This is a genomic window from Hafnia alvei (assembly GCF_900095695.1).
GTDB classification, from domain to species: Bacteria; Pseudomonadota; Gammaproteobacteria; order Enterobacterales; family Enterobacteriaceae; genus Hafnia; species Hafnia alvei_B.
This window is the reverse complement of the sequence record NZ_FMIQ01000043.1, coordinates 1-53,188: the sequence shown is the minus strand read 5'-3', so window position 1 is coordinate 53,188 and position 53,188 is coordinate 1. Positions and strand designations below refer to the sequence as shown.

Annotated in this window: 47 protein-coding genes; 17 read left to right on the top strand and 30 right to left on the bottom strand. The window is 49.7% G+C overall.

Features of this window, described 5'->3' with window-relative positions; genetic code table 11:
• Positions 1 to 76: 76 nt before the first annotated feature.
• The 4 genes from hemG to pepQ all read right to left on the bottom strand — a co-directional run bounded on the left by hemG (position 77) and on the right by pepQ (position 4,125).
• The gene (hemG, locus tag BN1044_RS11845; RefSeq protein ID WP_072308875.1) at positions 77 to 619 is read right to left on the bottom strand and encodes a menaquinone-dependent protoporphyrinogen IX dehydrogenase; all 543 of its coding nucleotides are present in this window, start codon (positions 617 to 619) and stop codon (positions 77 to 79) included.
• Positions 620 to 662: 43 nt separating this feature from the next.
• A complete protein-coding gene (trkH, locus tag BN1044_RS11840) occupies positions 663 to 2,114 on the bottom strand; it encodes a Trk system potassium transporter TrkH (protein ID WP_072308873.1) in 1,452 nt (483 codons plus the stop codon).
• Between the two features lie 65 nt (positions 2,115 to 2,179).
• Positions 2,180 to 2,794, bottom strand: a complete 615-nt coding sequence (locus BN1044_RS11835) for an IMPACT family protein (protein WP_072308872.1) — start codon at positions 2,792 to 2,794, stop codon at positions 2,180 to 2,182.
• Positions 2,794 to 4,125 carry a Xaa-Pro dipeptidase gene (gene pepQ, locus BN1044_RS11830; RefSeq protein ID WP_072308871.1) on the bottom strand — a complete coding sequence of 444 codons (1,332 nt, stop codon included), beginning with the start codon at positions 4,123 to 4,125 and terminating at the stop codon, positions 2,794 to 2,796. The genes BN1044_RS11835 and pepQ overlap by 1 nt, the downstream gene beginning before the upstream one ends.
• 202 nt (positions 4,126 to 4,327) lie before the next feature.
• Between pepQ and fadB the strand changes: the two genes are divergently transcribed.
• Together fadB and fadA are read left to right on the top strand one after the other, a co-directional pair.
• Entirely contained in the window at positions 4,328 to 6,532 is a 2,205-nt protein-coding gene (gene fadB, locus BN1044_RS11825; protein ID WP_072308870.1) for a fatty acid oxidation complex subunit alpha FadB, read from the top strand.
• Positions 6,533 to 6,557: 25 nt separating this feature from the next.
• Positions 6,558 to 7,721, top strand: coding sequence for an acetyl-CoA C-acyltransferase FadA (gene fadA / locus BN1044_RS11820; RefSeq protein ID WP_043490348.1), 1,164 nt, complete (start codon positions 6,558 to 6,560; stop codon positions 7,719 to 7,721).
• 107 nt (positions 7,722 to 7,828) lie between these two features.
• On the opposite strand, the gene fre is transcribed toward fadA, so the two are convergent.
• The 3 genes from fre to pepE all read right to left on the bottom strand — a co-directional run bounded on the left by fre (position 7,829) and on the right by pepE (position 10,965).
• Positions 7,829 to 8,530 carry an NAD(P)H-flavin reductase gene (fre, locus tag BN1044_RS11815; protein ID WP_072308869.1) on the bottom strand — a complete coding sequence of 234 codons (702 nt, stop codon included), beginning with the start codon at positions 8,528 to 8,530 and terminating at the stop codon, positions 7,829 to 7,831.
• 48 nt (positions 8,531 to 8,578) lie between these two features.
• Positions 8,579 to 10,087, bottom strand: a complete 1,509-nt coding sequence (ubiD, locus tag BN1044_RS11810; RefSeq protein ID WP_072308867.1) for a 4-hydroxy-3-polyprenylbenzoate decarboxylase — start codon at positions 10,085 to 10,087, stop codon at positions 8,579 to 8,581.
• 152 nt (positions 10,088 to 10,239) lie between these two features.
• Positions 10,240 to 10,965: a dipeptidase PepE gene (gene pepE / locus BN1044_RS11805; RefSeq protein WP_072308866.1), complete on the bottom strand. Its 726-nt coding sequence runs from the start codon at positions 10,963 to 10,965 to the stop codon at positions 10,240 to 10,242.
• Between the two features lie 253 nt (positions 10,966 to 11,218).
• Here pepE and rfaH point away from each other — a divergent pair, with 253 nt between their 5' ends.
• Positions 11,219 to 11,707, top strand: a complete 489-nt coding sequence (gene rfaH / locus BN1044_RS11800; RefSeq protein ID WP_072308864.1) for a transcription/translation regulatory transformer protein RfaH — start codon at positions 11,219 to 11,221, stop codon at positions 11,705 to 11,707.
• 59 nt (positions 11,708 to 11,766) lie between these two features.
• On the opposite strand, the gene hemB is transcribed toward rfaH, so the two are convergent.
• From hemB to BN1044_RS11735, 13 genes are all read right to left on the bottom strand, one after another.
• Complete coding sequence (hemB, locus tag BN1044_RS11795) at positions 11,767 to 12,789, bottom strand: porphobilinogen synthase (protein WP_040047264.1); 1,023 nt, start codon at positions 12,787 to 12,789, stop codon at positions 11,767 to 11,769.
• Positions 12,790 to 12,803: 14 nt separating this feature from the next.
• Positions 12,804 to 13,586: a 3'-5' ssDNA/RNA exonuclease TatD gene (tatD, locus tag BN1044_RS11790; protein WP_072308863.1), complete on the bottom strand. Its 783-nt coding sequence runs from the start codon at positions 13,584 to 13,586 to the stop codon at positions 12,804 to 12,806.
• 62 nt (positions 13,587 to 13,648) lie between these two features.
• On the bottom strand, positions 13,649 to 14,434 hold the full coding sequence (gene tatC / locus BN1044_RS11785) for a Sec-independent protein translocase subunit TatC (RefSeq protein WP_072308862.1): 786 nt from the start codon (positions 14,432 to 14,434) through the stop codon (positions 13,649 to 13,651).
• Between the two features lie 3 nt (positions 14,435 to 14,437).
• A complete protein-coding gene (tatB, locus tag BN1044_RS11780) occupies positions 14,438 to 14,992 on the bottom strand; it encodes a Sec-independent protein translocase protein TatB (RefSeq protein ID WP_072308861.1) in 555 nt (184 codons plus the stop codon).
• Between the two features lie 3 nt (positions 14,993 to 14,995).
• Complete coding sequence (gene tatA, locus BN1044_RS11775; protein ID WP_072308860.1) at positions 14,996 to 15,265, bottom strand: Sec-independent protein translocase subunit TatA; 270 nt, start codon at positions 15,263 to 15,265, stop codon at positions 14,996 to 14,998.
• 134 nt (positions 15,266 to 15,399) lie between these two features.
• Positions 15,400 to 17,034, bottom strand: a complete 1,635-nt coding sequence (gene ubiB, locus BN1044_RS11770; RefSeq protein ID WP_072308858.1) for a ubiquinone biosynthesis regulatory protein kinase UbiB — start codon at positions 17,032 to 17,034, stop codon at positions 15,400 to 15,402.
• Positions 17,031 to 17,648, bottom strand: coding sequence for a ubiquinone biosynthesis protein UbiJ (gene ubiJ, locus BN1044_RS11765; RefSeq protein ID WP_072308857.1), 618 nt, complete (start codon positions 17,646 to 17,648; stop codon positions 17,031 to 17,033). The genes ubiB and ubiJ overlap by 4 nt, the downstream gene beginning before the upstream one ends.
• A gap of 13 nt (positions 17,649 to 17,661) precedes the next feature.
• A complete protein-coding gene (gene ubiE / locus BN1044_RS11760; protein WP_040047270.1) occupies positions 17,662 to 18,417 on the bottom strand; it encodes a bifunctional demethylmenaquinone methyltransferase/2-methoxy-6-polyprenyl-1,4-benzoquinol methylase UbiE in 756 nt (251 codons plus the stop codon).
• 103 nt (positions 18,418 to 18,520) lie between these two features.
• The gene (gene rmuC / locus BN1044_RS11755; RefSeq protein WP_072308856.1) at positions 18,521 to 20,053 is read right to left on the bottom strand and encodes a DNA recombination protein RmuC; all 1,533 of its coding nucleotides are present in this window, start codon (positions 20,051 to 20,053) and stop codon (positions 18,521 to 18,523) included.
• 121 nt (positions 20,054 to 20,174) lie between these two features.
• Positions 20,175 to 20,705 carry a DedA family protein gene (locus BN1044_RS11750; protein WP_072308854.1) on the bottom strand — a complete coding sequence of 177 codons (531 nt, stop codon included), beginning with the start codon at positions 20,703 to 20,705 and terminating at the stop codon, positions 20,175 to 20,177.
• A gap of 121 nt (positions 20,706 to 20,826) precedes the next feature.
• On the bottom strand, positions 20,827 to 22,635 hold the full coding sequence (locus BN1044_RS11745; protein ID WP_072308853.1) for a carbon starvation CstA family protein: 1,809 nt from the start codon (positions 22,633 to 22,635) through the stop codon (positions 20,827 to 20,829).
• Between the two features lie 157 nt (positions 22,636 to 22,792).
• The gene (locus BN1044_RS11740) at positions 22,793 to 23,578 is read right to left on the bottom strand and encodes a tyrosine-protein phosphatase (RefSeq protein ID WP_072308851.1); all 786 of its coding nucleotides are present in this window, start codon (positions 23,576 to 23,578) and stop codon (positions 22,793 to 22,795) included.
• A 96-nt stretch (positions 23,579 to 23,674) separates the two neighbouring features.
• Positions 23,675 to 24,514 carry a dienelactone hydrolase family protein gene (locus tag BN1044_RS11735; RefSeq protein WP_072308849.1) on the bottom strand — a complete coding sequence of 280 codons (840 nt, stop codon included), beginning with the start codon at positions 24,512 to 24,514 and terminating at the stop codon, positions 23,675 to 23,677.
• A gap of 418 nt (positions 24,515 to 24,932) precedes the next feature.
• Between BN1044_RS11735 and udp the strand changes: the two genes are divergently transcribed.
• The 3 genes from udp to nadS all read left to right on the top strand — a co-directional run bounded on the left by udp (position 24,933) and on the right by nadS (position 26,621).
• A complete protein-coding gene (gene udp / locus BN1044_RS11730; protein WP_072308848.1) occupies positions 24,933 to 25,694 on the top strand; it encodes a uridine phosphorylase in 762 nt (253 codons plus the stop codon).
• Between the two features lie 308 nt (positions 25,695 to 26,002).
• Positions 26,003 to 26,335: a type II toxin-antitoxin system RelE/ParE family toxin gene (locus BN1044_RS11725; RefSeq protein WP_072308847.1), complete on the top strand. Its 333-nt coding sequence runs from the start codon at positions 26,003 to 26,005 to the stop codon at positions 26,333 to 26,335.
• Between the two features lies 1 nt (position 26,336).
• On the top strand, positions 26,337 to 26,621 hold the full coding sequence (gene nadS / locus BN1044_RS11720) for a NadS family protein (RefSeq protein ID WP_072308846.1): 285 nt from the start codon (positions 26,337 to 26,339) through the stop codon (positions 26,619 to 26,621).
• A 93-nt stretch (positions 26,622 to 26,714) separates the two neighbouring features.
• On the opposite strand, the gene fsa is transcribed toward nadS, so the two are convergent.
• Complete coding sequence (gene fsa, locus BN1044_RS11715) at positions 26,715 to 27,380, bottom strand: fructose-6-phosphate aldolase (RefSeq protein WP_072308845.1); 666 nt, start codon at positions 27,378 to 27,380, stop codon at positions 26,715 to 26,717.
• Between the two features lie 16 nt (positions 27,381 to 27,396).
• Entirely contained in the window at positions 27,397 to 29,898 is a 2,502-nt protein-coding gene (ptsP, locus tag BN1044_RS11710; RefSeq protein WP_072308844.1) for a phosphoenolpyruvate--protein phosphotransferase, read from the bottom strand.
• 337 nt (positions 29,899 to 30,235) lie between these two features.
• On the opposite strand from ptsP, the gene BN1044_RS11705 reads away from it, so the two are divergent.
• The 5 genes from BN1044_RS11705 (at position 30,236) to BN1044_RS11685 (ending at position 35,248) form a co-directional block, all read left to right on the top strand.
• Positions 30,236 to 31,318 carry a PTS fructose transporter subunit EIIC gene (locus BN1044_RS11705; protein ID WP_072308843.1) on the top strand — a complete coding sequence of 361 codons (1,083 nt, stop codon included), beginning with the start codon at positions 30,236 to 30,238 and terminating at the stop codon, positions 31,316 to 31,318.
• 21 nt (positions 31,319 to 31,339) lie between these two features.
• A complete protein-coding gene (locus BN1044_RS11700) occupies positions 31,340 to 31,660 on the top strand; it encodes a PTS fructose-like transporter subunit IIB (protein WP_072308842.1) in 321 nt (106 codons plus the stop codon).
• Between the two features lie 67 nt (positions 31,661 to 31,727).
• A complete protein-coding gene (locus BN1044_RS11695; protein WP_072308841.1) occupies positions 31,728 to 34,025 on the top strand; it encodes a formate C-acetyltransferase in 2,298 nt (765 codons plus the stop codon).
• Positions 33,991 to 34,878, top strand: coding sequence for a [formate-C-acetyltransferase]-activating enzyme (locus BN1044_RS11690; RefSeq protein WP_072308840.1), 888 nt, complete (start codon positions 33,991 to 33,993; stop codon positions 34,876 to 34,878). Before BN1044_RS11695 ends, BN1044_RS11690 begins: the two co-directional genes overlap by 35 nt.
• Positions 34,879 to 34,903: 25 nt before the next feature.
• Positions 34,904 to 35,248 carry a PTS fructose-like transporter subunit IIB gene (locus tag BN1044_RS11685; protein ID WP_072308838.1) on the top strand — a complete coding sequence of 115 codons (345 nt, stop codon included), beginning with the start codon at positions 34,904 to 34,906 and terminating at the stop codon, positions 35,246 to 35,248.
• On the opposite strand, the gene BN1044_RS11680 is transcribed toward BN1044_RS11685, so the two are convergent.
• Positions 35,235 to 36,134 carry a helix-turn-helix transcriptional regulator gene (locus BN1044_RS11680; RefSeq protein ID WP_432612988.1) on the bottom strand — a complete coding sequence of 300 codons (900 nt, stop codon included), beginning with the start codon at positions 36,132 to 36,134 and terminating at the stop codon, positions 35,235 to 35,237. The genes BN1044_RS11685 and BN1044_RS11680 overlap by 14 nt on opposite strands.
• A gap of 305 nt (positions 36,135 to 36,439) precedes the next feature.
• Here BN1044_RS11680 and BN1044_RS11675 point away from each other — a divergent pair, with 305 nt between their 5' ends.
• The gene (locus BN1044_RS11675) at positions 36,440 to 36,928 is read left to right on the top strand and encodes a hypothetical protein (RefSeq protein ID WP_081329577.1); all 489 of its coding nucleotides are present in this window, start codon (positions 36,440 to 36,442) and stop codon (positions 36,926 to 36,928) included.
• Positions 36,929 to 37,111: 183 nt separating this feature from the next.
• Here BN1044_RS11675 and metE read toward each other — a convergent pair whose 3' ends face one another.
• Positions 37,112 to 39,388 carry a 5-methyltetrahydropteroyltriglutamate--homocysteine S-methyltransferase gene (metE, locus tag BN1044_RS11670; protein WP_072308836.1) on the bottom strand — a complete coding sequence of 759 codons (2,277 nt, stop codon included), beginning with the start codon at positions 39,386 to 39,388 and terminating at the stop codon, positions 37,112 to 37,114.
• Between the two features lie 281 nt (positions 39,389 to 39,669).
• On the opposite strand from metE, the gene metR reads away from it, so the two are divergent.
• A complete protein-coding gene (gene metR / locus BN1044_RS11665) occupies positions 39,670 to 40,677 on the top strand; it encodes an HTH-type transcriptional regulator MetR (RefSeq protein ID WP_072308835.1) in 1,008 nt (335 codons plus the stop codon).
• Here the strand turns inward: metR and BN1044_RS11660 are convergent.
• Together BN1044_RS11660 and BN1044_RS11655 are read right to left on the bottom strand one after the other, a co-directional pair.
• Positions 40,586 to 41,455, bottom strand: a complete 870-nt coding sequence (locus BN1044_RS11660) for a carboxylate/amino acid/amine transporter (protein ID WP_046360352.1) — start codon at positions 41,453 to 41,455, stop codon at positions 40,586 to 40,588. The two genes, metR and BN1044_RS11660, sit on opposite strands and share 92 nt — an antisense overlap.
• 103 nt (positions 41,456 to 41,558) lie before the next feature.
• Positions 41,559 to 42,443, bottom strand: coding sequence for a LysR family transcriptional regulator (locus BN1044_RS11655; protein WP_072308834.1), 885 nt, complete (start codon positions 42,441 to 42,443; stop codon positions 41,559 to 41,561).
• A 101-nt stretch (positions 42,444 to 42,544) separates the two neighbouring features.
• Here BN1044_RS11655 and BN1044_RS11650 point away from each other — a divergent pair, with 101 nt between their 5' ends.
• Positions 42,545 to 43,141, top strand: a complete 597-nt coding sequence (locus BN1044_RS11650) for an NAD(P)H oxidoreductase (RefSeq protein WP_072308833.1) — start codon at positions 42,545 to 42,547, stop codon at positions 43,139 to 43,141.
• A gap of 59 nt (positions 43,142 to 43,200) precedes the next feature.
• Here BN1044_RS11650 and BN1044_RS11645 read toward each other — a convergent pair whose 3' ends face one another.
• The 4 genes from BN1044_RS11645 to BN1044_RS11630 all read right to left on the bottom strand — a co-directional run bounded on the left by BN1044_RS11645 (position 43,201) and on the right by BN1044_RS11630 (position 49,042).
• Complete coding sequence (locus tag BN1044_RS11645; protein ID WP_139130931.1) at positions 43,201 to 44,340, bottom strand: DUF4056 domain-containing protein; 1,140 nt, start codon at positions 44,338 to 44,340, stop codon at positions 43,201 to 43,203.
• On the bottom strand, positions 44,337 to 45,479 hold the full coding sequence (locus BN1044_RS11640) for a BamA/TamA family outer membrane protein (protein ID WP_072308832.1): 1,143 nt from the start codon (positions 45,477 to 45,479) through the stop codon (positions 44,337 to 44,339). Before BN1044_RS11640 ends, BN1044_RS11645 begins: the two co-directional genes overlap by 4 nt.
• Positions 45,479 to 46,495, bottom strand: coding sequence for a hypothetical protein (locus tag BN1044_RS11635; protein WP_072308831.1), 1,017 nt, complete (start codon positions 46,493 to 46,495; stop codon positions 45,479 to 45,481). Before BN1044_RS11635 ends, BN1044_RS11640 begins: the two co-directional genes overlap by 1 nt.
• Positions 46,496 to 46,687: 192 nt before the next feature.
• Positions 46,688 to 49,042: a zinc/cadmium/mercury/lead-transporting ATPase gene (locus BN1044_RS11630; protein ID WP_072308830.1), complete on the bottom strand. Its 2,355-nt coding sequence runs from the start codon at positions 49,040 to 49,042 to the stop codon at positions 46,688 to 46,690.
• A 278-nt stretch (positions 49,043 to 49,320) separates the two neighbouring features.
• Here BN1044_RS11630 and BN1044_RS11625 point away from each other — a divergent pair, with 278 nt between their 5' ends.
• The 3 genes from BN1044_RS11625 to BN1044_RS11615 form a co-directional block, all read left to right on the top strand.
• A complete protein-coding gene (locus BN1044_RS11625; RefSeq protein WP_072308829.1) occupies positions 49,321 to 50,016 on the top strand; it encodes a pirin family protein in 696 nt (231 codons plus the stop codon).
• A 393-nt stretch (positions 50,017 to 50,409) separates the two neighbouring features.
• Positions 50,410 to 52,542: a type VI secretion system tip protein TssI/VgrG gene (gene tssI / locus BN1044_RS11620; RefSeq protein ID WP_072308828.1), complete on the top strand. Its 2,133-nt coding sequence runs from the start codon at positions 50,410 to 50,412 to the stop codon at positions 52,540 to 52,542.
• Between the two features lie 28 nt (positions 52,543 to 52,570).
• On the top strand, positions 52,571 to 53,188 hold a 618-nt coding region (locus BN1044_RS11615), incomplete at its 3' end, for a DUF6531 domain-containing protein (RefSeq protein WP_254663929.1).

Here is a 53,188-nt window from a genome sequence, read left to right as displayed (position 1 = left end):
GAACGACTGACAAGTGTTTATTTGAAAATAATTACTGACCGCGTAATTTATCAACAAAAGTTGTGTTTTGTGATGATTATCGCACCACACTGCTGGTTAAACGGACAAATCCCTGTGCAAAGCGCTCTACATCCTGCCAATCCGTATATTCAACTTCTTTAGTCGTATCCGTTTCCCCACCGGTCATTTTCATAATAAGTTTGATCATAAACTTATCTAGCCAACCATATCGTGGATAACGCAGCGCCCCAGCAAACACCGAACATAGTTTTGGCTGCCAAGGCGTAGCAAGCAAGAACTTACGCGTATACGCATTGGTCTGTGGAGTTCTCTTCTCAGGTTTACGGGCCGTGAGGTTTACCGCAAAGAAAGCACTCGGCATTGTATTTAACTGAGCAGTATTCATTTTGGTGAACTGATATAGCGCACGTTGAAAATGTCCGTAGCGAACCGATGCACCAATCACGATCGCCTGGTAGTTGGCAAGATCGATATCCATCGAGATTGCCAAATCTTGCACATCGCACATCGTCGTTTCAGATAACGCTGAAGCGATATAAGAGGCGATAGCTTTTGTCTGTCCATCTTGGCTTGAATAAAGCACTAATGTTTTCTTCATGGCTTACGGCCTCTGGCATTATCCATAATTAATCGTGAATACTTTAGTTACGCCAAAACGTTGGCGTAAACAGCACTAATAAGGTGAAGACTTCTAATCGACCAAACAGCATGGTGACGACCAACACCCATTTAGCCGCATCATTCATAGAGGTAAAGTTATCCGCAACCACCCCTAACCCTGGTCCGAGGTTGTTCAATGTAGCGACCACGGCAGCGAACGCAGAGAAATCATCAACCCCTGTCGCGATAATCGCAAGCATACTAATGATGAAGACTAATGCGTAGGCGGAGAAGAATCCCCACACCGCTTCAAGGATACGCTCTGGCAAAGCTCGGCTGCCTAACTTGATGGTGTAAACCGCATTAGGATGCACCAATCGCTTGAGTTCACGAGATCCCTGCAAGAACAGCAGCAGAATACGGATGACTTTCAGCCCCCCGCCCGTTGAACCCGCACAGCCGCCTATGAATGCGGAACATAATAGAAGCACAGGAAGGAATAACGGCCAGTGCGCAATGCTGTCAGTGGTAAACCCAGCGGTTGTCGCCATTGAAACCACTTGGAAAAATGCCTGATTCACCGTTTGCAGCCCAGTTTGATAAACGTTATGCCACCACAGAACAAGGGTACAGATCGCCACCAGCGTCAACTGAACAAAAATGAACATACGGAACTCAGGATCGCGCCAATACACTTTCAAGCTTCGCCCGCTAAGGAGCGCAAAGTGCAAGCTGAAGTTACAACCGGAAATCAGTAGGAACACAGCAATAATGGTATTGATGGTAGGACTGTTGAAATAGCCTATGCTGGCATCGTGTGTGGAGAATCCCCCAATCGCGATAGTCGAGAAGCTATGAGAAATGGCGTCGAAGACATCCATCCCCGCCCCCCACAACGCCACGGCACACGCAACGGTCAGCAAAACGTAGATAAACCATAATGTTTTGGCCGTTTCAGCAATACGTGGGCGCATCTTATTATCTTTTAGCGGCCCCGGCATTTCAGCACGATAGAGCTGTAATCCGCCGACACCTAAAATAGGCAAAATAGCGACGGCCAAGACGATGATCCCCATACCGCCAAGCCATTGCAGCATTTGTCGATAGAATAAAATAGCTTTAGGGAGGTTATCTAAACCAACAAGAGTCGTTGCCCCCGTGGTCGTTAATCCTGAGAAAGATTCAAAGAAGGCGTCCGTCACGCTGAGGTTCGGGCGCTCTGAAAACAGGAAAGGCAATGCCCCAACGCTGCCCAACACCGTCCAGAACAGCACAACTATCAAAAAACCTTCACGCGGTTTTAGCTCATGTTTTTGCTTACGCTGTGGCCACCACAGCAAAGTACCAATCGTTAGCGCAACAAAGAAAGTTTGAGTAAACGCCCGGCCTGCACCGTCACGATAAATCAGGGCAACAAGCCCCGGGATGATCATAGTTCCAGAGAACAATATGACGAGTAAACCGACGATGCGGATAATGGCACGAAAATGCATTCGGGCACGTTCCTTGCTCAATTAAAGAGTAATAAGTACAACAAAAAAGATAATGCGGGGGATTATTACGAAGTCTGATGTAATTGCAATGAGCCACGGCTCATGTTGCGTAACTTTTCAGCGACGTCTTCTACAACCAGCACAGGCAAACTCACCGTCAGCAGCACATCAACAGCATAATCACTCTGCAAGATCTCACCCCCAACCTGCGCTATAACGGCTTCAACTTGGGTCAATAATCCATAGTCACACTGCAAAGTATACTCAGCCTGCGGCACTTTACGCTCTACTGGCAAAAGTTTTAATGCTTGTTGAACACCGCCACCGTAGGCTTTAACCAAACCACCGGTTCCCAATCGGATGCCGCCATAATAACGCACAACGACCGCCGTGATTTCACCAATATGACTGCCCATCAGTTGAGCAAGCATTGGCTTTCCCGCCGTTCCCGACGGCTCACCGTCATCTGAGAAACCTAACTGTTGAGAATCATCCGGTGCACCGGCAACAAACGCCCAGCAATGATGACGCGCATCAGGATGCTCGGATTTCACCTGAGTGACAAAAGCTTTTGCCGCTTCGCTACCCGTCGTATGTGCCAACAAGGTAATGAAGCGGCTTTTTTTGATTTCCTCGCTGAAGCTCAGCGCCTCAGCGGGAATAAGATAAGGCTGACTCATCAATCCAAATGCAGATCGCGCGTCATATTTTCCACTGATTTCTCATGGAAAATTACGTTATCTTCAATACGGATCCCGCCGTAAGGGCGGAAAGCATCAATGCGAGCCCAATCAAAGTGCTGACTAAACTTCCCTTCTTTCCACGGCGCGAGCAGTGAATCAATAAAGTACAGGCCAGGTTCGATCGTCATCACCATACCCGGTTCCATGATGCGCGTGCAGCGCAGGAATGGATACATTTCTGGCGCAGCCAGATGGGTACCATTTTCATCCTGCATAAAACCTGCAACATCATGGACCTGTAGCCCAAGCGGATGCCCCAAGCCATGCGGTAGGAATGGACATGTCAGCCCTTGCTCCACGGCAGCTTCTTCACTGATATCTTTCAGGATATGGTGTTTTTTGAGCAATTTTGCCAAACGCTGATGCATTTGCAGATGGTAATCCGTGTAACGTACACCACATTTCAGCGTCGCAATCAGCGCCAGTTGCTCTTTATTCATGTCGCTGACCAACGCTGCAAAGTCGCTATCGCTTTTAGCCGCATAGGTACGCGTTAAATCCGCCGCATAGCCGTTATATTCCGCACCCGCATCAAGCAAGAAGCTACGGACTTCAGAAGGCAACTTATGTTGTAACGTCGTGTAGTGCAGAACCGCAGCATGCTCATTCAGTGCCACGATATTGTCGTACGGTACATCAGTATCACGATGTCCTGTTGCCGTCAGATATGCCTGATTGATATCAAACTCACTCATACCCGACTGGAATGCTTCTAGTGCTGCTTGATGCCCAACTACCGCCGTCTTTTGCGCTTCACGCATACACGCTTGTTCATAGCCGGTTTTGTATGCGCGATGGTAGTGCAGATAATCTAGCACCGCCTGCGGGTTAATATTTTCAGCTTTAATACCCAAAGACTGCGCACGCTGCGGAACATAGCCGATATAGGCAACACGCTCGCGCGCACTTGGCAACAGCTGTGCGATGTCATCTGCTTTACGCAAAGCGGTCATTTCTACATGAGAAGTCCAAAACGCATCGGGCAGTGGTTCAACGCTATACCAGTAATCAACGGGAGAATAGAACCAAAGCTTCGGCTTATTCACACCGTCTACCCACAACCAGCAATTAGGTACTTGAGTCACCGGCACCCAGGCTTTGAACTGAGGATTCACCTTAAACGGATAATCACGATCGTCTAAGAACAACGATAACAACTCACCAGAATGAATCAATAACCCATCCAGTTGACTACGCGCTAAAACCTCACGGGTGCGCTGCTGCAGCGTTTCCATGTGTTCAGAATACAACGAAGCTAGTGTTTCCATGTAAATGACCCTTTGCCCACAACGAATTTTTCCATCTTATCACAGCACTCCTTAAAAACAGGAAGTTGGCAAAAGCCCCATTCAACTCTCTGTGATCAAGTTTGCAAATGCGCAATGTTTTGTTTGCAAAAATTTAACATTAAAACCACACTTCAAAGCATCTGGTCATACCAGATCAACTGCGCTGATTCAGGAGATCACGATGCTCTACCAAGGCGAAAACCTACATGTAAACTGGCTCGAAGACGGCATTGCCGAGCTGGTATTTGACGCTCCAGCCGCCATTAACAAGCTGGATACCAAAACTGTTGCCAGCTTAGGCGCAGCTCTAGACGTGCTTGAAAAACAGCCGCAACTGCGTGGTCTATTGGTGCGCTCAACCAAAGCCGCTTTTATCGTTGGCGCAGATATCACCGAGTTTTTGTCTCTATTTGCGGCTCCAGCAGAAAAACTCACGGAGTGGCTCAACTTCGCTAATAGCGTATTTAACCGTTTAGAAGATTTACCCGTGCCCACCATTACCGCCGTAAATGGCTATGCGCTGGGCGGTGGTTGTGAGTGTGTATTAGCCACCGATTTTCGCATCGCCACGCCGGACGTTCGCATTGGCCTGCCTGAAACTAAGCTAGGAATTATGCCTGGCTTTGGCGGTTCGGTACGTTTGCCGCGCCTGCTCGGTGCGGATAGCGCACTGGAGATCATTGCCGCCGGTAAAGATATTGGTGCCGAACAAGCCCTAAAAGTTGGGTTAGTCGATGCCGTAGTATCGCAAGATAAGCTGGTCAGTGGCGCACTTAAAATGTTGCACCAAGCCATCGATGGCCAACTTGACTGGAAAGCACAGCGCCAGCCAAAACTTGAACCGTTAAAACTCAGCCCGATTGAATCGCTGATGAGCTTCACCACGGCCAAAGGCATGGTGATGCAAACCGCAGGGAAACATTATCCTGCGCCTATCACCGCGGTAAAAAACATTGAAGCCGCTGCTGGTTTAAAACGTGCCGAAGCGCTCAAACTTGAAACTGCCAGCTTTGTGCCATTAACCCGCACTACTCAAGCTCGTGCGCTGGTTGGGATTTTCCTCAACGATCAGTTTGTGAAAGGCAAAGCAAAGAAACTTGCCCAGTCTGGACAAGTTCCCTCGCAGGCAGTGGTGCTCGGTGCTGGTATTATGGGAGGCGGCATTGCCTATCAATCTGCGCTAAAAGGTACGCCTGTGTTAATGAAAGACATCAGTGAGAAATCGCTGGTGCTCGGTATGAATGAAGCAGGTAAGCTTCTCAATAAACAGCTCGAACGTGGGAAAATCAATGGCCTGAAAATGGCGCAGATCCTCTCCACAATCCAACCTACGCTGAACTACGCGGGTATTGAGCAAGCGCAAATCGTGGTTGAGGCCGTAGTTGAAAACCCAAAAATTAAGGCAGCCGTATTAGCGGAAGCTGAATCATTGATTAAACCAGACGCGATTCTGGCTTCAAATACCTCTACCATCCCTATCAATCAGTTGGCAGCCTCGCTGCAACGCCCTGAAAACTTCTGCGGCATGCACTTCTTTAACCCTGTGCATCGCATGCCATTGGTGGAGATCATTCGCGGCGCTAAAACCTCCGATCAAACGATTGGTACCGTTGTGGCTTATGCCACCAAAATGGGCAAAACACCGATCGTAGTAAATGATTGCCCTGGTTTCTTCGTCAACCGCGTGTTGTTCCCTTACTTCGCCGGTTTTAGCCTGCTGTTGCGCGACGGGGCTGATTTCCGCCAAGTGGATAAAGTGATGGAGAAACAGTTTGGCTGGCCAATGGGCCCTGCTTATCTGCTCGACGTCGTCGGCATCGACACGGCACATCATGCTCAAGTGGTTATGGCTCAAGGTTTCCCGCAGCGTATGGGCAAAAACTATCGCGATGCAGTGGATGTGATGTTTGATGCACAGCGCTTTGGTCAGAAAAACGCCGTAGGCTTCTATCGTTACGAGCAGGACAGCAAAGGCAAACCACGCAAAGTGCAAGATGAGCAAACTGCGGCTCTGTTAGCAGAGGTGGCACCATCTAACGAACAGTTCAGTGATGAAGAGATCATCGCTCGGATGATGATCCCGATGATCAACGAAGTCGTTCGCTGCTTCGAAGAGAAAATCGTGGCAAGCCCTGCAGAAGCAGATATGGCGCTGGTCTATGGCATTGGTTTCCCTCCGTTCCACGGTGGCGCATTCCGCTATCTGGACACCATTGGCACCACGCAATATGTCGAAATGGCCCAGCGTTATCAGCATTTAGGCGAACTGTATCAGGTGCCAGCAGGCCTGCGCGCCAAAGCAGAAACCAACGCGACCTATTATCCAGCAGCGGCACCGATTGAGACCGATGCAACGATGGCCTCCAGCGCCACTCAACAGGCTTAAGGAAGGAATCATGGAAAACCGTTCAATTGAAAACGTGGTGGTTATTGATGCCGTCCGTACGCCGATGGGCCGCTCGAAAGGCGGCGCATATCGTCAGGTTCGAGCCGAAGATCTTTCGGCGCATCTGATGCGTTCGCTACTTAGCCGCAACCCAAACGTTGATGCAAAAGAGATCGACGATATTTACTGGGGCTGCGTACAACAAACGTTGGAACAAGGCTTTAATATTGCACGTAATGCCGCGCTGTTGGCTGAACTGCCACATAGCGTACCAGCGACGACGGTTAACCGTCTGTGCGGTTCATCGATGCAGGCGATTCACGATGCCGCTCGCGCCATTATGATCGGCGACGCACAAATTAGTCTGATTGGCGGCGTTGAGCATATGGGCCACGTGCCGATGAGCCACGGCGTTGATTTCCACCCAGGCCTAAGCCGCACCGTTGCCAAAGCGGCAGGGATGATGGGGCTGACCGCCGAAATGCTGGCGAAAATGCACAAAATCAGCCGTGAAATGCAGGACGAATTTGCCGCTCGCTCGCATCAGCGCGCCTATGCCGCCACAACCTCTGGCGCATTTAAAAACGAGATCGTCCCTACTGCAGGTCACGATGCCGACGGCGTATTGAAAATGCTGTTTAATGATGAAGTCATTCGCCCTGAAACCACCGTCGCCAGCTTGGCAGCGCTAAGGCCCGCCTTCGATCCGGTAAATGGTACCGTCACGGCAGGCACCTCCTCAGCACTTTCCGATGGTGCATCGGCGATGCTGCTGATGAGCGAGTCACGCGCCAAATCGTTGGGCTTAAAACCACGCGCACGCATCCGTTCAATGGCCGTAGTGGGCTGCGATCCTTCCATTATGGGATATGGCCCTGTGCCCGCTACACAGCTCGCCTTAAAGCGTGCAGGGCTGAGCATCTCAGATATCGGGCAGTTTGAATTGAACGAGGCGTTTGCCGCTCAGACCTTACCATGTCTAAAAGATCTTGGGCTGCTGGATGTGTTAGATGAAAAGGTGAATCTTAACGGCGGGGCAATCGCCTTAGGCCATCCACTCGGCTGTTCCGGTTCACGTATCTCAACCACACTGCTGAATCTGATGGAGCGCCGTGACGTACAGTTTGGTCTGGCAACCATGTGTATTGGTTTAGGTCAGGGTATTGCGACCGTATTCGAGCGGGTATAAATAGTTTAGTTGCCGTACTTCCCGCCTGTCAGGGGCGGGTTTTTTATTTCTGGCAGAACATCATCTGCTAGCAGTCGATACACCTTACTACTAGCAGATGCGTTATATCAGATGAACGCAAATGCATCGCCAAACATATGCTCTACTTTGGCTTCACGTTCGGCGCAGAAACGCTCACGCGCAATCTTCGCCATTTCAAAACGCCCAGCGATGTAGATATCGTATTCTGCCAGCGAGCCGTAGTCTTGCAAAACTGCGCTCAAAACGGTACCGGTTCGGCCGTTCCAGCCCTCTTCAGGCTGTTCGACCACAGGGATAACCTTCAGCTGTGGGTGTTTTTCTTGCAGCGCTTCTAACTCAGCCAGATCGTACAAATACTTGGATTCACGTCCACCCCAATAAATCGCGATTTCACGATTAGGCTGCTGTGCCAGCGCCATCATCAGAATAGAGCGAGTGTAGGAGAATCCGGTACCACCGGCGATCAACACTAATGGACGATCGCCCTCTTCGCGCAGCCAAGCTTCGCCGTGAGGGATATCAACATTCACCACACGATCTTTCAGGATGCGATCCATTACCGCCATCGCATAGAGATTGATCTCTGAAGCGCCGATATGCAGTTCGATAAAATCCTTTTCCAATGGCGTTGAAGCCATAGAGAACGGACGCTTGTCACGCTCATCCATTTCAACCATCAAATACTGGCCTGCGCGAAACGAAACCGGTGCTTCCGGCACTAAGCGAACGCGATAAACCGTATCGGTGATAGCCTCAACGGAAGTGACTTTACAGCTCAACGTTGTCATGTAGTTACTCTATCGGATAAAGGGTTTTGCATAACCAGACAGCCGCCGTTAATTAGGCTTGCGGCTATTCTTAGCGTCAGTATGGTTATCTTCCAGAATTGCCAGTTCATCCCAGATGGCATCAATCCGCGTGCGGACTTTTTCATCCATAACAATGGGGCGTCCCCATTCGCGTTGTGTTTCACCCGGCCATTTGTTGGTGGCATCCAGTCCCATTTTGGAACCCAGCCCCGACACCGGTGAAGCGAAATCAAGATAATCTATCGGTGTATTTTCAATCATCACCGTATCACGCGCGGGATCCATTCGAGTAGTGATAGCCCAAATAACGTCGTTCCAATCTCGAGCATTGATATCGTCATCACAAACAATGACAAATTTGGTGTACATAAATTGGCGTAAAAACGACCAGACGCCCATCATCACGCGCTTGGCATGACCGGCGTACTGTTTCTTCATCGTGACGACCGCCATTCGATATGAACACCCTTCCGGCGGCAGATAGAAATCCACTATTTCCGGGAACTGCTTTTGCAGAATAGGCACAAAAACTTCGTTTAATGCCAGTCCCATCACCGCAGGTTCATCCGGTGGACGTCCGGTATAGGTCGAATGATAGATAGGATCACGACGCTGGGTAATATGCGTCACGGTAAAGACGGGGAAATTATCGATTTCATTGTAATAACCCGTGTGGTCGCCATAAGGTCCTTCTGGCGCCATCTCACCCGGCTCGATATAGCCTTCCAACACAATTTCAGCGCTGGCAGGCACTTCCAGATCGTTAGAAATACATTTAACGACCTCGCTCTTATTGCCGCGTAATAATCCTGCAAACGCATATTCAGAAAGCGTATCCGGCACTGGCGTCACCGCGCCGAGTATTGTCGCTGGATCGGCGCCTAAAGCCACGGACACCGGGAAGCGTTCACCTGGATGAGCTTGGCACCACTCTTGGAAATCAAGCGCACCGCCGCGATGAGACAGCCAGCGCATAATGACTTTATTCTTGCCCAGAACCTGCTGGCGATAGATGCCAAGGTTCTGCCGCTCTTTATTCGGGCCACGGGTCACAGTCAGCCCCCACGAAATCAGCGGTGCTGCGTCTTCAGGCCAGCAATGCATAACCGGAATACGACCTAAATCTACATCATCTCCCTGCCAAATAAGTTCTTGGCACGGCGCAGTGCTCAGCCGTTTCGTCGGCATATTCAGAACCTGTTTAAACTGAGGCAGTTTATCAAACAGATCGCGAAACCCCTTTGGCGGCTCTGGTTCTTTTAAAAATGCCAACAGCTTACCGACTTCACGCAACGCGCTAACATCTTCCTGTCCCATACCTAAGGCGACACGCTTTGCTGTACCAAACAGGTTGCACAAAACAGGAATGTCATATCCCTTAGGATTTTCAAACAGCAACGCCGGGCCACCGGCACGCAAAGTGCGGTCCGCAATTTCTGTCATTTCCAGATAAGGATCGATTGGCTGGCTGATGCGTTTTAGCTCACCTCTCTGTTCCAGCAAAGAGAGGAATTCGCGCAAGTCACGGTATTTCATAGCTTTCTTATTGGGCTGGTGAAGAACCCATTATAAGCGTTCTTCACTCTGGTTGCTGCACTTTTGTTACAAGCAGGTAACTAATTGCTTTAATAAGCATTATCATTCGATAGGCTGCCCGCAACAAACGGAATATCTTTGTTCATTGACGGTTAACAGCAGCGAAAAGGCACCATATCGGCCAATGCTTGTGTATCAAAATACTCATGAGTTTCTTGATTGTGACGGAATACTTTAAATCCCTGAGCTTTCACGCTGTAGTATTCCAGCTCATCACCAGAGACATGCAGCAAGCTACCTTCACGTAACGCAATTACATATTCACTTGGATTCACCGCACAAAACTCGGCAATACGCTCGTCGCGCGTTTCCCCCATATGACCACTCAGGTGGGCATCGATGTAGTGCGGGTTGATCTGAACAGGGAACAAACCTAGCGCAGGCAGTACCACGCTATTGCGCACCGGCATATCGTTGGTGGTTCGAATGCTTGGCGTTGCCACGTTACAACCGGCACTCCAGCCGATATAGGGGATCTCACGTTCACGTACCGCGCGCTGAATCGGCACAATTAGGCCATTCTCATGCAGCATTTGGTTCAGCAGCCAGGTATTACCGCCGCTCACCAGAATACATTCAGCCTCTTCAATGGCTTTAACCGGATCGTCAAAATGATGCAGGCTTGTCACTTGAATACCTAATGAGTTCTCTAACTCTGCGGCACGCGCGTCGTAGTTACCGCGGATCACAGCATAGGGCACCAGTACCGCAGAACGTATCTTCTTGCTTAGCAGCATGGACTGAATGGGTCCTTTTGCATAACCCAGCAATTCAGATTCACCGGAAACCTTACCGTTACTCAGTAAAAACAACTCCATGGGAATTTCTCCTAGCATTGAGAATGATTTTATTGCGCTTTATCACGCCGAAACCACACCTAACCCGAATGGTTATATAGGGCGATATTTATAACTAATAATTATGGTCAACGCTGTGATCTTCTGCCTGAAGTGGCAAAAAATGTAAAACCTCGGCGTAAGCAATAGCAGATACTCGCTATAAATAGCTGAAACTGTCTATCAATCCGACCTTTTGCTATGCTCTGGGTAAGTCATTAAATCGTAGGTTGTTATGGAATCGTGGTATCTGCTGTATTGCAAAAGAGGTCAACTAGAGCGTGCGAAAGAGCATCTAACGCGTCAGGAAATTCCCTGCTTTACTCCAATGATTACGTTGGAGAAAATCGTTCGCGGCAAACGTACACAGGTGAAGGAACCCATGTTCCCTAACTACATGTTTATCGAGCTCGACCCTGAAAGAGTCCATACCACCACGGTACAATCTACGCGCGGTGTCAGCCATTTCGTTCGATTTGGATCTCTACCGGTCACCATTCCTTTTAAGGTTATCAAGCAATTGATGACGGCGCCCCCGACTGAATGCATTGATCCTGATACCCCAGCGCCCGGCGATACCGTAGTGATCACCAGCGGTGCATTTGAAGGTTTTGAAGCCATTTACACCGAAGCCGATGGTGAAAAACGAGCCATTCTATTGCTTAACCTGCTCAATAAACCTGTACAGCAAAGCGTTGAGAATACGGATTTCGAAAAACGTTAAACAAAAAAACCGCCGTGAGATATCAACGGCGGTTCTTGTCTTCTCAAATCAAACAATGATTAGCGATTCATTTCTGCATCATGCAGCCACTGGGCAACACGCTTGGCGAAATAAGTCAGCACGCCGTCGGCGCCCGCGCGCTTGAAGCAAATCAGAGATTCCATAATGGCTGGTTTTTCTTGCAACCAGCCATTTTGGATTGCGGCCATATGCATCGCATACTCACCGGAAACCTGATAGGCAAAAGTCGGCACACCGAAGGTGTCTTTCACACGACGCACCATATCCAGATATGGCATACCCGGTTTTACCATCACCATATCCGCGCCCTCTTGCAGATCCTGAGCAACTTCTTGCAAGGCTTCATCGCTATTGGCTGGATCCATCTGATAGGTTTTCTTATTACCCCCTTTCAGATTGCCAGAAGAGCCCAATGCATCACGGAATGGGCCGTAGTAGCAAGAAGCATATTTAGCGGAGTACGCCATGATCTGGGTATTGACCATCTGCTGGGCTTCGAGCTGATCGCGAATGGCGCCAATACGCCCATCCATCATATCGCTCGGTGCAATAATTTCAGCACCGGCTTCGGCATGAGAGAGTGCCTGACGCACCAGAATCTCTTTAGTGATGTCGTTAATAACGTAGCCATCAGCGTCAATAACCCCATCCTGACCATGAGTGGTATAAGGGTCTAACGCCACATCGGTCAGCAAACCAAGTTCAGGAACCGCATCTTTCAGCGCACGAACGGCGCGCTGCACCAGCCCATCAGGGTTATAAGCTTCCTCTGCGTGCAGTGATTTTTTGTCTGTGCCAATAACCGGGAACAGCGACAATACCGGTACGCCCAGTTTGGCGATCGCTTCTGCTTCTTTGATCAGCAGATCGATCGTCATACGGTGCACCCCCGGCATTGAGGAAACTTCTTCCTGATGATTCTTGCCTTCCATGACAAACACGGGGTAAATCAGATCGTCTACGGTCAGAACGTTTTCAGCAACTAAACGACGGCTGAAATCATGGCGACGAACACGACGCAGACGACGGCCTGGGAAGGCCCCTGGAAATGCATAGCTCACGTTATTCTCCTTACTCATACCAGCCGAAAAAGTTGGCGGGCATTATTTTCAGTAACCTGCTTTAACCACTCCACATCCTGCTGACGCCAGCCAGCGACCTGTGAAACGATGTGCGGTAAGAAACAGGGTTCATTACGTCGCGATTTAGGTTTGTTTTCTAAGTCACGCGGCAGTAAATAGGGGGCGTCTGTTTCAAGCAATAGACGCTCGGTTGGGATCTCGGGCAGCATGGCGCGCAGCTCGAGACCACGTCGCTCATCACAAACCCATCCGGTGATGCCGATATACAGCCCCAGATCCAAACATTCATGCAGCTCTTCACGGCTACCGGTAAAACAATGTACTACCGCGCCGGGTATTTTGGCTAACCAAGGACGCAATAGAGCGATAAATTTTTCATGTGCCGAACGGCAATGCAAAAACAGCGGTTTGTTGAGCTCTGACGCTAACGCCAACTGGGCGGTAAAAGCCCGCTCTTGTTCATCTGGAGTCGAAAAGTTACGGTCAAAATCAAGACCACATTCGCCAACGGCGACCACTTCAGGCACAGCAGCCAACGCGGCAATTTCCTCGGCGCATTGGTTATTCCACGAACTGGCATTGTGCGGATGAACACCGGCCGTTGCCCAGCAGTAATTTGTATATTCCTGTGCCATGGTGATAGCACGTTTGCTCTCATGCACATCGGTACCGGTGATCAGCATAGCGTTCACCCCAGCCGTGCGTGCCCGCTCAACAACCAGAGGAACATCTTTGGCAAACTGACTGCTTGTTAAGTTAACGCCAATATCCAGCATGAAAGCACTCCAAAAACCATGTAAAGAGGCCGCCCTTTCGGCGGCCTCTGGCACTTATTGTGTCAGCCTTGTTTTGACTGCTCGTCGGTATCTTCTTCGTTTCCCTCATCCTCGTCACTGCGAGAACGACGTTTACCCACGTAGAACCGGGCGAAGAACACGCCGATTTCAAACAGGATACACATTGGGATCGCCAGCAGTGTTTGTGAGAACACGTCAGGCGGCGTGAGCAACATGCCCAGCACGAAGGCACCCACGATCACGTATGGGCGTTTCTGTTTTAACTCCGCTGGCGTAGTCACCCCGCTCCAGCACAGTAAAATAATGGCTACCGGAACCTCAAACGACACGCCAAACGCCATAAAGAGCGCCATAACGAAATCGAGATAATTATTGATATCCGTTGCGATTGTCACACCAATCGGTGCTGTTTTCGCGAAGAAACCAAACGCCAGTGGGAACACGATAAAGTAGGCAAACGCCATACCTAAATAGAACAAGAACGAGCTTGAAACCAGCAATGGCATCAGCAAACGGCGTTCATGCTTATAAAGGGCTGGAGCCACAAAAGCCCAAATTTGGAACAAAATCATCGGAGCAGAAACAAACACCGACACCATCATCGTTAGCTTAATCGGCGTAAAGAACGGCGATGCGACATCGGTGGCGATCATGCTAGCGCCCTGTGGCAGCTGCTTAATCAGCGGCGATGCAATCAGGTGGTAAATGTCGTTGGAAAAATAGACCAGCGCCAGGAATACCACCAGAATACAAATAATCGAATTTAAGAGTCGCTTACGTAGCTCGATTAAATGGCTAATCAGAGGCTGGGTATCATCAACGGCCATGCTTTAACGATCGCTTGTTGTAGAGTGAGAGGGAACAGGCTGCTCTGGCATTTTCACTGCTGGTTTTTCAGCATCGACCAAAGCGTCCTCTGTGGCTACCGGCTCAGCCGATGTTGCATTGGTTGCTTCCACCTTAACGGCTTCGGCACGCTTGCGCTCATCTTCTCTTAAGCCTGCATCGACTTCGTCGTGAAACGCTTCAGGGTCTGTCACATCCGGTTTATGGATAGTTTCAGCTGCCTGTGCAACAGGCTCAGCAACCTGAGTCTGATAACTGCGCTTCATTGACTCTGCGGCTTCTTTTAGCTCATCCATTGAGGCTTTTAGCTCAGGGGTCAGATTCTGAAGACCAGCGCTTTCGGCTTTCTTCAAACTATCCTGTAGTTCCTGAAGCTTTAACTCTTGCGACAGTTCGTTCTGAACAGAGGCCGCAAGAGATCGCAGCGCCCTGATCCATCCGGCAACCGTACGCACTGCAACAGGCAAACGTTCAGGGCCTAGTACAACTAGACCTATCACCATTACCAGCAGCAGCTCACCAAACCCGATGTCAAACACGGCTTACACCTGCTCTTTGTTCTGGCTCTTAGATTCTTCTTTCTTCACTTCAGGCTGCTGCTCAGACAGAGACTTAAAGTCTGCATCCTGCGGTGCCGCAGTGCTGTTTGTGTTAGTCGACGGTGGAGTTTTATCCTCATCACCAATCGCCTTTTTAAAACCTTTGATTGACGCACCAAGATCGGAACCCAGAGTACGCAGCTTGTTAGTACCAAACAGCAGTACTACGATCACTGCAATAATCAACAACTGCCAAATACTGATACCACCCATTTTAATCACCTCTATTGATAGGGGTTATTCGTGCGCCGCATTATACGGTAGTCACGCAGAAATATTGAACTACTAACCAATAACAATTAATCAAAAGTATGCGCTAGGAACGATGAATTACTCGTTTTGGGTATCTACTGGCGGGTATAACGCCATCCAGCGATCCAAGCCACACATCCGCCAGCAATAACCCAAACTGGCCAGACTGCAATTTTCGCGGCAACCAAAATCGTACCACTCAGTAATAGTGTAGCGCCAATCCCAAACAAATATCGTGAACGTCCATGGCGATTACGTTGTTTATCGAGCTGTGTGAATACGCGATCGACGCTCTGCTGCAAGGCTTTATGCTGTTGCAGACTGTCATAGAACAGCTCTGGCAGTTCCGGCAGCTTTTCAGCCCAGAACGGCGCTTTCTCTTTCAAAGAACGAATAATCGCAGGTATACCCACCTGATCGCGCAGCCATGTTTCTAAGAAAGGCTTGGCTGTGGTCCACAGATCTAACTGCGGATAAAGCTGACGCCCCAATCCTTCCACATACAGCAGTGTTTTTTGCAATAGAACCAACTGCGGCTGCACTTCCATGTTGAAGCGTCGCGCAGTATTGAACAGATTTAGCAGCACATGACCAAACGAGATTTCGGCCAATGGCTTTTCGAAAATAGGTTCACACACGGTGCGAATAGCAAATTCAAAATCTTCAATGTTGGTATCACGCGGAACCCAACCTGAGTCAACGTGCAGCTCTGCAACCTTACGGTAATCACGATTGAAGAACGCAATGAAGTTTTCTGCCAGATAGCGTTTATCGTCTTTGTTCAAGCTGCCCACGATGCCGCAATCTATACCGATATATTGCGGATTCTCCGGGTGTTCATAGCTGACAAAAATATTGCCAGGGTGCATATCTGCATGGAAGAAACTATCGCGGAATACCTGAGTAAAGAAGACCTGCACACCGCGCTCGGCCAACAGTTTCATATTGGTGTTTTGCGCATGTAAAGCAGGCAAATCAGACACAGGAATACCGTAGATTCTCTCCATCACCAACACATTTTCACGGCAGTAATCAGAGTAAATCTCGGGAACATACAGCATTGGGCTGTCTTCGAAATTACGACGCAGCTGAATAGCGTTCGCCGCTTCTCGCAGCAAATTGAGCTCATCCAACAACGTTTTTTCGTATTCACGCACCACTTCACGCGGGCGTAAGCGGCGGCCATCCGGCATCAGCTTCGGGACCCAGTCCGCAAAACGGTACATCAGGCGCACGTCAGCTTTGATAATGGGCAGAATATCGGGGCGAATCACTTTCAGAACGATCTCGCGACCGTTTTCTTTTAATTTAGCCGTATGAACCTGAGCGATAGAAGCCGAAGCCAGCGCGTTTTGGTCGAAATCATCAAACCATTGCTCAAGCGGACCGCCCATTGAATCTTCAATTTGCTTGCGAGCAAGAGCACCATCAAAAGGCGCAACACGATCTTGAAGCAGCGCCAGTTGATCGGCGATCGTTGGCGGGAACAGGTCGCGTCGCGTCGACATCATCTGGCCAAACTTAATCCAAACCGGCCCTAACTCCTGTAATGCCAAACGCAGGCGTTCGCCTAGAGGCTTGTCTTTATGCTTGTTACGCATCCAAAACAGCAAATGCCTGCCCATGCGCAACGGCAAGGTAATGCGCATTTTCGGGATCAGTTCATCGAGGCCGTATGTGAGGAAAACACGAACAATCAAATAAAAGCGGCACAGTTCCGTTGGCGTCATACCTTGTCCTCAAGCTGTGAAAGTCGCTTATCCAGACTTTCCGTCTGACGATTGACGGCATCAACCTCGTCATTAAACCACGCTGCTTCTAATGCACCCGGAGCCACACGCCACTCTTCGGTCATCGCTTGGCCAATATACTGCTGTTGGCGTTTACAACCCGTGGCGATAAAGCTGGCGCCTTTACGCAAAAACTGGCTCATCCCCTGAGCAACAATATCGCCCGTGTACGGCGCTAGCAGCTCAGCAGGATCCCATTCAGCTAAATCCAGCAGGCCGATGAACTGCTGCACCACCTGAATATCGCCTTCTACGTTTAGATCACCGGAACGAATAAGCGCAGTCAGTTGCTGGCGATCGCGCAGTTCAGGTAACACGGATAACCTCGTCGTGACGCTGCAATCCGTGTTGTCTTCCCATGCGCCTAAAACATCCAAGCGGCTTTCACTAAAAGCCAAATAGAGCGGCGAGTTTATTTCATTGACGAAAACCCCCAGCACTTTACCTGTTAGGCGCTGACGAGCGCTGTTTAGCGCCCGATCGCGGTACAAGATTCGGTTGAGCGCCGTTTCAATCGCACCAGTCAATAATGGGTTTAGCAATGGGGTCAGCATAACGATCCTTCAGTTAAAACTTGTAACCACGATGTAGAGCAACAATCCCACCGGTTAAGTTGAAATACGTGGTGTTTTCAAAACCTGCGTCATCCATCATGGATTTCAGCGTTTCTTGATCGGGGTGCATGCGAATAGATTCGGCCAAATAGCGATAGCTTTCAGAATCATGCGCCACCAGCTCACCAATTTTTGGCAAGATGTGGAATGAATAAGCATCATAGGCTTTATTCAGTGGCTCAAGTAACGGCTTAGAGAACTCCAGCACCAGCAGGCGTCCACCCGGCTTCAACACGCGATACATAGAGCGCAGAGCTTTATCTTTATCGGTCACGTTACGCAGGCCAAAGGCAATGGTAATGCAGTCAAAATGGTTATCTGGGAACGGCAACGCTTCAGCGTTTGCCTGAACGTAGTTGATATTGCCAATCACGCCCAGATTGCGCAGTTTCTCACGGCCAATCTTCAGCATGGAATCGTTGATATCCGCCAGAACAACTTCGCCCTGCTCGCCCACAATACGTGAAAATTTTGCTGCCAGATCGCCCGTACCACCGGCAAGATCAAGCACCTTTTGCCCACGACGAACGCCGCTGCAATCAATGGTAAAACGCTTCCAAACCCGATGGATGCCAAATGACATGAGATCATTCATCAAGTCGTATTTTGCCGCAACGGAGTGGAATACCTGAGCAACTTTGCTCGCTTTTTCAGTGGTGGCGACGGTTTTGAAACCGAAATGAGTGGTTTCCGGCGTTTGATCTACCATTTTTTCTTAGCCTGCTTTTAATCTGATTGATTGTGAATCTACGCGATTAAGCGCTGTTCGGTGGTGCGAACAGTGCTCGGCCTAGTCGAAGCAAGGAGCAGTGTTAATCATCGAGTCCGTTAGCGACTCTTATGGCAGGTTGCTGGGCAGCGTAATCCGCAGGTTCAGCAAACTCCTCATCTTCGGGTTCATTTTCCAGTCGGGCTTCTTCAGCAAGTGAAGGGCTAATTGGCCGTTTCACTTCCACTCCCAGAGTACGGAAACTCTCGACTTGTCCTATCAGATTACCACGGCCTTGCGCCAGTTTGTTCATTGCCTGACGATAACTTGCCTGTGACTTATCCAGACTCTGCCCAAGAGATTCCATATCATCAACGAATAAACGCATTTTGTCGTATAGCTTCGATGCACGTTCGGCGATCTTCTGCGCATTTTGGCTTTGATGTTCATAGCGCCACAAATTACTGATAGTACGCAACGCAACCAGTAAGGTCGTTGGACTAACCAGCATAATGTTATGTCGTAATGCTTCGCTAATCAGTTCTGGCTCGCGATCGATAGCAGCCAAGAAAGCAGGCTCGACGGGGATAAACATCAAGACATAATCCAGCGAACGCAACCCGGGGAGCTGCTGATAATCTTTACGCCCTAGCTGGCGAATATGTCCTTTAACCGAGGCGACATGTTCTTGCAAAGCGAGTTCTCGCACTGCGTCATCCTCGGCATTAAAGTAACGCTCATAAGCCACCAGCGACATCTTGGCATCAACCACCACGTCTTTACCCTGCGGAAGACGCACAATCACATCCGGCTGCATGCGGTTATTCACTCCAACCTGCACACTCACCTGCGTTTGATATTCATATCCTTCACGCAGGCCCGAGGCCTCTAAAACGCGGCTGAGTACCACCTCACCCCAGTTACCTTGCGTTTTATTGTCCCCTTTCAAGGCCTTGGTCAGGTTAACGGCTTCGCGCGCCATTTGCGCATTCAACTGCTGGAGATTGCGAATTTCATGAGCCAGCGTATGTCGCTCACGCGATTCTTGCCCAAAGCTCTCTTGAACCTGACGACGAAAACCATCGAGCTGTTCACGCAACGGGCTTAGCAAGCCATTCAGGCTTTGCCGATTTTGTTCTTCAACACGCTTTCCACTCTGCTCAAAAATACGGTTAGCGAGATTTTCAAACTGGGCACTCAGGCGCTGCTCGCTGTTAATCAGCAAGCGCTGCTTTTCTTCAGCCCCCAGTCGAGTTTCTTCTAAGCGAATCGTCACTTCGCGCAGTTCGGCCTCCTGCGCGCTGTTGACTTCGCGCAGAGCGCGAAGTTCTTGATTGAGTTGTTCATATTCATCACGCCAGATCGACTGTTGGTTTAACTTCTCCTGCGTCGCTGCAAATTGGCTATACAACGTGCGTAGTTCTTGTTCTTTTTCTCGCACCTGTTGTTCTTGCTGCTGGCGTTGCTGTATCAGCGTTTGCTGTTCTTGCTGAAGCTGCGTAATTTCCTGCTGATGCAGGCGCAAATCGCCTTCCAGCGTCAATCGATGCTGTTGCATACGCAAACTTGCCAGTAACCAACCCAGCAGCAGGCCGACAACGCCGCCCGCTAAACCATAAAATATGCTGGAATCCACCCTGCCTCCACCTTGATGACTTTTTCTGAACGTCACGGTAATAATATACTGTATGGATGTCCAGAGCGAGTAAGCAAAGTCTGCGAAGCAGTACGCAAAGTGCTATAAAACCCAGCGAAACTTAATCAAGCCAGCCGTTCAGCCCTTGAATGCCAAAAGCGCCGGGAGCCAACATGGCGAATCCCCAAACGATGGCCGAGAGTAAATTTGCCAGTTGAAAATACCGCTTCGGCATCCCGCAAATCCCCGCCACCAGAGGAACAACGGCACGCAGTGGGCCAAAAAACCGGCCAATAAATACGCCCCAGGTTCCCCAGCGTTCAAAGAATGCATGTCCGCGCACCATCAAATGCGGATGACGAGAAAGCGGCCACATGTGCTCAACCTGATGCTGATAGCGATCGCCAAACCAGTATGAGACCCAATCGCCCATAAAAGCGCCGACGCTAGCGGCAATCCATAGTGGCCAGAATGCGATCCCGCTTTCTCCTACCAGCGCACCTAACCCAAGCAGAATTACCGTGGCGGGTAACAATAGTGACAAAAATGCCAGCGACTCGCCGAAAGCTAAAAAGAAAACAATCGGAATAGCCCAATGTTCATGGTTGCGAACAAATTCAACCACTACCTGAATAATGCTATCTAACGTCACGATGCCGTTCTCTTGATTAGGGTTGTCTTGGCAGGATACGGCATCAAAGCGGCGTTGTGGATTAACCAAAAATAAACGGCCGATAAATCGGCCGTTTAAGAGAGTAGTAAAACTTAATTATTTATGCTGTTGCCGCCGTCTGTTCAGCACGCAGTTCTTTTCCACGTACATCCCACAGTTCACGCCATTTACGCAGAGCAGAGATCAGGATAATCACACCCAGAACCATCATGATAATTGAGATAGTGCCGTTGAAGATGTTGTAACCTTTCGCCGCAGAGTTGAAATAGACGTTTTTAATCATCCAGTAACCGGCATAGTTTACGGTCACGAACAGATACGCTAACGGGATAACACAGGTCAGCATATATACGCGTTTGGTCGCCAAGCGCAGGATAATTGTTGCACCGATAATCAGACCAACAGAAGCCATCAACTGGTTGGACACACCAAACAACGCCCACACCGAGTTAATATCACCGGAGTTCAGCAGGTAGCCCCACAGCGCACAGGCGATGATAGAGCAGAAGATTGAACCTGGCAGCCAGTCAGTACGTTTCAGCGGAGCCCACAGGTCACCCAAGAAATCTTGCAGCAGGTAACGTGCAACGCGAGTACCGGAATCAACCGCGGTCAGAATAAATACCGCTTCAAACATGATAACGAACTGGAAGAAGTAGGAGGCCAAATTGCTAAACCATGGCACACGGATAAAGATATCCGTCATACCCACCGCCAGCGTAACTGCACCACCGGTACGGCCGTAAAGATCCAAACCAATCTCTTGGCTCAGTTTCGGCAAGTGAACCACTTCCATGCCTAACCCAGCCCACGCTTCTGCGCTGGAGTTAATCGCAAAGTAATCAGCAGGATGCAGAGAAGTTGCTGCGATCAGCGCCATCACGCCAACCACACATTCTGCCAGCATCGCACCAAAACCAACCGGCAGGATATCGCTCCATTTGTCGATCTGTTTTGGCGTAGTGCCAGAACCGATAAACGCATGGAAACCAGAGATTGCGCCACAGGCGATGGTGATAGAGATGAACGGCCACACTGGACCAGCCAGAACCGGGCCACCGCCGTGGATGAACTGAGTCACCGCAGGGAACTGGATTTCTGGATTTATGAAGATAACGCCGATAACCAACGCGCCAAACACGCCGATTTTCATAAAGCTTGAAAGATAACCGCGTGGCGTCAACAACATCCACACCGGTAACGCCGTTGCAAAGAATGCATAGGCTGGCAGCAGCAGGCTTACCGTTGTGGCTTTAAACGTCAACCACTCGCCAAAAGTCGTATTTTGAATATGCGGGCCGAAGAATACGCAGGCCATAATAGCCGCGATACCCACGTAAGTTGCCCCCTTCATACTGCCGGTCACGCGCTCCCACAGACCCACGCCGATCGCGATAGGAATGGTCATGAATACGGCGAAAGTCCCCCAAGGGTTACGTTCCAACGCATGCACCACCACCATCGACAAACCTGCCATGGTAATTGTGATGATGAACAGCATGGCTAAACCAGTACACCAGCCCGCAATCGGACCTAGTTCAGATTTAGCCACTTCAGATAGGGATTTACCCTGATGTTTCATGGAAGCGAACAGCACTACGGTGTCATGCACCGCACCGCCGACGACACAACCAATCAGCAACCAGAGGAAGCCCGGCAGATAGCCGAACTGCGCAGCCAGAACCGGACCAACCAGAGGCCCCGCCGCGGCGATAGCCGCAAAGTGACTACCAAAGTTAACCCATTTTTTGGTAGGTACGTAATCTTTCCCGTCTTCAAAGGTATGTGATGGAGTCACTTCGTTATCATCTGCACGCAGTACCTTTTTTACGAAAAAGATACCGTATAAACGGTAGCAGATCGTAAGGATACACAGCGTAGCAATAACGAATGTAATTGCGTGTTGCATAGTTATTATCTCCTGAGGATTTCTCAGGCGCTAACATACTGGAGGGCTATTTGTGGAGGGGATTGAATTTGGTTAAGCGGCGTTTTAGCTACGTAAGCGGTATGAAAAATGGATTGAGTGGAGCCGAAAGGCTCCACTTGCTTTAAATATCGGAGATTTACGGCTCAAGGAACTGTTGCTGAAGTTGTGATCGCACCTGCATATTTAGCCCATATTCTTGTTCCAGCCAGCGATCAACCGTGCTGTATTTCTCTTTGATCGCATCCAACGCCGTGACCAAAAATTCCTCACGGGCAGACAGTACGTGAGAAAACTGCCCCAGCGCTTTTTCGTTCAATTTTATAGATAGGTAGTCCAGCATTTGGCTGCGGAATGGCGCTAGCGTGGTTTCGGTTAACAGATAATCTTCCATCACCGTTACTTCATCGGCGCCTAAGGCAAACAGCACCAACGCGGAGCCCACGCCCGTTCTATCTTTACCTACCGCACAGTGCTGCACAATCGCGCCTTCCTCACCGCTTTGCAGCAAAGTGCTTAACAGCTGATAAGCATGGTTGCTGAATGGCAAACGGCGATAGAGTTCCAGCATAAATGCGTTTGCATCGAAAGATTCCAACGCTTCACTGGTGAGTTTCTCCAGATTAGCATTCACCTCAGTGCTCAGCGGATTGGCTGGCAAGTTGATATAGCGCACCGCGTCCCACAGCACATCAGGCTTGTTAGACACTTCATCGGCATCGCGATAGTCGAGGATATTTTTAATCGGCACATCTTGCAGGTAATTCAAATCTTTGTCCGTCAGGCGGTCTAACGCGCCCGAACGGAACAACTTACCACGCTTAACCCGACGCCCATCGGCAGCCAGATAGCCGCCCATGTCACGGAAATTAACGCCGCCTTCCAATGGGGCCAAGGAGGGATGCAAAAAAATAGTGGCTGTCATCATGACCTCTTATTATTTTAGATTATCACTCCCACCTTATCAGATTCAGTGAAAAACGGTGAAACACCGCCGCACTGAATCCCAAAAACCGACTGATTACTCAGGTTTATTCACACCACCATAGGCTGCAAACCACGCTAACATACGCTCCCAGCCGTCTTTCGCTGCCTCAGCGTTGTAGCTTGGGCGATAGTCAGCATAAAAGGCGTGGCCCGCCTGTGGATAAACAATAATCTCCGCCGTTGCGTTGGCCGCGCGCAGCGATTGACGCATAGTTTCCACCGTTTCTTGTGGAATACTGTCATCCAAACCACCGTATAGCCCTAACATCGGGGCGCTGAGCTCAGCGGCAACGTCTACGGGATGCTTAGGCGACGTTAGCGTTTTGTCTCCCACGAAGCGCCCATACCACGCAACCCCCGCTTTAAGCTGCGGATTATGCGCGCCGTATAGCCACGTGATACGCCCACCCCAGCAGAATCCGGTGATATACAGACGACTAGCATCGCCACCGTGGCGAGCAGCCCAATGTGCCGCATGGTCTAAATCGCCCAGCACCTGTTTGTCTGGCACTTTGCTGACGAGGTTTTGAAATAGCGTTGGAATATCGGTGTAATCGCTGGCTTCTCCCTGACGGAAATACAGCTCGGGGGCGATAGCCAAATAGCCCTGCTTGGCTAAACGACGGCAAACATCTTGAATATGCTCATGCACACCGAATATCTCCTGCACGACCAGCACAATCGGCAGCGGGCCATCGGCATGCAAGGGTTTAGCTAAATAAGCAGGAAGATCGTCTCCCTGAGAAGGGATCGTGGTAAAACCGGCATGCAAACCTTCGCTATCGGTATGAACTGTGGTCTGGGCAATAGTGCCCGCTGCGGGGGAAAACGTAGATGGCGAGTTTAGCAATGTGATGAGATCTTCAGTCTTCATGTAAAGCTCCCTGTCTGAATATATTGCAAGAATGTTAAGTATAAATAGCAATAATTTGTTTGCTTGAGAAGCAAACCCTCAATAATTGGAGTTACATCACTACAATAAGCAAACGCAGCCAGCACCGATGCAACTTCATGTATGACGGGTATAAACAATCTTCTGGAAAGGCAAGACAACACATTAGCACCCACCAAATAGCCGCTTGGCTGGCGAACACAAAGTAGGCATGCCACACTGTTGGCGGCGAAAAAAACGACTAACCCGCCACTTTATGTGATTTTTATCACAATTATTTGTCGTTCTTGTTATTGTTTCTTCATGCGTAGTGATTTGAGTCACGCATTTAGCCGATGAATTTCAGTAGAGTGCGTTTTTGTTCCTCCTTACAACTTATAGCAATGACAGAGGAGTCCGTATGTCTAAGTCTGATGTTTTCCACCTTGGCCTCGTAAAAAGCGATCTGAATGGCGCAACCTTGGCTATCGTTCCTGGTGATCCTGAGCGCGTAGAAAAAATTGCCAATTTGATGGATAACCCAGTTAAGCTGGCCTCGCATCGTGAATTCACGTCTTGGCGTGCAGAGCTAGACGGCAAATCTGTCATCGTTTGCTCAACCGGTATTGGCGGCCCATCAACGTCTATCGCCGTTGAAGAACTGGCACAGCTGGGTATTCGTACCTTCCTGCGCGTAGGCACCACTGGCGCAATTCAGCCACACATCAACGTTGGCGATGTACTGGTTACCACCGGTTCCGTTCGTTTAGACGGTGCGAGCCTGCACTTTGCTCCAATGGAATTCCCAGCCGTTGCCGACTTTACCTGTACTACCGCTCTGGTAGACGCAGCTAAGGCCGTTGGCGCAACCACCCACATCGGTGTAACCGCCTCTTCTGACACCTTCTATCCGGGCCAAGAGCGCTACGACACCTTCTCTGGCCGCGTAGTGAGCCGCTTCAAAGGCTCAATGAAAGAGTGGCAGGAAATGGGCGTGATGAACTTCGAGATGGAATCAGCGACTTTGCTGACCATGTGTGCAAGCCAAGGCCTGCGTGCAGGTATGGTGGCGGGCGTTATCGTTAACCGCACCCAGCAAGAAATTCCAAATGCAGAAACGATGAAGAAAACAGAATCTCACGCGGTGAAAATCGTCGTTGAGGCCGCTCGTCGCCTGCTGTAGTCAGTAGATCTCCAATTTGAAAGGGAGGCGAAAGCCTCCCTTTTTTGATCCCAAAATAGCCCTTTCACAACGTCGCTGGAATGCTGCCCGCATATCCTTACCAAAGTGGAAAAAATCATTTTTCATTGTTGGCCTACGCGCCTAATCTTCGCCACCAAGTCACTTTTCCAGGCTATCTCTACTCACTTATTTTTAGTGCCATGAACGATACGCTTATTATTAGCCACCCTATGGCTAAACCACATTGGTCAAAGTGTACATAGTACATTTGTAGGTGTACTATGTACCCCTACAAAGGAGCAGACTCCGTGAGTCACGCGCTTGAGTTTATTGAAACATCGATGTTTACGCGGCAAATCAAGCAGATTGCCACGGACGATGAATTAAAAGAGCTCCAAAAAGAACTGATTAGCTCTCCAAGCAAAGGTGACCTGATACAGAAAATAGGCGGCCTACGAAAGATCAGAATGGCGGCTGGCTCACAAGGAAAAAGCGGTAGTACTCGTGTGATTTACTTTCTAGCGACTGAAGATATTATTTATCTGATCATGGCCTATCCCAAAAGCACCAAAGACAGCCTAACCGATACAGAAAAAGCAGAGTTGAAGAAACTAACGAAATTGCTAAAAGATGAGGTGTGATATGAGCTTTTTTGACGACCTAAAAACATCTCTTGAAGAGGCTGTCGACATTAAAAGTGGCCTTAAAGCCCCTACTCGGGTTACCCACTATGCTATCGCTGATGTAAAGGCGATAAGAGAGCAGCTTAACGTTTCGCAAAGCGAAATGGCAAAAGCTCTGGGAACCAGCGTTGATACCATCAAAAGTTGGGAAACGAAAAGGCGTAACCCAACGGGGCTGGCGGCAAAAGTGTTAGCGACCATTCAGGCTAATCCCGCGTTCTTCCGAGAACTTGCATCCCATTAGTCAGCGATATTTTTAGCCATATCCTTTATTCGAAGCTAGCGATGGATTGGCGGAATGAGTCCAAAATTTAACACTCGCCCCGCCTTTATGTCGTTATCCGAGCGACAAACAACCAAACGCCCCTTGCCAGTCCTGCTCAAACTTCTCCACCGCCGCATCCACGGCTGGGGAAGCCAAGAATTGCTGCGCCACATCCAGCGGCAGCGTTATCGCCTCACAACCCGCTAATAAGCAATCCAAGGCCTGACGCGGTGTTTTAAAACTGGCCGCTAGCACTTTGGCATGCGGGGCATGTATCTCTAACAGAGACTGAAGCTCCTGCACCGTTTTAATCCCATCACCGCCCTGTGCATCAATACGATTCACATAAGGCGCGACGTAATCAGCGCCCGCCAGCGCGGCCAATAATCCTTGTGCGGCGCTATAAACCGCGGTACCCAGCGTTGGGATACCCAATATTTTCAGCTGTTTAATTGCCGCCAGGCCTTCCTGTGTGACGGGGACCTTAACCACCAGCCCAGAAACCTGTCCCGCAAGCTGTTTAGCTTCTAACACCATCTGCTCGGCATTCCGCCCCATAACCTGCGCAAATAAAATCCCACTGCCCCCCAGCGCTTCTCTGAGCTGCGGCAAAACCGCCCAAACCGGCTGGCCTGCTTTGGCGACAATGCTTGGGTTAGTAGTCACTCCTTGCAATGGGAAAATACGTGCCAAACGTTTTACTTCTGCGATATCTGCGGTATCTAGATAGAGTTCCATAGCCTATTTCCTTAGATTAAATATCTAGCTCACGAGCCAGTAAATTAGCCACATCGGTTGCCTCTTTAGCTTCAACCAGCGCCGAGCGAAACTCTTCATGCATAATGCGACGTGCCAGTCGAGAAAAGATCCGCATATGCTGATCGCCAGCGGCATGTTTGTTCAGCGTTAACATGATGATGTATTGGGCTTCCTCGTCTCCCCAAACCACAGGCTGTGGAAGCCGCGCAACGCTGATGGTGGACTGCTCAATATGCTCGGATTTGGTGTGTGGAATCGCGAAGCCAAAGCCTAGGCCTGTGGAAAACACAGCCTCTCTCGCCCACAGATCTGCCCCCAGCTTGCGTGGATAGCGGCACCGCCCCGCCAACAGCAGGTTATCAGTCATGCCTTTGATGACTTCCTCTTTACTGCGCCAATCATTACTTAACGAAATGCAATCTGCGCTAATCAACGGTGCGTCTTGCTGCGTCATCCTGAATTGAGCCAACAAATGCTCTACCTCTAAAGACGTTCGGCAGGCCATCGCTTGATTGAGCAGCAAACGACACTCTCGGCTATCTAGCTGTGCAAGGCGCGCTTTGGTGGCAGGAATTGAAGGGGCGCTCATGCTAATTTCATCAAGCCCCAAGCCCAGGAGAAGCGGCAAAACTGAACCTTTCGCACCGAGCTCACCGCATAGCCCAATCCATTTACCCTGCCGATGCACTTCACGAACCGCATGATCAAGCGCACGTAAGAAGGCTGGGTTTAGGCTGTTATAGTGTTTCGTCACTTTGGCATTATCACGATCGACGGCGAGCAGATACTGGGTCAGGTCGTTACTGCCGATACTAAAGAAATCAATTTCTTCACAGCATTGATCGATAATAAACATCACCGACGGCACTTCTAGCATGATGCCAAGCGGGATCTTTTCATCGAAAGGGATCTGTTCTGCACGTAAGTTTTGCTTCACTTCAGCCAGCTGATCTTTCACCCATAAAATCTCTTCCATAGAAGAAATCATCGGGATTATTATCTTGAGTGAGCCATGCGCAGAGGCGCGCAGGATCGAGCGCAGTTGGGTATGGAATAGAGAAATAAACTCCTGATAAATACGCACCGCGCGATAGCCAAGGAACGGGTTATTCTCTGCCGGGATCTTAAGATACTCTACGGGCTTATCGCCCCCGATATCCATGGTTCGCACAATGATGCTACGCCCATTCGCTCCCTCTAACGCTTGGCAATAAATATTGTAAAGTTCATTTTCTGAAGGCGCATGAGCACGATCCATATACAGCATTTCGGTTCGGAACAACCCTACCGACTCGGCACCGTTACCAAACGCTGGTGCGGCCTCAATGGAATGGGCAATATTCGCGGCCACTTCCAAACGCACGCCGTCTGCGCTGCGCCCTTGTGCCGAAAGATAGGCCTGCTGCTGTTCACGAATGCGCGCCTGTACCTGCGCTTCCTGCTGATAATAGCGCTGTACTTCAGGCGACATCTCCACCGCGATCAGCCCTAAATCACCGTCAATCTGCACGTTTTGCTGCTCATAATCTGCAAGAGCATTGGCGTCAACGCCAACCAACGTGGGGATATTGAATGAGCGTGCCAAAATAACCGTATGCGACGTGCTACCACCGCTGTTCAACAGCAGGCCTTTCAATAGCGATTTATCCAGCTCTAAAAACTGACTTGGCGTCAGTTCGTCAGCCATACAAATACTGTTTTGCTGCAGGGATATTTGAGAAGGAAAACGCTGAGTACCATAAATTTGCTGTAAAAGCTGGAAGCACACATCGCGTACGTCTAACGCACGCTCTTGCAGATATTCACTGGCCGATGCGGCAAACTGCTGACAGAAATACTCACCGGCAGCCACGATAGCGTGGGCACAGCTAGCACCTTCAACAACCTGCTCTAATAGCTTGTTACGTAAGGAGTTATCACTTAATAACGAACGGTGAGCCTCAAGAACCGCGCTGGCCGTTCCACTATCATCCATCAATTGAAGATCCAAAGACTTCAATAGGCGACTTAGTCCGGCATCCAGCTCTCTTTGCTCTTCTTCCACACCGCGTGACGCAGGCAGCTCACCCAGACGATTAAAATCGATGCCAGATAAATGCACCAAAATTCCAGTCGCAATCCCACCGCAAACCGAACGCGCCCGCACAATTTTAGGATTTAGATTGGTCAAGGACTGCGGTAATACTTCCTCCTGCGTTTGCGCTATCTGTGGCAAAGGCGCATCACAGTGGGGGAATTCATTCTTAATAAAGGAAGATAGGCGCTCATGCGCCTGCTCAGCATCAGCGCCCTCAATCATGAGATGGCATTCATCACCGTGTAAAGTATCGGTACCAATCAGCGCCAAAGCGCTTTTGGCATTCCCTTTTCGTCCAGTGCGTAAATTGAGCCACTCAATATGCGCGGTGAACTGATTGCACAGCGTTTCGATATGGCTCGCCGGGCGGGCGTGAACACCGTTCGGCAATTCACAGGTAAATTTCAGCACTTGCGACATGGCACACTCTCCTGAGCTAACGCTTGATAATGCTAGACAGGATAGAAGTAGTGCGGCCCATGCGGATATGGGACAAAAATGCCAAACACTGGACAAATGTAATCACCCACCCAAAGTGAGATGCTGCTCACATCGCAAATTATCGCTAGATTCTCCGATTCATTCACCATAAGTTTGCGCCCGATCTCATTTTCATTCACACCGTACAAATATCCAGTAAATGGCATTTTTCTCCACTGTCTGCCGAACTTCAGATTGCCTATTGTGGAGTCCAGTTTCGAGTCAGATCGGCCTTGATGGCCCATCCATGCATTCACTCTCTGTACTGGAGAACGCGATGAAAGAGTTGGTTCAGATACTTAAAAATACCCGCCAGCACTTAATGACTGGCGTCTCGCATATGATCCCTTTTGTCGTTGCCGGCGGCATTCTGCTTGCTGTCTCCGTCATGCTATACGGCAGAGGTGCCGTGCCCGATGCAGCGACCGATCCTAACTTAAAAAAGCTGTTTGATATCGGCGTTGCCGGTCTGACATTGATGGTGCCCTTTCTGGCTGCTTATATTGGTTACTCCATCGCAGACCGCTCTGCGCTGGCTCCCTGCGCCATCGGCGCATGGGTAGGCAATTCATTTGGTGCGGGCTTTTTCGGGGCCATCATCGCCGGGATTATCGGCGGCATCATCGTGTTTTATCTCAAGAAGATCCCTGTTCCCAAGCTCCTGCGTTCGGTCATGCCTATCTTCGTTATTCCAATTATCGGCACTCTCCTCACTGCGGGGATCATGATGTGGGGATTAGGCGAACCCGTTGGCGCGCTCACCTCAGGCTTAACCCACTGGTTGCAAGGCATGCAGCAGGGCAGCATCGTCGTCCTCGCCGTTATCATGGGGCTCATGCTGGCTTTTGATATGGGTGGTCCCGTCAACAAAGTCGCCTACGCCTTCATGCTTATCTGCGTCGCCCAAGGTGTTTATAGCGTTGTAGCTATTGCCGCCGTAGCAATTGCTATTCCCCCTCTTGGATTAGGCTTTGCCACCCTGATTGGTCGCAAGTACTACAACGCAGAAGAAAAAGAAGCAGGCAAAGCTGCGCTGCTCATGGGCTGCGTGGGCGTCACCGAAGGTGCCATTCCTTTTGCCGCCGCCGACCCATTGCGGGTGATCCCATCCATCATGATCGGCTCCGCCTGCGGTGCGGTAACCGCCGCATTGTTTGGTGCTCAGTGCTACGCCGGTTGGGGAGGGCTTATCGTTCTGCCTGTCGTTGAAGGAAAGCTTGGTTATATCGCCGCGCTGGCCGTTGGCATGGTGGTCACCGCGCTGTGCGTCAACTTATTAAAAAGTTTGGCCGCCAAAAAACAGGCCGTGCAAACAGAGAATCAAGAAGACGATTTAGATCTGGATTTTGAAATCAATTAATTCTGCTTTGAGGACATCATTATGACAAAGATTATCGCTGTAACCGCTTGCCCATCCGGTGTTGCCCATACTTATATGGCGGCTGAAGCCTTAGAACGCGCAGCGAAAACTAAAGGCTGGGAATGCAAAGTTGAAACCCAAGGATCCATCGGATTAGAAAACGAATTAACGGCTGAAGACGTTGCATCTGCAGATATGGTGATCTTAACCAAAGACATCGGCATCAAGTTCGAGGAAAGATTCCAAGGTAAAACCATCGTGCGCGTCAACATCAGCGACGCGGTTAAACGCGCAGATGCCATCATGGGCAAAATAGAGCCACATATTTCACAAACGGCCTAATCGCTAGAACGGGTATGGTTTTGAATCCATAACCGTTCCCCGCTGAATTCTCGGATCGGAGTCCACTATGACCGCTCGTATCGAACGCTTAAAAGCAGCGATGTTTGCTAACCCAAGAGAAATTTCTCTGGAGCGAGCCTTGCTCTATACCGCAAGCCACCAGCAAACAGAGGGCGAGCCAACGATTTTGCGCCGTGCTAAAGCCACTGCATACATACTCGATCATGTTGAGATCTCTATCCGAGCCGATGAGTTAATCGCGGGCAACCGCACCGTTAAACCACGCGCAGGGATCATGTCTCCTGAAATGGATCCCTATTGGCTTCTCAAAGAACTAGACCAATTCCCGACTCGCCCGCAGGATCGTTTCGAGATCTCAGACGCGGATAAAGCCATTTACCGCGAACAGCTATTCCCTTATTGGGAAAAACGTTCAATGAAAGACTTCATCAACGGGCAGATGGACGATGAAGTCAAAGCCGCAGTAAAAACACAAATTTTCAGTATTAATCAAACTGACAAAGGGCAAGGGCACATCATCATTGACTACCCTCGTCTGCTGAAAAATGGCCTAGGCGCGCTGGTCAGCGAAATGCGTTTACTGATCTCAGAGCAACCTGATAACGCTTTTTATCAGGCTGCTTTTTTACTGCTAGAAGCCTCGCAGCGCCACATACTGCGTTATAGCGCGCTAGCGCAAGAAATGGCGTTGGCTTGCCCAGATGAGCGACGTCGCCAAGAACTCGTCAAATTGGCAGAAGTATCCAGCATCATTTCAGCGGAGCCTCCGCAGGACTTCTATCAGGCCTGTCAGCTGTTTTGGTATATGAACATCATTCTGCAATATGAGTCGAACGCTAGCTCACTTTCATTAGGGCGTTTTGACCAATATATGTTGCCCTTTTATCAATCTTCATTGAATCAAGGTGAAGATCCACTTTTCCTGCGCGAGCTATTGGAATCACTGTGGATCAAATGCAACGATATTGTGCTACTTCGCTCCACCTCAAGCGCACGCTATTTTGCCGGTTTTCCAACGGGTTACACTATCTTACTGGGTGGTCTGACGGAAACGGGCCGCAGCGCGGTCAACGTCTTATCGTTTTTATGCCTAGACGCATACCAAAACACTCAGCTTCCACAGCCCAACCTCGGCGTTCGTGTGAATGAATTAATCGACCGCCCTTTCCTGCTGAAAACCGCCGAAACTATTCGCATTGGCACCGGTATTCCCCAGATCTTCAATGATGAAGTCGTTGTTCCAGCGTTTTTGAATCGTGGCGTTTCGCTAGAAGATGCACGAGATTATTCGGTGGTCGGCTGTGTAGAGCTCTCTATTCCGGGCAAAACCTACGGCTTACATGACATAGCTATGTTTAATCTGCTCAAAGTCATGGAGATCGTTCTGCTCGAAAATGAAGGCAACGCCAATCTGCATTACGAAGACCTGCTGGAACAGATTCGCTGCAAAATTTGCTACTACGTAAAATTGATGGCCCAAGGCAGTAATATCTGCGATGTCGGCCATCGCGATTGGGCACCGGTGCCGCTGCTTTCATCCTTTATTAGTGACTGCCTAAGCAACGGTAAAGACATTACCGAAGGGGGGGCACGCTATAATTTCTCTGGTGTACAAGGCATTGGTATCGCAAACCTCAGCGACTCTCTACATGCCTTAAAAGGCATGGTTTTCGATCAACAGCGACTCAGTTTTGATGAGCTCATTGCAACGCTGAAGGCTAATTTTGCAACGCCGGAAGGCGAGAAAATCCGTGCCCGTCTGATCAATCGTTTCGAGAAGTACGGCAACGATATCGACGTGGTTGATAACATCAGCGCCGATTTACTGCGTTTTTACTGCAAAGAAGTTGAAACCTACCGCAACCCCCGTGGTGGGCAGTTCACGCCGGGTTCCTATACCGTTTCAGCGCACGTGCCGCTCGGTGCGGTGGTAGGCGCAACGCCTGATGGACGTTACGCAGGTGAGCAGCTCGCCGACGGCGGTTTATCGCCGATGCTCGGTCAAGATGCACAGGGGCCAACCGCGGTACTCAAATCGGTGAGCAAATTGGATAACTATCTGCTTTCAAACGGTACATTGCTGAACGTTAAATTCACTCCGTCTACGCTGGAAGGCCAATCAGGGCTGAACAAGCTCGCCGATTTTCTGGGTGCGTTCACTAAACTTAAGCTACAGCATATTCAATTTAACGTGGTGAATGCCGAGACATTACGTGCTGCACAGGCAAAACCACAAGATTACGCGGGGCTCGTGGTGCGCGTGGCTGGTTACAGCGCCTTCTTTGTTGAGCTGTCGAAGGAGATCCAAGATGACATCATTCGCCGTACGGCACATCAGCTCTAACCAGCCGACATCCGCTGGGCACTTGCCCAGCAATGTGGCGCGGATCTTTAATATCCAACGTTATTCGCTTAACGACGGTGGCGGGATCCGCACCGTCGTATTTTTCAAAGGTTGTCCACACACCTGCCCGTGGTGTGCAAACCCCGAATCAATCTCCAATCAAATACACATCGTACGTCGCGAAGCCAAGTGCCTGCACTGCCAGCCGTGTCTGAATAATGTCGATGAATGCCCAGCCACGGCGATGGAACGCATTGGCCACGATATCTCGCTCGACGATCTACTGAAAGAAGTACTGAAAGACGACGTATTTTTCCGCTCGTCTGGAGGGGGTGTCACCCTCTCTGGCGGCGAAGTACTAATGCAAGCGCCCTTCGCCCTACAACTTCTCACTCAGCTAAAATTTTTAGGTATTAATACCGCGATAGAAACCGCGGGCGATGCCAGCACCAATACGCTTCTAGCACTGGCCAAGCAGTGTGATTCCGTTCTGTTTGACCTAAAAATCATGGATACGGTGCGAGCGAAAAACCTGCTCAATATGCACCAGCCACGCGTGCTACGAAATTTCACTCAGCTAATTGAAGAAGGAATAACACTCATCCCACGCGTACCGCTTATTCCCGGCTATACGCTAGACGTGGACAATTTTCGGGCCATATTAGAATTCTTGGCTCCGTTCACACTACCTGAAATCCATTTGCTGCCGTTTCATCTGTTTGGCGAAGCCAAATATCGTCTGCTGAATCGCCCTTATAAAATGAACGATGTAGTGGCTCCTAGCGAGGCAGAGATCGAACCAATACGGCAACTCGCTATCAATGCTGGATATCGTGTTATAACGGGTGGGTAATGAGTGTGCTAGCGAGGATACTAAAATGACAATAAAACTGGTTGCGGTCACCGGATGTATTAGCGGCGTAGCTCATACCTATATGGCCGCAGAAAGATTAGAGAAAATTTGCCAACAAGAAAAATGGCAGGTAAAAATTGAAACTCAAGGCGCACTTGGTATTGAAAATCAGTTATCAGAGCATGACGTAGCCTCAGCGGATGTCGTCTTATTAATTGCCGATATTGAACTGGAAGGCGCTGAACGCTTTACCCATTGCCGCTGCGTCCACAGCAGTATCAACACGTTTCTCCGCTTTCCTGAGCGCACGCTAACAGCGGTGAAAAAGATCGTCACATCACCGCAGGAAACCCACATCAACATTCGCTAGATAGAACATTCTCTAGACCGTTTTGCTGCACCTTATCCAATAACTGACTCCGATACTGGCGACGATACTCCGAGGGAGAACGTTCAGTCGTTTTCCGAAACAGTCGACAAAAGTAGTTACTATCCACAAAACCGCACGCATGAGCGACTTCCTTCACTTTCATATCGTAGCGTTTCAGTAAATGCTTGGCCTGCTCAAGGCGCGTGTAGTTGAGATATTCATTAAAACCGACGCCCCCCGCTTTTTGGAATAAATGTGAAAGGTAATTAGGCGAAATATAAAATGCCTGCGCAACAGACTCACGGGTTAACGGATCGCGATAAAACTCATCAACATGCTGACGCACCGCGTCGAACAGCGCCTGACTACGCGATGCGGTCTGAACCTGACTGCCGAGCAAGTCTAAACAATGGCTGATCAATCCCTTCACGATGAAACGTGCTGTGTTTTGATCGCGCTGGTTCCAGGTCAGTTCGTTCAGCGCCTGCAATAAAAATGAGCCCACACGTGGGCCACGGCGCGCCACATTCTGCTTACCCAAATCCTGATACTGCTCACCGTTCCAGCGTAACAAACTAAAACCAAGCTGTTGCTTACCGAATAAAACGCTCAACGTGGTTACCGGCGTGCTCCATTCAGGGCTATTCCACCCCCCAGCCGGTACAAACAGGGCATCACCCGCTTGCAGAACATGCTCAGCCGAGCCGCCTTGCACGTCCTCCCATCTCATTTTTTGCTGGCCTTCCAACACCAGTTCTAAGCGTGGGAAATTAACCTGATATGCCAGTTCCGGTGCAGGTTGCTGATTACCCGTAAAATACACCTGTCCTTGCCGCTCAGGCTGCTGCATCCACAACGTCAGCGCATGGGTAAGTTCTCTCATCAGCATTGCATCCTAGATATCAATGGGTTTGATTCGTTTTTTGAGCATAACACAGACCATTTAGTGCCAAGAGGTTCTTTGGTTTGACCTTTTCATCGCATGGCACATTATGTTAATGCTTTGTTGCAAATTGTTTGGTTTTATATTCTTAAGGAATGAGTAACTACAAATTCATTTCTCACAAACCTTCTTTGCTCATAACTAAAACACCCTATTCGGCAGGACATCACATCGTGTGATGGCCTCGTTATACGCAACAGCTCCATGACGGTTTGATTCATAGGTTTAGCTACGTACGGAGGCAAATTATGAGAAAAATCAGATACCATCACACCTTATTGGCTTCAGCGTTGCTGGTGTTTTCTGCGTCCAGTTTGGCGGAACAGCTGCCTAACTGCGAAAACGTTGTACGTCAGGCCAACGAACAGCTGATGCACCAATCTTCAGCAACCATCAATGATACTCAGGGTTTGAGCTCTTTAATCCGCCAAATCAATCAGCACCAAGAGCTACCCACTAGCTATGTCACCACCGACAAAGCAAAGCGATTTGGCTGGAGTGGAAATGCACAAGAATCTATTTGGGCGAGTAATTTACTGTTAGAAAACAAAAGTATCGGTGGGGATGCCTATGATAAAAGCCCTAACAATGCTAGCGAGCGCTGGTACAGTGCTGATGTCGATAGTCTGCGCGGATATCGCAGCGGTAAGCATTTAATTTATCAGCCAGCAAACGCAACGTACTATCTCACCACCAACGACGGCAGCTCCTTTGTCGCAATTCCTCAATGCCTGTAGCCGATGAGTCGGATGCTGCCTTGCGCAGCATCCGAAAATGAATCCCAATTTGATTTTAGGGGAACCGTAGGGATGGGGTCGTAGCAGCTTTAGCTGCCGGAGCGCCCCACCCTGCGGTAGCCCCGTGTATCTCGATTTACTAGACGACCTATAGAATCACTAACCCTACAAAATCTATACCTATTAAGCCGCAAGCTCACGCAGACGCTGCGCTGCTTTGACCATATTCGCCAATGACTGGCGCGTTTCTGGCCATGCACGGGTCTTCAAGCCACAGTCTGGGTTTACCCACAGACGCTCAGCCGGAATGTTTTGCGCGGCTTTACGTAGTAGATCTTCAATCCACTCAACGCTCGGCACATTTGGCGAATGGATGTCATACACGCCAGGGCCGATTTCGTTTGGATATTCGAACTCTTTAAATGCTTCCAGCAGATCCATATCAGAACGAGAGGTCTCTATGGTGATCACATCGGCATCCAGCGCCGCGATAGAATCCATGATGTCATTGAACTCGCAGTAACACATATGCGTGTGGATCTGGGTGTCGTCTTGTGCAACCGCCGCATTCAGTCGGAAAGCGTCAACCGCCCACTCCAAATAAGCCTGCCAATCGGAGCGACGCAGCGGTAAACCTTCACGCAGTGCCGGTTCATCAATCTGAATAATACCAATGCCCGCTTTTTCTAAATCTTCGACTTCGTCACGCAATGCCAACGCGATTTGCTTCGCAATGGTTTCACGCGTCACATCTTCACGCGGGAATGACCAGCAGAGGATCGTCACCGGCCCTGTCAGCATGCCTTTCACCGGTTTGTCCGTTAGCGACTGAGCGTATTTCGCCCACTCAACGGTGATCGCTTCAGGACGGCTAATATCACCAATAATAACCGGAGGTTTAACGCAGCGAGAACCGTAGCTCTGCACCCAGCCATTTTGGGTAAATACAAAGCCATCAAGATGCTCACCGAAATATTCCACCATGTCATTACGTTCGGCTTCACCATGCACCAACACGTCCAGACCTAAACGTTCCTGTTCGGCAATGGCCTGTTTGATGTGCTCGCTGATGCCCGTGCGATAGTTGTTGGCATCAACGCGGCCTTGTTTGAAATCTAAACGCAGGCCCCGAATCTCCGTGGTTTGCGGGAATGAACCAATGGTTGTTGTTGGCCATGCCGGTAAATTGAAACGCTTACGCTGGGCTTCAGCACGCTGTTCATAAGGCTGGTTACGGGCGCTATCACGTGGCGTAATCGCCGCCAGACGTTGCTCCACCTGCGCGTTATGCACTCGTCGAGAGCTACGACGCTCACGGATCGGTGCGCTGTAATCCGTCAGAGCTTGCAGATTCTCTGCAACCGGCTCGTTAATTGCCTGAGTTAATAGCGCCAACTCAGCACATTTTTGCAGAGCAAACGCAAACCAGCTTTTCACCTCTTCGTCCAAACGTGTTTCCACGCTCAAATCAATCGGGCTATGCAGCAGGGAACATGAAGAACCCACCCAAATTTGACGCTGAGCCACCAGCGGCTGAATGCGCTCGAACCACTGGCTGACGTCAGCACGCCATACGTTACGGCCATTAATCGCACCGACCGATAACACCCACTCCTGCGGCAGCGCATTATGCAAGGCGTTCAGGTCATCTTTACCATGTACCGCATCAACGTGCAGGCCTTGAACCGGCAACGAACGGATGGTTTCAAGATTATGACTGATCCCTTCGAAATAGGTGGTTAACAGCAGTTTCACCTGCCCCGCCAACGCTTGATAGGCAGGCTGATAAGCATCGAGCCATTCCTGCGGCAATTCGAGCACCAGCGCAGGCTCATCAATTTGTACCCATTCAATACCGCGATCTGCCAACGCTTTCAGAACCTGTTGGTAAACTGGCAAAATATCTTGCAGAAGGTCTAAGCGGTCAAACTGCGCGCCTTTGACCTTACCAAGCCACAGATAGGTGATTGGCCCGAGCAGCACTGGCTTGACGTTATGACCCAACGCCAACGCTTCATCCACTTCTTCTAACAACTGCGTCCATCCTAGAGAGAATTTCTGCCCCTGCGTGAATTCCGGTACCATGTAGTGATAGTTCGTGTTGAACCATTTGGTCATTTCAGCAGCAGCAGCAGGCTCGCCGCTTGGCGCACGTCCACGGCCGATACGGAAAAGCGTATCCAGATCGATTGAGCCGTCTGCATTTTGATGGCGAGCCGGTACGTTGCCCAGCAACAGACTGGTGGTTAGTACATGGTCATACCATGCAAAATCACCGACCGGCAGTAAATCAACGCCCGCTTGTTGCTGCTGTTGCCAATGGCGAGCACGCAGTTCTTTCCCCACGCTCAGCAGCTCGTCTTGAGAGATAGTGCCCGCCCAGTAACTTTCCTGTGCTTTTTTCAGTTCGCGACGCAGGCCGACACGCGGAAAACCTAAAGTGTGATTGATTACGCTCATTATTCTTACCCCATTATGTAGAGAGATATCACCGATATAGCCGCGCTCGGCGTCGGAATTATGGTGGCTATACTCTGAATAATTCTGTTTGAAGAACGGCGGAAAGTTTGTCAGCCCCTAGGAGGTAGATCGCGATGTCACTAGGGTAAACAAACATAACCAACGCATCAGCAACTTGAATTATGATGTGTATAGCCATCTAGATGTTTACACATCCATAATCCACAGGTACTGTATATCGAACAAGCGCAAATTATTCACACTCAAGGTGAAAGACTCTCATGATCGAACTGAAACACTTAAGGACGCTACAGGCTCTGAGAAATACGGGCTCGTTAGCCGCTGCGGCAGCGCAACTGCATCAAACGCAGTCCGCCCTTTCACATCAGTTCAGTGATTTAGAGGAACGTTTGGGCTATCGCTTATTTGTACGCAAAAGCCAGCCACTGCGTTTTACCGTGCAGGGTGAGATTATGTTGAGATTGGCAGAACAGGTTTTGCCGCAGATCCAACAGGCGTTGAAAGCCTGCAACGAGCCACACCAAAGTGCGCTGCGCATCGCCATCGAATGCCATAGCTGTATCCAATGGCTTACCCCAGCGCTAGATAAATTCCGTGAACACTGGCCGGATGTTTCCGTCGATTTCCACTCAGGTGTTACCTTCGATCCCCAGCCGGCGCTGCAACAAGGTGAATTGGATCTGGTTATGACGTCAGACATCTTGCCGCGCAGCCATTTGCATTACACGCCGATGTTTGATTATGAGGTTCGGTTGGTGCTTTCACCCGATCATCCTTTGGCAGGTAAAGCTGAAATAACGCCGCAGGATTTAGCCGATGAAACGTTGCTGATTTATCCGGTGCAACGCCAACGCCTAGACGTATGGCGCCACTTCCTACAGCCAGCGGGGGTAACGCCTGCGCTGAAAAGTGTGGATAACACGCTGTTGCTGATTCAAATGGTTGCGGCGCGGATGGGCATTGCAGCACTACCGCATTGGGTAGTAGAAAATGTGGAACGCCAAGGCTTAGTTGTCACCAAGCCTCTCGGTGACGGTTTGTGGAGCCGTTTATACTCTGCGGTTCGCGACGGTGAGCAAAACCAGCCCGTTACCGAAGCCTTTATTGATTCCGCCCGCCGTCATGCCTGTGAGCATCTACCGTTCGTACGCGATGCGCAGGTCTATCACGGCAAAGTCACCCGTGATGCTTTATCTCACGACGAACAATCCATCGACGGTGCACCCATAGAGAAAGCGCAATCACCGCGCCACCAGCAATCAGCCTGATCCAGTCCGGGTGCTGCTGCCAGATCGCCAGATTAACCAGCAGCCCCGCCGGGATCAGCACGTTATTCATGATGGCTAACGTACCGGCATCCACCTGCGTCGCCCCATAGTTCCACATGAAGTAGCCCATACCGGAAGCCCCCACGCCAAGCCAAATCAAAATCCCCCACTGTAATCCCGTGGTGGGCATCATCTGATGATGACCAAACAGCAGCCACGCCGGTAAAGCGATACAAAGCGCCCCCAAATAGAACCATGAAAACGCGTTGCGCTGCGGCATAGGGCTGATTTCCATCACGCGCTTATAGCCAACCTGACCTATCGCAAAACAAATATTAGCGCCCTGAATCAGAGCAAAACCGAGTAAAAACTGAGGGCTTAACGGGTTATAGCGAATAATCAGCGCCCCTAAAACCGCCAGCAGCGCGCTGAATAAATATCCCCAGCGCAGCCGATTTCCCTGCATCAGATCGTAGATCAGCGTGACGTAAATCGGCGTCATGATGGTAAACAGCAGAACTTCTGGTACCGAGAGATACAAGAAAGACTGGTAGTAAAACAGGTACATCACTCCCAGCTGGCAGGCACCGAGCGCCATATACAGCAAAGCCTGTTTGGCTTGTACCCCACGCCAGCGCAAGAAGGGTAAAAAGACCAGCGCAGCAAGCGCCACTCGCACTAATACCGCAAACCAACCATCAACCTGACCGGCCAGATAAACCCCAATCAAGCTGAATGAAAATGCCCACAATACGGTGGTGAGAAGTAATAAAATCACGAAGTCTTTTGCCCATTGCAGATTTAGGCAGCAATTCTACTCAAGGACGCGCATGAATGTTGGGCGAAGTAGGTTTACAGCTGAATAATTTTCAGCCATTCGTTCAAGAGGATTTAATATAATCGACAAAGGCACGCAAGCCGCAGGTCATGTATTGCCGACTCGGATAATACAATTGAAATCCTGGCTGCTCCGGTAACCATTCGTCGAGCACGGAAACCAACTGGCCGCTTTCAAGATGAGATTTCACTTGGTCATAATACAAAAAGGCAATACCCGCCCCGAGCAAAGTGGCATCCAACATCGTATCTACGTCGTCCAAAATAATATTACCGTTGGGGGCGACCTCTAGCTTTCCTTCAGGCCCAACAAATTCCCAGTGGTAAGGCCGCCCGCTGGGAAAACGAAATATAACGCTCTGATGATCCACCAGTTCACGTGGGTAACTGGGTTTTCCATGCTGGGCGAAATAGTCCGGCGTGGCGACCACGACAAACTTAACCGGTGGGCCAATAGGAATGGCGATCATATCTTTTTCCACAATCGCACTGGGGCGAACTCCTGCGTCAAAGGCCTCTCCCACGATATCTGCCAGCTTATCATCGGTGGTGATTTCTACTTTGATATCAGGATACTGACGTGAAAAACCCACCACCAACGGAATCAAGAACAGCTTGGCTGCCACACGTGCAGCATTAATTTTTAATGTCCCCATGGGCAAATCACGAAAGCAGTTCACTTCATCAAGCATGGTATTGATTTCATCAAACGCGGGGCGCATTCGATCATATAAACTCTTGCCCGCTTCGGTCAGCGCAACGCTGCGTGTGGTGCGGTTGAATAGCCGGATTTTGAGCCGCTGCTCAAGCTGCTTAATCGCATGACTTATCGCCGAAGGTGACAAGCCAAGCTCATCTCCCGCCGCACGAAAGCTTTTATGCCGCGCCACAACGATGAACGGGGCAAAATCGGAAAAGTTCAGCCGCATTAGTGAAAATCCTTCATCAACCCATCTCAAATACTCACTTTTACACAATTATCTTTCCCTCGTAAAGTGTCAGCCACACCTTAAGAGATTGAGATAACTCCATGAAATCAGAGAAAATGTATATTGTATGGGCGCATCCTCGCGCTGACTCATTGACCGCGCATATTGTTGAGGTCATGCAAAGCCAAGCCGCCCACCATGCTATCGACGTCACTACGCTCGACCTTTACCGCCGAGGGTTTAATCCTGTGCTAGGCGTTGAAGATGAGCCGGACTGGGAAAATCCAAATAAACAATACTCACCCGACGTGCATCAGCTGTATAGCGAACTGGAAGGTCACGACACGCTGGTGGTCGTCTTTCCACTGTGGTGGTACAGCTATCCGGCCATGATTAAAGGGTATATGGATCGCGTTTGGAACCATGGCCTAGCCTACGGCGGGAAAGGGTTTCCGGCGAAAAAAATTCGTTGGGTGGCGTTGGTTGGCGGCTCGCAATCAGGCTTTGTGAAATACGGTTGGGAAAAAAACATCACCGATTTTCTCATCAGCTGTGGCAGCTACTTAGGCGTTGAGGACACTAAAATTACTTTCCTCTACAACACCATAGGCGTTGAAGAAGACATTGCCGATCGCGAGAGTCATTACCAATCGCTGTTCGCTATCGCTCGCGAAGTGATTGACGAAACAGCAAATTAATCGGCTAAACATTGCAAAAAAGGGACGCACGCTTACGTCCCTTTAGCTTCATCTCTCTACTATTTTTGCGCGCTCAAATCCACGGCATCCTCCACTCTGGCATGAAGCGCCAAGGCAGGGAAATCACGGAAAGTATAGTATTTGGCAGGCGCAGGCAGTTGCTTCATAGAACGACCGGGCCAAAGCTGAAGTTCTCCCAAGGCTTGCATCTTCAAGCCTGCCCACTCGCTGGGAAGCTGTAAACGCAGCGGCTTTGCCTGCTCGCTAGGCACCGGCGTAGGAACGCGATCGTCTTCCGTTTGATAGTTACGTTTCAACACCAGAAATTTCTCCGGCACCGCACGATGACTATTCCACCAATTGCCATCCAGCATATCGAATTGAAAACGCGTGTCGTTGGCGTCAACCGCACCTAGACGATGCAACGCATCGGGCAGAATCGTTTGCATCGCCACATTAAACTGCGCTACCGAGGCCGTATGTCCCTGCAATATCAGCGACGTTGCCAAACGGGCGCCAACTAAGTTCGAATAGAGATCTTCCGGCGAAAAAGCAGAAATTCCCTCTGAAAATCCGGGAACAGATTCAAAACCATACCACTGAGCAATTTCGTGCCACGCGGCTACTTGGAACGCTAAATAGCTCGAGAGATAAGCAGCCAACGTAAAGCGCTCGGCTTCGTCCTGCGGAGGCGTGAATGCAAACAGCGTGATTTTGCGTTTAGCAAGTTCTTGGCTGAGCTCGATCGTTTGCGCCTGACCCAGCTGCGGCCAAATATGGCTGAACAGATAGAGCGTCATATCCGCCGTATCACGCACATGCGCAATATCGATAAATCCACCCTGCGTGGTGTATAGCAAGCCATCTTGCTCGCTGCTAACCCCCATCAGATTGGCAACCGCACCAAACAGACTGTCGTTATAGTGGTGCTCGCCTAACGAATCAGCTTCTACCACGTTATTGAGCTGATAAAAGGGCACGGGGATCCCCAGCGCTTGTGCTTTTAAGTTATAGCCAAAAGCACAGCACGGACGTAATCCATCGGGGGCAGAAAGTCGCTCAACCGTTGGCCACACACGCGTAGCGCTCTGCTGAGGCGCCGTTGATAGATCAGGCGTAATCGGCAATTTGACGTTCGCTGAGCAGGCAGATGTCAGCAAGATCAGACTCGATAATCCATATTTGAGTACAATGTTCAAAAGGCTTCCCCTACCTGAAAATAGAATCCCGTACTGCCTTTACCAACGCCAAGATCGAGACGAACGTTCATACGCGGCTTAAATTCAAAACGATAGCCCACGCCCACCGAAGGTAGCCATGCGCTTTGGCCTAAATCTCGCGTATTTGGCCCCATGGTGCCTGTCCCCAGCCAGCCAACAACACCATGACGCCAATCTAGCTTTCGTCGATATTCGATTTGCGTACTCACCACGTTTCGATCGCGGTAACGCCCTTCGTAATAACCACGCATCCGATTATTGCTGCCCAGCAACGGCAGCATATTCCATGGAACATCGCCCTGCGTGAAGCGACCATCAATCTCCCACGCCAGCACATTTTTGTCATCTAGCGCATGGTAAAGTGCATAGCGAGTATCCAAAGAATCAAAACGGGTATCACTGCCAAGCCCTGGAGCATAATAGGTATAGGTTAAATTCACTAACTGACCATGCCGGGGATTGGAAACAAAATCGCGGGTGTCGTAGGTAAACGTTGCGCTAGCGCCCGAGCTCAGCACCGAAGTACCCGCTTTTTCGCGCTCTAGCGTTCCGCGATCTTTATCTTGAATCGATGCGGCATGGACAGAAGAAAATGACCAGCCAAGACCTAAATAGGTGTTAGGCGCAATTCGGTAGAGCAGATCGGGCTTAGCGCTGAATTCCTGCGAGGTGTATTTCTGTTTATCGTCATTATTGCGGCCAGCACTAAATCCCGTTCCCCAATAGTAGGTCGGCATATCGTTGAGTGCGCCGCTGAGATAAAAGCGCCATGCATCGTCAGCAAAAAAGCTGTAGTTCTCTAAACCTAAACCGAAAGCGCCGGTAGAACTGGCGAATCCGCTCAGCGAAAGCGTTGAGTTTTGGCTAACGTGATCGTGTTTGTCCGGACGATACATGCCAACTACGGCCATGCCTACGCCCAACCCTAACTCTGGCGTATAAAAGGGGCCCGGCATCACGCCCCAATCAATACCTTTATCAGGATTAAACTGATTGTCCGAGCCGAGCCCTTTTAACCAGCCATCCACCTGCTGACGCGACGGCAGGAGATCTCCTGCCCGTGCAAAAGAAGAAATACTAAGGCAAGCCACGAGCCAAAGCCCGCCAACGCGACGCATTAGAAGCGGTACTCACCGGATACGAAGAAGCTATTACGTTCAGCAAAACCGATTTCAGTCAGGACATTGAAGTTGCGGGTAATCTCATACTGTGCCCCGACTAGAACGTTCCAAGGCGATTGCAGGTGCTGTTTGACGTCAAAGCGGCCATTTTGCGCTAATCCAGCCAAACCACTAGGCAAATTAAGATCGCTAAGTTTGCCTTTAAACTCCTGCTGCACATCTTGATACATTGAGCCAACCCAAACATTTAGCTTACCTGGGGCCAGATGCAAAGCATCCAGCCCTGGCGTCGTAAAACGATAGCCCACGCGCGGAGTTAACGTAAATGCCGAAATATTCCCATCCAAAATATCAAATCTGGTTTCTGTATAATTGGCATCAATAGCGCTAAACCAGTTCTCATACCCCCCAACGAGGGTTGCCCCCCCACCGTAGGTTGTTCCTTTAAAATCAAGGTCAAAACTGGTTCCACTTGGAACTTTTATAGGAAACGACCCCAGTTTAACGCTGGTAATTTTGGTGCTTGAAGTTCCTTTTGTATGCCCAACTAGACCATAAACATTAAGAAACGGAAGAACCCAAGCATCTAGCTTAACAGACTCAGTTTTGCTTTTTTCTCTCGTATGACCAACACCAATACTCAACAACTTGTCAAGATTCAGCGGTAGACCAGTTAACTTAATGCTATCCACTTCAATATTCTGGCGCATATTCATATAGTTCACGCCAACACCGAAAGTCTCTGGTAATTCATAGCCCAACGCTCTCGCCTCATCCCCCCAGAAAGGTAAGAAAGAAGATTCCTGTTTCGCGGCGCTTTTGTCATTCACCTGCTTGGTTGTCGCAAGACTTTGCTTTTTCGAATCGGTCACTTTTGATTTTGAGAGGAATTGTGGTGTTGATGCCTGATCGATAAGTGTTTGAGTTGCATCATCGCTCGCGGGCAGATCAGCAAAGGCAAAAGATGACATCATCGCTGCTGGAACCAGCGCTAGCAGAGTGGATTTCTTCATTTTTTTATTTGGCTTGTATTAAATTCGTGAATTGTTTGCTCGATTAAATACGAAAAACGAGTTAACTCGGACTAAAAACCGAGCGAGTATACCAATAAACTATGTGGGTATCGTAAGTCATAAAATGCGCATCGCGGCTAAAAAAGACTTTAGCCGCGATTTATTTTCTTGTAATAACAGGGCGTTATTACGTTACTTCGACTTTCTTAATAATCTTAAAGCATTCGCGGTAACCAAGGCCGTTGCGCCAGAATCCGCTAAAACGGCCAGCCATAACCCCGTCAATCCTAACAAGCTTGTCACCATAAACACCGCCTTTAGCCCCAGCGCAATGGTGATATTCTGTCGAATATTGGCATGTGTCGCGCGCGACAGCGCGATGATTTCCGGCAATCCGGTTAGGCGGTTATGCGTTAGCGCGGCATCAGCCGTTTCGAGCGCCACATCTGAGCCGCTACCCATTGCAATCCCAATACTCGCGGCCTTCATAGCAGGCGCATCGTTAATGCCGTCACCGACCATTGCCGTATCCGCTTTTTGGCTGAGCACCGTTAAAGCATCCACCTTATCAGCAGGCAGCAGACCGGCGCGGAATTCAATCCCGAGCTTGCTGGCGATAGCCGCCGCTGCGCGCGGATTATCACCGGTTAGCATCACGCCGCTGATCCCCATCTGTTTCAACTGCGCCAAAGCCTCCACGGCGTCTGCGCGTAAGGTGTCACTTAATGCAATAACGCCAATAGGTTGCAGTGCTTGAATAACCACCACCACGGTTTTCCCCGCGCTTTCTAACGCATGGATCTGCGCAAGTGCATCTTCGCTCAAGGCATCCCGCGGCAGCTTAGTCGGTGCCATCACCTGAACCAGCGCGCCGTTAACCACGCCTTCAACCCCAACTCCGGCCTTCGCCTGACGATCGTCGGCAGTTAGCATGGCTAATTTTTTATCAGCGACATTACGGACAATCGCCTGCGCCAAAGGATGATGCGAGCCCACTTCAACCGCAGCGGCTAACGTTAAAACCTGATCGGTGTTGATCCCTGACAAAGCAACAACGTCTGTTACCTGCGGCGTTCCCTGCGTCAGCGTCCCGGTTTTGTCGAAAGCAATGGTGGTAACCCTTCCCAGCTGTTCCAGCGCAGCCCCGCCTTTAATTAATGCACCACGGCGCGTTGCTGCGGCCAGACCCGAGGTAATGGCTGCCGGAGTCGAAATGACCAAGGCACATGGGCAGCCAATCAGTAACATAGTCAGGCCGCGATAAATCCAAGTATCCCAAGGCTGGGCAAACAACAGCGGCGGTACCAAAATTACCAACAGCGAGAACAACATAATCGCGGGCGTGTAATACCGGCTGAAGCGATCGAGGAAACGCTCAATAGGTGCTCGGCGCTCATCTGCCTCTTCAATCAGTTGAAGGATGCGGTCAATCGCATTATTGCCCGGTTCCGATACCACACGAAGCTGACATACGCGATCCACAACCAGCGACCCCGCGGCCACTTTCTCTCCACTTTGGCGTTCAACCGGCACCGACTCACCGGTCAATGCGCTTTCATCAAAGCTAATGCCATCCGCCAGCAACTCGGCATCTGCTGGCATACGTGCGCCCGGCGCAACTTCAATAATTTGCCCCGGCATCAGCGACGACACAGCAACCGTTCTACGTTTGCCGTTTTCAACCACGACGGCGTCTTCCGGCACCAGCGCCATAAGCGCCGTTACACCTTTACGTGCGCGGCTCGCGGCGTAAGACTCTAAGAGTTCGCCGATCATAAACAACAGCAGCACCATCGCGGCTTCTTCGGTCGCACCAATAAACAGTGCGCCAATTGCGGCAATGCTCATTAAGGTTTCAATCGCAAATGGCGTACCGCTGCGCGTCAGGTTCCATGCTTGCCGAACCACCGGAGCCAAACCAACTAACGTGGTGGCAATAAAGGCGATACGGCCTAATGCTGGGCTAAACTGTTCAATGCCATAGCTGACGATCATCATGACCACTAACGAGATCAACAGACCGTATTCTTTCCAAAAACCATTTTCAGGCTGAGTTTTCGTGCCACCTGCACCAAGTAACACAAAACCGGCTTTTTCCACCGCAGCTTGTACTTTTTGGCTAACGTCATGCCCCGCATCAACAACCAGTTTTTCAGTGGCAAACAACACGGCGGCACGCTCCACGCCGGGAATGTTACCCACCGCAGTTTCTATCTTTTTGGCACAGCTAGGACAATCCATACCGCGGATTTTCCAACTAAAACGCTGACTGCCTATCGGTGGTGGAGTGAGTGGAGGTGCCGAGGGGTGTTCGTCCTCATCATCGCCATCGTCGTGGCAATGACCGCCGCTACAACAGCTATCGCCCTCAGAAGAAGAGGAAGAAACCGAGCTGCCATGGCTATCTTGCGATACAGTTTTATCAGAACAGCAACCATGTTGGGTTTTACTGTGGCTGTGACCGCAGCCGCATGAAGAACTTGCATGGTTATGACTATGCTCGTGTGTAGGGTCGGTTCCATGTGAATGGTGAATGTGCTCAGACATGCTGACCTCCGTAAGGTTATCCGCTAAACGGAAAAGAGAAATAATCGAGATTTAATAGCAGTCTACACCTTGGAGTCCACTCCAGAGTCAAGGATTTAAATGAGAAAAATTCTTGTTTTTCACGCATCCTAAATCCAATTTCTGGTTTTAAATCTAGAACTTGTTCTGATTTTTTGAACAGAGGGATGAGTTTTTTACGCTTTCATATTATCGGCTTAGGTCTAAACTAGATTTCAACAACAAGAGCCTGATTGGCTGGCTCATAGGAGATTTTGATTATGATTTATATCCGTAAAGCAAATGACCGTGGTCACGCAAATCATGGTTGGCTGGACAGCTGGCACTCATTTTCTTTCGCCGATTATTACGATCCAGACTTCATGGGTTTTTCCGCATTACGCGTAATTAACGACGATAAAATCGCGGCGGGTGAAGGTTTCCCAACCCATCCACATAAAGATATGGAAATCCTGACTTATGTAATGGAAGGGGCAGTTGCTCACCAAGACAGCATGGGCAACAAAGAACAGGTTAACGCCGGTGAGTTTCAGATCATGAGCGCCGGTACCGGTATTCGCCATTCTGAATTTAATGCTCATCAGGATCGCGATTTACACCTGTATCAGATTTGGATCATTCCAGATCAGAAAAACCTGACGCCGCGCTACGAGCAGAAAGCGTTTGATGTTCCACAGGGTCGCCAGTTGGTGCTGTCTCCCGATGCTCGTGATGGATCGCTGAAAGTGTTCCAAGACATGACGCTCACTCGCTGGGCGCTGTTGAAAGACGAACAAAGCGTCTATCAGATGCAGGCCGATCGCCGCGTTTGGATTCAGGTAGTTAAAGGCAATGTCTCTATCAACGGTCAGCACGTCAGCACCGCAGACGGTGTCGCAATTTGGGACGAAGCAGCTATTTCGATCCATGCAGACGAAAAAGCAGAAATTCTGTTGTTTGATTTGCCACCGGTGTAATTGAAAACGTCAGCGTATTAAATAAGAAATAACTCACAGGCCACTGATTATATTGGCCTTTTTATTCTATCCAGAAAATTAACTTTTCCTTAATTATCAATTAATTTTAATAAATCCCCATCAGGTTATAAATTAACCCGAAAACACATCCACAGGTAAAACTCGCTCTTGTGTTTCATGTTCATACTGGATATCGACACAAACTGGAAAAGATATAGCGCAGTTTGAAATCGCCTAAGAATGGTTCATGACAAACTATGTCACCATTCGATCTGGCTGCAAGATATATGTTTTCGCGATTGTACTGAGCTATTTATTTGCTCTTAATCAAAGCAAAAATAGTTTTGGCGTCATGTATCTGGTCAACGGAAAATAATGTAAGGACACTTCACGATGAAAAATGGATTGTATTTTTCGTGCCAAATTGGTGGGTTACCCACGAATACTTTTGATGTAGCAGAGTTTCATTTAAACGAAAAACTCTCAGAGCTATTTGAGCTAACCCTAACGCTGGTTAGCCATAACGCGAATATTAATATTGATGACTTACTGCTTTTACCTGCGTCATTAACAATAACAGTTAATGATATAAAGCAACGAACAATAACCGGGGTCGTGACTCGTGCTGAGCATGGCGATAGCGGATTTCGACGCACGTTTTATACATTAACGATACGTCCCGAAATGTGGACGATGACGCTTAACCAAGAAAGCCGGATTTACCATCAGCGTTCGGTACCCCAAATTTTAACCGAGATACTACAGCAAAATCAGGTTAAAGCCACCTGTGTTCAATTAAAAGACCCACATCAAACGCGTGAATTCGTGACTCAAAAAAGAGAGTCGGACTATCAATTTTTTTGCCGTCTTGCATCCGAAGAGGGGCTTGTTTTTTGGTTCGATACCGAAGGAATGCAGTATGGCGACACTCATTTAGCAATGCCAGGTACCGATTTATTATTCTATAACCCACATCCTAAAACCGCTATGGATGGCGATATTATCCACAGCTTGCGGTTTGGTGCCTCAATGCGCCCGGGCAAAACGGCACATAAAGACCGCAACTACCACATTCCAGATTACTTCTTAGAGCATTCAGCCGAGGCGGAAAACGCCTCAAATAGCCATACGATTTTTGAAAGCTATGGTCGCTTTCAAAAAGATGCCGAAGCAGCGCCTATGGTGAAATATCGGCTTGAACAAATTCGTTCAAACAGCCGAACTGGGCATGCGCAATCTAACTGCATCCGCCTGATGCCGGGCTACATGTTCAGGATCACTGAACACCCACTCCAAACCATGAACGACCTTTGGCAAATAACGGCCATTGAACACCACGGCAAAATGCCTGAAGCGTTAGAAGAAGAAGATAATCAAGGCGGCACCACATTAACCAATAGTTTCAGCTTTATGACCGGAAAAGCAGACTGGCGGGCACCTTTCATCTTCAAACCACAGGCTGATGGAGATGAAGTTGCTGAAGTCGTTGGTCCTAAAGGGGAAGAAATTTATGTAGACGCAGATGGTGCAGTTAAAGTGTTTTTTCATTGGAATCGCTACGACGCTGAAGATGACAAAGCATCATGCTGGGTTCGTGTTGCTCAGGGATGGAACGGCAATGGATTTGGTTTCCTTGCAACGCCTCGCATTGGCCAAGAAGTCATTGTTTCTTATCTCAATGGTGATATCGATCGCCCCATCATCACGGGGTGTACCTACAACGGCAATAATCGCCCACCGCTAAATTTGCCCGCAGAAAAAACAAAAACCACGTTTAAAACCAAAACGCACAAAGGCGACGGTTTTAACGAGCTTCGCTTCGAAGATGAAGCGGGCCGTGAGGAGGTCTACATCCATGCCCAGAAAGACATGAATACTGACGTTCTCAACAACCGCAGCACGACCGTTGACGCCAATCATACCGAGCATGTGAAAAAGAATCAGGCCGTTACCGTTGATAAAAACCAGATAACAACGGTGAAAAAAAACCAAATTATTCATGTGCATAAAAATGAAATGGAAACGGTAAACATCGCTAAAAAAGAGACGATTGGCGTTGCCAAAATTCTCAGCGTAGGTTCCCTCTATCAAACCGTTGTCGGCGGCATTATGAACACCTCTGTCGCGCTGATTGAAGCACTGCAGGTTGGAATCATGAAATCCCTAACCGTGGGGAAAAACTATACCGCGAAGATTGGTAAAAAAATGACGGTCAGCGTCGGTGAGCGTAAAACCGAAAGCGCTGGCAAGGTGTCGGTCTACTCTGCAGGAGAGCATCTGGAGCTTTCCTGCGGTGGAGCAAGAATTGTTCTGACCAAAGAAGGAAATATCCACTTCATTGGGAACACCATTAATCTTCAGTCTTCACTCGCCTTAAGCGGCGATTCGACGCTGATTAACTGGAATTACGGAGCCACATTGTCGCCTCCAGAGCTGCCTAAGGACACTGACCCCGGTGGTTTCGATGGCGTAATGGGCGGTGGCGGCGGTGGGCCAAGCGGCGCCGGTGGACCAGGGTGCTACTAAATGCAGTCGATACTAAGGAAGGTATAACATGATCGGATTACCCGCAGCGCGTCAAACAGACGAAACCACCCTCGGCGGCCCTATCACTCAGGGCTCGTTAGGCGTGTTGATTGGTGCGCCCAGCGGCGTGGCCTGTTCGACTTGTCCAAACGGTATCGCTAGCGCGCCCCCTAAAGGAAAACCTATTAATCCGACCCTTGGCGCTAAAGTTCTCTCCGCCGAAACCGACGTTGCCTTACCAGCCGCGGTGCCTTTCATCCTGTCCCGCAGCTACAGCAGCTACCAAACCGATACCCCTGCGCCCGTGGGCTTGCTCGGCCCCGGCTGGCAGTTGCCCAGCGGAGTCAGCCTGCTGATAACCAAAACCGGCCTTATCCTCAACGATAACGGCGGGCGCAGCCTGCATTTCAACACGCTCGCCGTCGGTGAGGCGCATTTCAGCCGCAGTGAATCCCTGTGGCTGGTGCGCGGCGGTCTATTAGAGCGCGATAAAAACCATCCGCTGGCGATGCTCTGGCGTACCCTGCCCGAATCGTGGCGGTTAAATTCACATCTGTATTTGTGTACCGCCGATGCACTTGGCCCGTGGTGGGTGCTCGGTATTTCGGAAGACGAAGGCCACAGGGAACGCCCTGCGCCCTTATCA

Excerpts from the sequence above, each read along its gene's own strand:
- hemG (WP_072308875.1), bottom strand. The coding sequence starts at position 619 with ATGAAGAAAACATTAGTGCTTTATTCAAGCCAAGATGGACAGACAAAA.
- trkH (WP_072308873.1), bottom strand. The coding sequence starts at position 2,114 with ATGCATTTTCGTGCCATTATCCGCATCGTCGGTTTACTCGTCATATTG.
- BN1044_RS11835 (WP_072308872.1), bottom strand. The coding sequence starts at position 2,794 with ATGAGTCAGCCTTATCTTATTCCCGCTGAGGCGCTGAGCTTCAGCGAG.
- pepQ (WP_072308871.1), bottom strand. The coding sequence starts at position 4,125 with ATGGAAACACTAGCTTCGTTGTATTCTGAACACATGGAAACGCTGCAG.
- fadB (WP_072308870.1), top strand. The coding sequence starts at position 4,328 with ATGCTCTACCAAGGCGAAAACCTACATGTAAACTGGCTCGAAGACGGC.
- fre (WP_072308869.1), bottom strand. The coding sequence starts at position 8,530 with ATGACAACGTTGAGCTGTAAAGTCACTTCCGTTGAGGCTATCACCGAT.
- ubiD (WP_072308867.1), bottom strand. The coding sequence starts at position 10,087 with ATGAAATACCGTGACTTGCGCGAATTCCTCTCTTTGCTGGAACAGAGA.
- pepE (WP_072308866.1), bottom strand. The coding sequence starts at position 10,965 with ATGGAGTTGTTTTTACTGAGTAACGGTAAGGTTTCCGGTGAATCTGAA.
- rfaH (WP_072308864.1), top strand. The coding sequence starts at position 11,219 with ATGGAATCGTGGTATCTGCTGTATTGCAAAAGAGGTCAACTAGAGCGT.
- tatD (WP_072308863.1), bottom strand. The coding sequence starts at position 13,586 with ATGCTGGATATTGGCGTTAACTTAACAAGCAGTCAGTTTGCCAAAGAT.
- tatC (WP_072308862.1), bottom strand. The coding sequence starts at position 14,434 with ATGGCCGTTGATGATACCCAGCCTCTGATTAGCCATTTAATCGAGCTA.
- tatA (WP_072308860.1), bottom strand. The coding sequence starts at position 15,265 with ATGGGTGGTATCAGTATTTGGCAGTTGTTGATTATTGCAGTGATCGTA.
- ubiB (WP_072308858.1), bottom strand. The coding sequence starts at position 17,034 with ATGACGCCAACGGAACTGTGCCGCTTTTATTTGATTGTTCGTGTTTTC.
- ubiJ (WP_072308857.1), bottom strand. The coding sequence starts at position 17,648 with ATGCTGACCCCATTGCTAAACCCATTATTGACTGGTGCGATTGAAACG.
- ubiE (WP_040047270.1), bottom strand. The coding sequence starts at position 18,417 with ATGGTAGATCAAACGCCGGAAACCACTCATTTCGGTTTCAAAACCGTC.
- BN1044_RS11745 (WP_072308853.1), bottom strand. The coding sequence starts at position 22,635 with ATGCAACACGCAATTACATTCGTTATTGCTACGCTGTGTATCCTTACG.
- BN1044_RS11740 (WP_072308851.1), bottom strand. The coding sequence starts at position 23,578 with ATGACAGCCACTATTTTTTTGCATCCCTCCTTGGCCCCATTGGAAGGC.
- BN1044_RS11735 (WP_072308849.1), bottom strand. The coding sequence starts at position 24,514 with ATGAAGACTGAAGATCTCATCACATTGCTAAACTCGCCATCTACGTTT.
- udp (WP_072308848.1), top strand. The coding sequence starts at position 24,933 with ATGTCTAAGTCTGATGTTTTCCACCTTGGCCTCGTAAAAAGCGATCTG.
- nadS (WP_072308846.1), top strand. The coding sequence starts at position 26,337 with ATGAGCTTTTTTGACGACCTAAAAACATCTCTTGAAGAGGCTGTCGAC.
- fsa (WP_072308845.1), bottom strand. The coding sequence starts at position 27,380 with ATGGAACTCTATCTAGATACCGCAGATATCGCAGAAGTAAAACGTTTG.
- ptsP (WP_072308844.1), bottom strand. The coding sequence starts at position 29,898 with ATGTCGCAAGTGCTGAAATTTACCTGTGAATTGCCGAACGGTGTTCAC.
- BN1044_RS11705 (WP_072308843.1), top strand. The coding sequence starts at position 30,236 with ATGAAAGAGTTGGTTCAGATACTTAAAAATACCCGCCAGCACTTAATG.
- BN1044_RS11700 (WP_072308842.1), top strand. The coding sequence starts at position 31,340 with ATGACAAAGATTATCGCTGTAACCGCTTGCCCATCCGGTGTTGCCCAT.
- BN1044_RS11695 (WP_072308841.1), top strand. The coding sequence starts at position 31,728 with ATGACCGCTCGTATCGAACGCTTAAAAGCAGCGATGTTTGCTAACCCA.
- BN1044_RS11690 (WP_072308840.1), top strand. The coding sequence starts at position 33,991 with ATGACATCATTCGCCGTACGGCACATCAGCTCTAACCAGCCGACATCC.
- BN1044_RS11685 (WP_072308838.1), top strand. The coding sequence starts at position 34,904 with ATGACAATAAAACTGGTTGCGGTCACCGGATGTATTAGCGGCGTAGCT.
- BN1044_RS11675 (WP_081329577.1), top strand. The coding sequence starts at position 36,440 with ATGAGAAAAATCAGATACCATCACACCTTATTGGCTTCAGCGTTGCTG.
- metE (WP_072308836.1), bottom strand. The coding sequence starts at position 39,388 with ATGAGCGTAATCAATCACACTTTAGGTTTTCCGCGTGTCGGCCTGCGT.
- metR (WP_072308835.1), top strand. The coding sequence starts at position 39,670 with ATGATCGAACTGAAACACTTAAGGACGCTACAGGCTCTGAGAAATACG.
- BN1044_RS11655 (WP_072308834.1), bottom strand. The coding sequence starts at position 42,443 with ATGCGGCTGAACTTTTCCGATTTTGCCCCGTTCATCGTTGTGGCGCGG.
- BN1044_RS11650 (WP_072308833.1), top strand. The coding sequence starts at position 42,545 with ATGAAATCAGAGAAAATGTATATTGTATGGGCGCATCCTCGCGCTGAC.
- BN1044_RS11640 (WP_072308832.1), bottom strand. The coding sequence starts at position 45,479 with ATGCGTCGCGTTGGCGGGCTTTGGCTCGTGGCTTGCCTTAGTATTTCT.
- BN1044_RS11635 (WP_072308831.1), bottom strand. The coding sequence starts at position 46,495 with ATGAAGAAATCCACTCTGCTAGCGCTGGTTCCAGCAGCGATGATGTCA.
- BN1044_RS11630 (WP_072308830.1), bottom strand. The coding sequence starts at position 49,042 with ATGTCTGAGCACATTCACCATTCACATGGAACCGACCCTACACACGAG.
- BN1044_RS11625 (WP_072308829.1), top strand. The coding sequence starts at position 49,321 with ATGATTTATATCCGTAAAGCAAATGACCGTGGTCACGCAAATCATGGT.
- tssI (WP_072308828.1), top strand. The coding sequence starts at position 50,410 with ATGAAAAATGGATTGTATTTTTCGTGCCAAATTGGTGGGTTACCCACG.